Below are 56153 nucleotides of genomic sequence, written 5' to 3'. Positions count from 1 at the left end.
CAGGCGCTGGCGGCGAAGCGTGACAATGCGCTCCGCCAGCGCCTGACCGGTCATCCTGGGGCTTGCATGGGGTCGCGACGAGCGGTCGATCATGGCGTCCCGGCCGCCTTGCCGGAAGCGCTCGGTCCAGCGCCTGATGATCTTGGCGCAGACGCCAAACATGCGCGCGGCCTGGGAAACCGGCATGCCAGCCAGCACCAGACGCGCCATTTCTTCTCGACGCAAAGGCGTCAGTCGGGCATTCTTATGGATGTTCATTCGGGGCCTGCGATCCAGGAACTGAGGTGTGGTAACTCCAGTCTCCTCGATCAGCCCCGAATGGACAACCTCCTGAAAGCTCACAACTAGCCGCCTTGCGACCATTCGCCCGTCCCAACTCAAGCTCGGGACCGTCAAGGTCGCTGCTGTGCGCGAACAGGGCATAGACGTGATAGCGCACAGCCAGGGTGACGCCGGGCAGCTGATCATCGATGATGACATGGATTTCGCCCGCTATCTGCTGGCCGGATTTGCAGCAGTCGTCGTGCCGGCGGCGGCTTTATGGTCTCGCCCCGCATTCGCCTGTTCTTGAGCCTGATCGTTCAGCGCGTGCGAGAGTGCCTGTGCCGCATCTTCGTCGCTTGCGAAGTTCTATTCTTCAGGAGATCCGTCATGCGGTCTGCAAGATCCCTGCGTAAGCAAATAGCCGAGCGCCGGCTCCTGCGCGCCATGTCGGCGCACAGCCCGCTCTCGGCAATCTTGGTCGAAGAGGCCGGGTTTGACGCCATTTGGGCATCCGGCTTTGAACTTTCGGCTCTCTACGGCCTGCCGGACATGAGCCTGGTCAGCATGACACAGCATCTCGACATGGTGCGGGCGATGGCCGGCCGGGTGTCGCTGCCCATTATCGCCGACATCGACACGGGCTTTGGCAATGCCGTGAACGTCATCCACGCCGTGCGCGAATATGAGCGGGCTGGCGCGGCGGCCGTCGTGATCGAGGACAAGAGCTTTCCCAAGGTGACCAGTCTGGTGACCGGTGGGCGACAGGAGCTCGTGCGGACGCAGGAATTCGTCGGTAAGATCGAAGCGGCTGTGGCCACCCGCCGTAATCCTGACTTCCTGATCATCGCCCGGACGGAGGCGCTGATCGCCAGCCGGGGCGAAGCCGAAGCCTTGGAGCGCGCCGCAGCGTATGAACTGGCCGGCGCCGACCTCGTGCTCGTTCATTCCAAGCAGAAGACGCCGGCCGAAATCGAAAGCTTCGCGCGATCCTGGCAAGGCCGCGTCCCCCTGGTGATCGTTCCGACAGCCTATCCAGAACTTAGCGAAAGTCGGATCAGGGCGCTCGGCAAGATCGGTATCGTGATCTATGGAAACCATGCGGTTCGGGCCTGCGTGGCTGCGATGCGAAACGTGTTTGGTCGCATTATCGAGGCTGGCGGCGCCCTGGCTGTCGACAAAGACATCGCCTCAGTGGCCGAAGTTTTCCACCTTCAGAACATGGAAGTCGCCAAGCTGAGTGAGGAGGCGTTCCTGCGATGAGCAGGACATGGTCCATTTGAATCATCTCAATCCCATGCGTGACATCCTGGCGCGTTTTTTGTCGCTTTTCGCATAAAATAGCCAGTTATTTAATTGTGCTCTGAATGATCATGTGGGTCTATGACGCCGCGTGATCTTTTAGCTTGGAATGTGAAGAAGCTGCGCGTTCTGAAGGGGCTGTCTCAGGAACGGCTGTCGTTGGAGGCCGGATTGGAAAGAGTATCGATCTCCCAGATAGAGCGTCAGTGCGTCAACCTTGGGATCGATTCACTGGGGAAGATCGCAACCGCATTAAACGTCAAGGTCGCTGAGCTTTTCGCTGTGCCTGCTGAGGGAGAACAGCGCCCCTCCAATCTCCCTCGGGGGCGCAAAAACAGCAGCTCAAGCGACAGGGGTAGCTTTAGATAGGCTGGCGGCCTACCGAAAGTCTCGCGTCTTCACCGTGATCGTATCGAGATGCAGATCCGGGATATAGATGTCCCGTGTTCCCAACCCTCCTGTTGTTAATGCCCGTGGCGGTCGATCACGCGGGTCAGGCGTTGGAGAGCCGTGGTGAAATTCGTCACCGCGGCCGTGGGGCAAGGGAAAGGCGCCATCGCGCTCTCCGATGCTGGCCAGGGCGTCGGACAGATCAGTCAAGCGTTGAGCGACGAGATGGACCACCTCCCCTTCCCGCTGGACCCGGCCTCGCACCGCGATCAAGCCGGCCGAGAGGATCGTGCGCCGGTTGACCTCAAAAACCTTTGGCCAGACAACGAGATTGGCGATCCCGCTTTCATCCTCGAGCGTGATGAACATCACTCCCTTGGCCGAGCCGGGGCGCTGGCGCACGAGCACGAGGCCGGCTGCTTCGAGCCAGCGGCCATCACGCGCCTCCATCGCATCGCGGCACGTGACGATGCGTCGGCTCTTGAGCTCGGCGCGCAGGAAGGCCAAGGGATGATCGCGCAGCGACAGGCCGGCATGACGATAGTCCTCGACCACATCGCCGCCCGCTGCCAGCGGGCGCAGCGTGACGGTTGGTTCATCGAGTTCCTGGACGGTCCGCTCCTCGCGCGCGGACGCCGCGGCAAAGAGCGGCAAGGGCTCGTCGCGCAGCGCCTTGATCGCCCAGAGCGCGTCCCGGCGGGCAAGGCCGAAGGCGGGGCGGAAGCCATCGGCTTCGGCGATCTGCCTGAGCGCGGCCACCGGCACGCCTGCACGGCGCCAGAGATCGTCGACCGATGAAAAGGGCAGGCTCGCCCGTGAAGCGACCAGGCGGGCGGCATGAACATTGGCAAGACCCTTGACCATTCGCAGGCCCAGCCGCACGGCAAAGCGCCCTTCTTCGCCTGCCGGCTCCAGCGTGCAGTCCCATCGCGAGGCGTTGGCGCAGATCGGGCGGATCTCGACGCCATGATCGCGCGCATCGCGCACGATCTGAGCCGGGGCGTAAAAGCCCATCGGCTGGCTGTTCAGCAGTGCGGTGCAGAACACATCGGGATGCCAACATTTCAGCCAGGCAGAAGCATAGGCAATCAGCGCGAAGGAGGCGGCGTGGCTTTCGGGAAAGCCGTAGGAGCCGAAACCTTCGAGCTGCTTGAAGGTGCGTTCGGCGAACTCCGCCTCATAGCCATTGGCGACCATGCCGGAGACGAGCTTGTCCTTGAAGGCAGAGACGCCGCCGGTGAACTTGAAGGTTGCCATGGACTTGCGCAGCATGTCGGCCTCACCCGGCGTGAAACCAGCGCATTCGATGGCGACGCGCATTGCCTGCTCCTGAAACAGCGGCACGCCGAGCGTCTTGCCGAGCACCTTCTCGAGTTCGGGCTTGGGAAAGACCACAGCCTCCTTGCCCTCGCGTCGGCGCAAATAGGGATGGACCATATCGCCTTGGATCGGCCCCGGCCGGACGATCGCCACCTGGACGACGAGATCGTAATAGGTGCGGGGTTTCAGTCGCGGCAGCATCGACATCTGCGCCCGGCTTTCGATCTGAAATGTGCCAAGCGTATCGGCACGGCGGATCATCGCATAGGTGCGCGGATCCTCGGCGGGAATGGTGGACAGATCGAGCGCGATGCCCTTGTGCTCCTCCAGGAGATCGAGCCCCTTCTTCATGCAGGTGAGCATGCCCAGTGCGAGGACATCGACCTTCATGAACTTCAGGGAATCGATATCGTCCTTGTCCCATTCGATCACCTGGCGGTCGACCATGGCCGCCGGCTCGATCGGCACGAGGTCGTCAAGGCGGTCATGGGTCAGCACGAAACCACCCGGATGCTGGGAGAGATGACGTGGCGCACCCATCAACTGGCGCGCAAGATCGAGCGTCAGGCGCAGCCGACGATCGGAGAGGTTCAGGTTGAGCGCCTGAACATGCTTGTCCTCGACCCCCTCCTCCGACCAGGACCAAAGCTGTGACGACAGTGCGCCGACCAGATCCTCCGGCATGCCGAGCGCTTTGCCAACATCGCGCAATGCGCCCTTCGCACGGTAGCGGATGATGGTCGAACACAAGGCGGCATGGTCGCGGCCGTAGGTCTCAAACACCCACTGCATGACGATCTCGCGCCGCTCATGTTCGAAGTCGACGTCTATATCGGGCGGCTCATGGCGCTCTTCCGAAACGAAGCGCTCGAACAGGAGATCGTTGCGCGAGGGATCGATCGAGGTAATGCCCAAGACATAGCAGACGGCCGAATTCGCTGCCGATCCCCGGCCCTGGCAGAGAATGTCCTTCGACCGGGCGAAACGGACGATGGCGTTGACGGTCAGGAAGTAGGGCGCATAACCGAGCTTCTCGATCAGATGAAGTTCATGAGAAAGGCTGGCTGTGACGCTATCGGGCAAGCCCTCTGGATAGCGCGCCGCAGCCCCTTCCCAGGCTAGCTTTGCCAGCGTCTCCTGCGGCGTTAAGGTCGGATCGTCGCGCTCCTCGGGATATTGATAGGCGAGCTCGTCGAGCGAGAAGCGGCAGCGCTGCGCGATCTCGAGGGTGCGGGCGAGCGCCTGGGGATAGCGCGTAAACAGCCTGTGCATCTCCTGCGGCGGCTTCAAATAGCGGTCGGCATGACGTTCGCGCCGATCGCCGAGTTCATCAATGGTTACCGTATGGCGGATGCAGGTGACGACATCCTGCAGGATACGTCTGTCGGCCTCATGAAAGAGGACGTCATTGGTGACGACGGTCGCCACCTGCATGCGGGCAGCCAGGTTTGATAGATCGTGCAGGCGCAGCTGATCATTCGGCCGGCGGCGCAGCGTCAGCGCCAGATAGGCGCGGTCGCCGAAGGCGTCGCGCAGCCGGCGCAGGCGAAAGCCTGTCTCCTCGTCGGCCATCTCCGGCAAGAGCACTGCGATCAGGCCCTCGCCATAGGCCACCACATCTGCCCATTCGAGATGGCACCCTCCCTTTCCGGCAATGCCCTTACCGAGCGTCAGGAGGCGGCAGAGACGCGCATAGGCCGGACGATCGATCGGATAGACGAGCAGGCTCGTGCCATCGGCGATATCGAGCCGGCAACCGACCACGAGACGCACGCCGTTTGCCCTGGCCGCCTCATGCGCGCGCACGATGCCGGCCAGGCTGTTCCGATCGGTGATGGCGAGCGCCTCGATGCCAAGGCTGGCCGCCTGGGCAAAGAGCTCCTCGCAGCTGCTCGCGCCGCGCAGGAAGGAAAAGTGCGACGTTACCTGCAGCTCGGCATAGCGCAGCCCGCTCATCCGAAGACGCCGTGCAGAAACCAGCGATGCGAGCCGGTTTCGGCATGCTCGCCATCACCGGCCCGGTAGAGCCAGTATCGCTCGCCTGCCTCATCCTCGCATTGGAAGTAATCGCGCACCGCGACCAGCTCGGCGTCACGCATCCACCATTCGCCGAAGACGCGCTCCGGACCATCGGCGCGCCGCACACGACGGCGGACCCCGCGCCAGGTAAAGGAGACCGGCGGATGGTCGGGCAGCAGCGCGACGGTCTCCACGGGCTCAGGCCGAGGCAGGAGGCGAGCGGGCCGCGGCCAATGGCCGGGCCAGGAGGCGCCACTATCGGGCGCCGTCGCCGCCACTCGCATCAATGATCGCTCGGGCACGTCGCTGGCAACAGGTGCCACGCGATAAAGGGCGCGCTCCCCGACACGGTTTGCCAGCACGTCAATCAGGCCGGTGATGTCGGGCAGGCTCTCCTCGACGAGTGAGCTCATCATCTGACGATGTTCCAGTGGCTCGGCGACGGTCGCAGCAAGCGTCATCACCTCGATGCCCCAGCCTGGCGCAATGGTTTCGATCTTATCGCAGAGAAGGCGTGTCATTCGCCTGACGTCGCGCGCCGGCATGGCCAAGCTCACGCGGACCGCCTGTGGTCGGTTGTCGACGCGCTGACAAATAAGATCGAGCCGCCGCGCGCCCAGGCCCTGCTCCTCCAGGCGTTCACAAAGCTGGACGACCAGCTTGCCGATGTACCGAGCAATCGTCTCGGCCGCGCCGATCGGCTCGGCAAAGAGGCGACGCACCTCGATCAGATCGTCTGGGCGGATCGCCTCGATCGGTTCGGCGAGCAGGCCAAGCATCTGCTCGATCCGGCGGGCAATCTCAGGGCCGAAGCGCAGCGTCAGCGGTGCGCGCGGCTGATCGACGAGATCGCCGACTGTGCGAAAGCCGAGAAGACGCAGATCTGCAGCCAGAGGACCAGCCAGACGCAGGGCTTCCAGCGGCAGGCCGCGCAGCAGGGTCCTATCGTGGGCAACGGGCGCTAGGGCATCCTCCTTATCACCGAAGCGCGCCAGTGCATGCGCCGCACCCCAGGTGTCGGCTATCGCAGCGCGGGCGGCTACGCCGGACATGGCGAGACGGCCGACGAGACCGTCCAACATGGCCGCCTCGCCACCGTGCAGATGATCGGCTCCGGCCGTGTCGACAACGATGCCGTCGGGCGGGTCGGCGGAGACGACAGGCGCAAAGCGCAACATCCAGGCCGCCAGTCGCTCCAGGGCCTCGGCATCGGCGATGGGATCGGCATCCTGCAGGATGAGGTCGGGCACAAGCGCCTGCGCCTTGGCAGCCGCCATGCCGACGCGCAGGCCAGCTGCCTGGGCGCTGGCGTCAGCAGCCGAGACCAGACGCCGATTGCCGGTTCGCATCACCAGCACCAGCGGCGTCTCAGGCGGAGGTGCTGTGACGCCAGCCTTGCGCCGCAGCCGGTCGGTGGGCCAGGTCGGCAGGTAGAGCGAGACAACCCGCGCCATCGCAAGCCTCCAGTTCGAAATCGGCACTTTCGCCCGCGCGGGCACGGATGAGTTCGACGAGCCAGCGCGCACGTCCGACCCCCGGCACTGGCAACGCCACGGATGGCAGGACAGATACGCGCCAGCGGGTCATGGCCGCGGTCGGCTGGCCGAAATCGCTGGCGTCCACCTGCCGGCGCCAGCGACGCAGCGCCAAGCCGAGCGAGCCGGTGCCCTCGGCCGCCAGCTGAAGCCGGCGGGATGCCGTCATCGAGAGGCGCGCGACCTCGCCGACGGCAGCACCGAGCCCGCCATGGCGCAACGCTTCCTCCATGCAGGCAAGCACCGTCTTGTCGTCGCCTGCCTCGACATAGATGACCCGATCAGCTGCGAGCCCGGCCTGGGCCAAGGCAGGCGCAAAAAGATCCGGCTCGGTGATGCACCAGAGAACCTTGCCGCGCGTGCGGGCCGCAATGCCGGCCGTGAACAAGGCGCCGGCCGCGCCATCGACCGTGCCGTTGCCACCGCCGGCCACCTCATGCAGCGCCCCCAGCGCCAAACCACCGCCAGGAAGCCGGTTGTCGATCTCAGCAAGGCCGAAGGGCAACACTTGGCGAACGCGACTTCCAGTCCCCTCGATCCGTTCGATACGGGCCCTGAGCTCGGCAAGACGAAGAGGAGCCTCGGGCATGTGAATTGGGTCTCCAGGTGATTTGCATGTGGCAATCGAGGTGATATGTTCATTTTTTGTTCCAGACTGTTGCACGAGTCAATCGGCGCTTACTAAGACTGGTAACGGCGGCAAAGATGATGCAATGGCACAAACGGCGGAAAAGCGAGCGCGTTCAGATAGATAAATATTCCTTTCTGCAGGAAATATTTCTTATCCACAGGTCGACGGATAATTGCTGGAAACCGCCTCAGGCAGACATGCAGTAGACACGGGGGGCATTGGTTTCGCCGGATGTCGGAATCACCGGGAGGGAGACGCTTGGCATGTACAATCACGAAACCTCTACCGACCTCTATCCGAACCGCCCCCTCCGGGCGATCCGCCCCTTCAACGATGGACAGACACCCACCGCCATGACCTCAGACAGGTCGGCAGGGGGCCAGCATCTCGAATCTCCCGATGTGCATGACAGGGAGAGCACCCGCTTTGCCTTTCTGGCCAGTAATCTCTGCGGCGTAGGGAAACTGGTCGGCAAAAAGGGCGAAGCCGGTGACTGTCATCTGCCGAGCCGGACCAGCGGCTTGGCGAAGAGCCTTAGGGCACAAGCCAAGGCGCTGCAGCACCCTTTTCTCGTCCATCGCCTGCTCATCGTCACGCGCGAAAAAGCCAGGTTTTGAAAGCCCATGATGGATACCGCCACCCCTCCTTTGCTCCGCAAGATCATCCATGTCGACATGGATGCCTTCTATGCCTCCGTCGAGCAGCGCGACAATCCATCCCTGCTTGGCCAGCCCGTCGCGGTTGGCGGTGCGGCGGCACGCGGCGTGGTAGCGGCGGCCAGCTACGAGGCGCGAGCCTTCGGCGTGCGCTCGGCCATGCCCTCGGTCACCGCTCTTCGCAAATGCCCGCAACTGATCTTCGTCAAGCCGCGCTTTGAGGTCTATCGCGCGGTCTCGCAGGAGATCCGGGCGATCTTCGCGCAATACACCCATCTGATCGAGCCGCTTTCGCTCGACGAGGCCTATCTCGACGTGACCGAAAACCTGAAGGGCATGGCGATCGCCACCGAGATCGCGGCCGAGATCCGTGCCCGCATCAGGGCGACGACCGGGCTGAATGCCTCGGCGGGGATCTCGTATAACAAGTTCCTCGCCAAGATGGCGTCCGACCTCAACAAGCCGAATGGCCAGGCCGTCATCACGCCGAAGAACGGCCCGGCCTTCGTTGCCAGCCTGCCGGTCAAGAAATTTCACGGCGTCGGCCCGGCGACCGCCGAGAAGATGCAGCGCCTCGGGATCGAAACCGGCGCGGATCTGAGGGAAAGGTCGCTTGCCTTCCTCACCGATCACTTCGGCAAGTCCGGCGCCTATTTCTACGGAATCGCGCGCGGCGTCGACCAGCGCGCGGTCAAGCCCGACCGCGTGCGCAAATCGATCGGCGCGGAAGACACCTTCGCACAGGATCTCATTGAGCTCGCCGCCGCCAAGGCGGAGCTTGCACCGCTCGCCGCCAAAGTCTGGCGTCACGCTCACACACATGCGCTTGCGGCAAAGACGGTGACGGTGAAGATCAAATATGCCGATTTCCAACAGATCACCCGCAGCCTGACGGTCGCCCATCCCTTTGCCGGCGAACATGAGATCCTGGCGCATGCGGAGCGGCTGCTCGAAGGGGCCTTCCCCTTTCGAAAGCCTGTGCGGCTTCTCGGCGTGACGGTGTCAAAGCTCCAGCCAGAGGCCGAGGGCGAGGCGCGGCAGCTGGATCTCGCGATGGGGTTTTGAGGGGTGCGCGCCGAGGCCGGATCTGCGGTTCCGTCATAGAGCAGATCGGCATTTTCTCGATGGGCATTTCTGCCCGTTTAATCCCGGGCGGCAGGGCTGTTAACCTCTCAGGGCAAATCGGCAAAACCAACTCGAGGACATCACCATGAACGAGAGCATCAGAAATTATGTCGCCAGTATGCTAATTGAAATTGCACGGATGGTCCCGTCATCCAGGCAGCCGTTTTTGGCCTATCTGATTGAGATGGCAGCGATCGAGGCGAAAAATCAAAAGCCGTCTGACGTCCGGAAAACACCATCATAACGCGCGTGCGCATGATGTGCGGAGGTGGGATGCCGATTGAGGGTGGATACTTTCACAATACGTCGTAGCACGGAAAGGAGCGTCTAGACTTTTTCGCCATCCAGCGGTCAGAAACCGCGTCAAAATCGACGTGTGCTTAAGAGGCCATGGCCGTGTAACGAGGCTCTCTGGTCTCGAATTCAAGAGACTGTGTGCGCCCATGAAACGAACGCAATTTCGAACCCTGAGACCGGCAAGCCTAATTCAAATCAGGTCGTGGCTATGGCTCTTGAACACGCACCGTCTCGCCGAGCCGACCATCGCTCTTTTCTCGCGATGTTACCCGGATCGTGATCGGATTTCTCCACATTCCTGATCGGCGATGGCCTTAACCACCTCAAAATCCATGGCAGCACGCGGCTCTATCCGGGCGATTTCGCTGGCGACCTTGGCCCAATGCCAGTGTTCGCCGACATCCCCTTGCATTCGGCTGCGCGCAGCGCGTCGCTGTGCCTCATAATAGGCATTGACCGGATCTCCTGCAGCAAGACGCCTGGCATCCTCCTGCCAACGACGGCGAACGGCGCGCCGTTGCAAGATCCATCGTCGCAGAATCGCGATCATGGGCGCGCTCGGTGCCAGACGAGCATGTCTAAAGGACGAACCCCAAGTGCGGACCGGTCACCACAAAACAGCATACCAGACTCCTCCACGTCACGAAGCTCGATCGAAACCGTCAGTCACCGCTTTGCGCGCATCCTCAAGCAAGAACCCGCCAGATCGCCGCGCTGCAGAGGTTTCGGTATCTCAGCCACACCCCGCATCTGCTGTCGAGTTAAATGATGACCTTCTGATAGAGGACGAGTAGTCGGATATGCAGACCGACTGGCATTGGGCAGTCGGCTGAGGGCATCATTGCGGCGAAAGCCGCATCGATCTGGAGAAATGCACGTCACACCATGCGCGTTGTTCAGCTTGCCCTGAAGCGATCGAAGGCCGTAAGATGCTTGACGGGCGGATCTGCCTCCCATCGGTAAATTTCCGTTCGCAGGAAATGAAGCTCTTCTTGAAGCGTCTCTTCAGGCAATTCGATCCACCAGGATTTCGAGCGACCGTCGGAACCGTCCGACCAGCGATAACCGCGTGCCTTCAGGTGATCTTTCAGGTCGAAAGGGCTGTTTTCCGCATAAATGCGGACCCGCGAGCGGGAGCTTGCCTGGCAGAGTTCTGCAAATGGCGTCTCTGACCAATGAGGCCGGGCCTGCCCAAGGACCTCAAGGAGCGCACAGCAATCATCGACCGCGCGGTGTCCGTCATGGAAATATCCTGACTGTCCGATCAGATAGCCCAGCTTCGTGCCCTCGAAACCACGCGCCGACCAATCGATTTCAGAGACGGAACAGGCCCAGGCCTTCTTGGCAAAGATCGGCGAAAAGGCCTCGCAGAATGGCCGGTCGAAGCCGGCATTATGGGCGATGATGAGATCCGCTGGATCGATAAGTGCGCGCAGCCGATCCACGTCGATAGACTGACCGGCAACCATATCGTCCGTGATGCCTGTCAGGCGCGTGATATCGGCGGGAATCACGACACTTGGCTGCTGGAGCCCGCCATAGACATCGCAGACGTCGCCGATCTCGCCGGCGTCGTTGAAGGAGAAGGCAATCGCGCCGATTTCGATGATCTCGTCGCACCGGTGATTGAGACCGGTGGTCTCGGTGTCAAGGATGACGCCCCGATGCGAAAACTCGGATCGAAGCCGTTCGGCAATCGCGCGCGGCCGCAGCTTCCGCAAGATCCGATAATCGCCGGTGGCCTCAAGATGGCGGGCCATGGCTTCGTCATCCACGTCCATTTCGGTTTGCTGACTCTTTGAAAGATGCTGAGCCTTGGTGACCGGCGCCACGGCTGCTGCAAACAGGTCGAACTGTGACATCATTCTCGTCCAACTGCCTTGAGGGCGTAAACGTATAGGTGAGTCTATCGCCTCATAGAGGCATGCCCTAAAGCGCAAGACGTCTACCATAGGGAAAACGACCGAGCTCCGGCACCTCCATCGCTCCGACGCCTTACATGAGATTGATCCAGATTGTCCATTTGATGAGGTTCAGGATGGTTCGTTTGGTGTCAGCGCGAACGGGGTAACCCTGATGGACCTCCGCCCTAGCCTCTTCAAACAGGCTCAGCCTTGTCGCTTCTCGCATGATCTAGCGGCGCTCACCGGCGTCAAGAGCATCCTCCGCGACGCGAGTGGCTTGCGGCACTCTCACGGAAGGCTGCTCTTGCAGCGTCTTTGCGCCACCAGCCGCCACCACGCAACAGCGGCACTCGCTGTCGATCATCAGCTCCAAGACATCGCCCATGTGCTCTCGAATGCGCATCGGCCTATCGGGTGTCGATCAGGATGGGCGTGCCTGGAGCGAGGCCGATACATGTCTTCTCACCAGCTGGCTGATCGCTGAGCGGCGACTGCCCCGTTGTGAACTGACGCGTCGTGATCGACGCCCGCGGTGTTCGCAAGGTCAGATGTCTCGCCACGGCTGAAGCACAACCGCGCCGGCTCTTTGGACGCCCCAATCGAGCACGTCAGTCGTGGTTAAGGGCCGTAGGCATAACGGTGCAAATTCGGAGCCAGTCGTTAACTATTGTTCTTGCAGTCGAAGATTACGGGTCAAACGCAACAAGGATATTAATTGATGCCTGTGAGGGTGCCCTATGAGAGGGCATGCCATGCGATATGTTTACACTTGTCTCCGTGAAGCGCACGACCAAACATTGCTTCTATTAGCAGCGCTTGTTTGTCTCGTCGGCGTATATGCATCCCTCGCCGTTGCCCGGCACGCCGCACGGACGGACGACCGTTCAAGGAGATACTGGGCGGCAACTGCCATCATGGCTGCTGGCTGCACCGCTTGGTCAACACATATGATCGGCCTGCTGGCATTCCGACCAGGGATGCTGTCCGGTTTTGACCCACTTCTGACCGTCCTCTCCCTGGTCCTTGCCGTTGTGGGAATCGGCATTTCGATCGGTAGCATTATCGGACGGCGTAACCGCCGTCGCAGAATGGTGGCTGGCGTCTTCCTTGGCCTCAGTATCGCGCTCCTTCATTACTTTGGACAGTACGCATACAAGGTGACGGGACATATCAGCTGGGATTACAGCCTGGTTGCCCAGTCTCTCATCTTTTCGCTCCCGCTCTTCGGCGTCGGCTTGGTCGCATCCGGCGAACGCCGGTACATGATCCGCCAAGGGTCGACATTCTTGCTCATTGCCGGCATCGGGATTTTGCATTTTTTCGGTATGGCTGCACTGCAGCTGGAGTTCGATCCAGAAGTCGCTCTACCACCAATGTCTCTTGCACCGACAATGATCGCGCCGATCGTCGCATCAGTCAGCGCAGCGTTGGTGTTGCTCGCGCTTGTCGGTCTGCGTCTTTCGCTTGCCGCTCGTGCGCAGACAATTCGCGATCGAAGCAAACTGCGCCAGCTCGCCGACCTTGCCGTCGAAGGACTCGCGATCTGCGACGGCTTGACAATCGATGCGGTAAACGAAAGCCTCTCCCGACTGACAGGCTACTCAGGGACACAACTTTCGGGCAGATCGATTTCCTCTATATTGCCTAGGTTTGATATCGAGGCCGTTCCAGAGCAGGAGGAAGAGGATAGCGAACTGCGAACTGCAATGGGTCAATGCCTCCCGGTGCGGGTCCTGTGGAAGTCGGTGAGTGTCGGAATGCGTCAACAGACGGTCGTGGCGGTCCGAGATCAGAGCGAGCGTCTCCGCAACGAGCAGAAAATTCGATCACTAGCCTTTTCAGACACGCTGACCGGCCTGGCCAATCGATTGCACTTCAACGAGACACTTGCCGCGCAATGCTTTGAGGCTACGAAGAACTCTTCGGCCTTTGCGCTTCTCCTCCTCGATCTCGATCGATTCAAGGCTGTGAACGACACGCTTGGTCATATGGTCGGTGATGAGTTGCTCGTCCGCGTTTCAAAACGTCTGACAAGATGCCGGTCCGATATCTCGGCGATCGCCCGGCTTGGAGGAGACGAGTTCGCGCTGATCGTGAACCGCGTGGATGCAATTTCCCAGCTTGCTGAAACGATCATCGACATGCTCAGTCGTCCGTTCCTGATCGAGGGATCAATCGTCGAGATCGCGGGCAGTATCGGCATTGCCATCTTTCCCGATGGCGGCATGGAGCCTGCGGCGCTGACCCGCCATGCCGATCTTGCGCTCTATGCAGCAAAACACGCAGGTGGAAACACATTCCGCTTTTTCAGCGAGGAGATGAGCAGCAAGGCCGAAACGCGGCGACGGCTGGAACTCGACTTGCGCCGCGCCTTGGCACGCGACGAGCTGGAAGTGCACTACCAGCCGCAGGTTGATCCGGCAACCGCAAGGATCCAAGGTGCGGAGGCTCTGGTGCGTTGGCGTCATCCCACCCGTGGAATGATATCGCCAAACGACTTCATTCCGCTGGCGGAGGAACTGGGCCTGATTGGGGCCCTGGGGGAATGGGTGTTGCGAGAGGCGTGTCGCGAGGCAGCGACTTGGCCTGAAGACGTGACCGTCGCAGTCAACCTCTCGGCCCTTCAGCTGCGCGACGCTGCGCTGCCGCTGACGGTCCAGTCGGCACTCGAGAGCAGCGGGCTGCCTGCGTCCCGGCTGGAGCTCGAGATCACCGAGAGTGCGCTGATGCAGGACGAAACTCTGGCGTTCGAGACGCTGCACAGGCTGCGCGGCATGGGCATTCGGATCTCGATGGACGACTTCGGCACGGGGTATTCATCCCTCAATTACTTGAGACGTTTCCCCTTCAGCAAAATCAAGATTGACCAGTCTTTCGTCAGACACGTCCCGCACGACCAGGAATGTGTCGCCATCGTTCAGGCCATCACCACGCTTGCGTCCAAACTGCAGATGTCGGTCACAGTTGAAGGCGTCGAAACCAATGAACAGCGCGCTTTTACCGTAACGGAAGGTTGCGATCAAATACAAGGCTATCTCATCAGTCGCCCGGTGGACGCCAATGCCGTCAGAACACTGTTGACGGCACAACTTTTAGACGCTGCCTGAGGAGACTGTCTTGCCATTTTATCGCTTGCTCTATCGGAGCAAAATTACACTGAACATGTCGCATGACGAACTCAATCGTCAAATCGATGACATCGTTGCGTCCTCTTGCACCGCAAACGCAGATGTCGGGCTGACAGGTGCGCTGATTGCGTTTGAGGGCATGTTCATACAGGTGCTGGAAGGGTCATTGGCGCCGCTCGAAAGGACGTTCGAACGCATCTGTTGCGACCTGCGTCACCGACACGTTCAGCTGGTGGACCTGGCAGCGGCCGAGCAACGCTTGTTCGCCGACTGGAACATGGTTCGCGTCGATCACGACGGCGGCCTCGCTCGCCTTTATGACATGCTCGGAAAATCCGAGCTTCCGCACCTTGATGTGGCGAAGGCAAGCTCCCTGATCAGCTTGATGCTCTCTGTGCTGCCGCCGTCGCGCGCCCACTGAATGACGCGTAACGAAAGCGACCAAACACTTGGCCTGTCTCGTATGGCCCGCGATGCTGGGCGTTCTCTGAGCATAACATGGTCTCTCCTACGGCAGAAGAGAATGGTGGCCGGTTCATGACACGGCAAACACCCTCTCGTTCCAATGCGCCTTAGGCGTGCGACGAATCCGAACATTTAATGCCGGCTTCAGGCAGGGCTTTCCATGTCGACCGCAAGCTGATATGTTCTTTATTTGTTCCGATTGTTCTCATGACAGCGATCGAACATAGAGCCACAAACGCCCATAGCGCCATCGAGCGTCCAGGCAACGCCGGCCTAAATTAAAATTCGCGGAGCATGCTTGAGGACGGATGGCGGCGTATCTGGAAAAGCTGAACGAGCGGCAACGCGAGGCGGTCGAGCATGGTATCGGCATGGCCGATGGCGGTGTCGGTGGTCCGCTGCTGATCATCGCCGGTGCCGGTTCGGGCAAGACCAACACGCTTGCCCATCGCGTCGCACATCTCATCGTCAACGGTGCCGATCCGCGCCGCATCCTTCTCATGACATTCTCGCGCCGGGCGGCCTCGGAAATGGGACGACGGGTCGAGCGCATCTGCCGGCAGGTGCTCGGCGACAATGCCGCCATCATGACGGATGCGCTTGGCTGGTCGGGAACGTTTCACGGTATCGGGGCGCGGCTGCTGCGCATCTATGCCGAGCAGATCGGCCTCGGCATCGACTTCACCATCCATGATCGGGAAGACAGTGCCGATCTGATGAACCTGGTGCGGCATGAGCTGGGTTTCTCCAAAACCGAAAGCCGATTCCCAACCAAGGGCACGTGCCTTGCGATCTACTCACGGGTTGTCAATGCGCAGTCGTCGATCGCTGAGGTTCTCAAAGCTTTCTATCCGTGGGTGGTCGGTTGGGAGGAGCAGCTAAAGCAGCTGTTCGCGGCTTATGTCGAGGCCAAACAGACGCAGGGCGTGCTCGATTATGACGACCTGCTTCTCTATTGGGCGCAGATGGTCGCGGAGCCGGAGCTTGCGGACGATATCGGCTGCCGTTTCGATCATATCCTGGTGGATGAATATCAGGATACCAACAGCCTGCAGGCCTCGATCCTCCTGGCACTGAAGCCGGGCGGCCGGGGCTTGACCGTCGTTGGCGACGATGCCCAGTCGATCTATTCCTTCCGCGCCGCGACCATCCGCAACATCCTCGATTTTCCGAATGCCTTCTCGCCGAAGCCAGCCGACGTGATCACGCTCGACCGGAACTATCGCTCGACACAGCCGATCCTTGCTGCCGCCAATGGCGTCATCGATCTCGCGCGTGAGCGGTTCACCAAGAACCTCTGGACCGATCGGCAGTCGGAGCAGCGCCCCCTGCTCGTCAGCGTGAGGGACGAGGCGGATCAGGCCAGCTATATCGTTGAACGGATCCTGGCCAACCGTGAGGTGGGCATGACCCTGAAACAGCAGGCCGTGTTGTTCCGCACGTCGAGCCATAGCGGTGCGCTTGAGGTTGAGCTGACCCGGCGCAACATCCCCTTCGTGAAATTCGGCGGCCTGAAATTCCTCGACAGCGCGCATATCAAGGATCTGCTGGCAACGATCCGTTTCGCGCAGAACCCGCGCGATCGTGTCGCCGGCTTCCGGCTTCTGCAGATGCTTCCCGGCATCGGGCCTCGAACGGCGGCGAAGATCCTCGATACGATTGCCGCCGATCCCGAACCCTTGCAATCTCTGGCGGAGATTCCGCCACCGCCGAAGACGGGCGAGGACTGGCACGCCTTCGTGAGCGTGCTTTCCACCCTTCGCAAAGGCGGTAGCGGCTGGCCGGGCGAGATCGGGCTGGCGCGGCTCTGGTACGAGCCGCATCTCGATCGGATCCATGAGGATGCCGATACGCGCAAGGCCGATCTCTTGCAGCTCGAGCAGATCGCTGGCGGCTATCAAAGCCGTGAACGCTTTCTAACGGAGCTGACGCTGGACCCGCCGGATGCGACCAGCGATCAGGCGGGTGTGCCGCTTTTGGATGAAGATTACCTCATTCTCTCCACGATCCATTCCGCCAAGGGCCAGGAGTGGCGCTCGGTCTTCATGCTCAACGTCGTCGATGGCTGCATCCCCTCCGACCTCGGCGCCGGAACGACGGCCGAACTGGAAGAAGAGCGGCGTCTTCTCTATGTCGGAATGACGAGGGCGCGGGACAGCCTTGCCCTGATCACCCCGCAGCGGTTTTTCACCCATGGCCAGAGCGCCCAGGGCGATCGACATGTCTATGCCGCGCGGACACGGTTCATCCCGGCAACGCTGCTGCAGTTCTTCGAGACGGTGAGCTGGCCGATCGTCTCTTCTGCGGCCGGCGAGCGCAGCGCGCGTCAGGTGAGGATCGATGTTGCGGCCAGGATGCGCGGCATTTGGCGATAGCAGCAGAAAGCCCTCGTGCAATGACGAAAACCTCATGGCGCGGCGAGGACGCGCACCGTCGCGAATTGCACAGACTGACGGAAAGAGGCCAAGCCCCGATTGATCTCGCACTTTCGCTGGTTGAGGCTTGTGAACTCAATCACGCCACCTCGATCCAAACAGGCGCATAGTCGCTTGTCTGCGAAGGGCAGCGACAGCCTGCAGAGGAACGCTCTGCAGATCAGGCTCGGACGCCGGACCCCGCCGGCTAGCAGACGGCAGGGTTGCGGGCTGGCTATCTTCTATGACCTAGTTCGAGGAAAAGCGCTCCGGCCGGAAGGTGGCAAGCATGGGGTGGGTCTCGCCAGTTGCGACTTCATAAGCGAGCAGCTCGCCAACGATGAGTCCCAGTGTCGCGCCGCTATGGCTGAAGGCGACATAGTAGCCGGGAATGGCCTTGATCGCGCCGATGACCGGCTCGCCGTCACCGGGGATCGGCTTTCCACCGACGCCGATTGAGGCGACTTCCAAGGTAGGATGACCTTCCATCACCTTTGCGGCCTCGGCCAGCAAGCCCTCGACGACCACCTTGTTGATGTCATAGCCGCCATCAGAGCGCTGCGTCACAGCCTCCTCTGCCGCCCAATCGGCATCCAGTGAGAAGGTGCCGCCCGGCCCCGGGCGGATCGCCACGCGCGGCGTGTTGAGCACGGAGCGCAGTGGGTGGGCATGCGGCTTGGTCTGCACCAGAAGCGCGATCGGCGTCCCGTCTGTGATGACCTGTCCGGCCTCCGCCACCATCTTCGGCACCGCAGGGCCAGTTGCCAACACCACGGCATCGGCGTCAAAGCGGCCGCCCTTAGCGGTCTCGACCCCGACTGCCTTACCGTTTTCGGTCGCAACCTTTGCCGCGCCCTGATCCGTCACAAGCCGTCCACCAAGGGCAGAGAAAGCCTGAAGCAGATGAGCGATCAGCTTGGGCAGATCAACCCACCCCTCCCCTGCATTGAAGATCGCGCCTTGCGGCGTAATCGCCTCGGGGGCCACGCCTGGCGTCACCTGGGCGACCTCAGCGCCCGAAACGCGCACTGCATCATAGCCGAGCACGATCTCGTGGCGGAAGGCGGCGTCGATTTCGTTTTTGTCATCATCACCATCCCACGTCAGACCGCCATCGAAGCGCAGCCAATCGGTGTCAACATGGCGGGCGAACAGGGTCCGGTAGCGGTCGATGCCGGCCATGCGTAGCCGATGGTAAGGGTCCGAACGCATGCGCGCGGAATTCAACCAAGACAGCGAACGCCCGGAAGCGCCATTGGCCGGCGGGCCATCGTTGAAGATAGTAACCTGAACGCCCCGGCGCGCCAGGTGAAGCGCAGTGGAAACGCCGAAAATACCGGCGCCGATGACGGCAGCTGAAGAAACTCTGGAATCGGTCATGCTGGATGTCTTTCAATCGATGATTGTCAGGATGAATCGCGGCGTCATACCGCTTCGAACCGGCCGCTGACGGCAGAGCGGAACAGCGCATCGATGGCCCTCATATTGGCGATTGCGTCGCTTAAACCCGGAGACGCCTGACGTCCTGAAAGAACCACCTCGGCAAAGGCGTCAGCCTGTTCGCGGTATTGGTCAACAGCTTCAATTCTAATCTCCACGCGCCCGCCACCAGCAAGATCCCGGCCATCATCCAGAAAGAGAGAGGTTGTCGCATCAGCCGGAGCGTTGAAGGGGACAGGAATGTCCAGCCGTGCGCGCGTGCCGAACACAGTCACCTTCTGGGTCAGCGCAAGCTGGGTCGAGCACGCGAAGACAAGCTGCCGCCCTTGCGGAAAGGCGAGCATGCCGCTCGTCAGCCGATCGGTGCCGAAGCGTTCGTCCTGCTCCATCAATGCAATGGCCTTGATCGGCTCGGCATCGAAAAGAAAGCGAGCCGTGTTGATGGCATAGCAGCCGACATCATAAAGGCCCCCGCCGCCAATGTCGGCCTGGTTGCGTACATTTGCAGGGTCATCGAGATAGTACGAGAAGATCGTCTGGATCGCCTGCACCTCGCCCAGCCGCCCCTTAGCGATCAAGGCATGCGCTGTCTTCCACTGCGGGTGATGGCGCACCATGAAGGCCTCGGCAACGTGTAGGCCAGAAGCCTGCTGCGCTGCGGCCAGCCGCTCGGCCTCATCCGCCGTCAGCGCAATCGGCTTTTCGCATAGAACCGGCTTGCCCTGCTCCAGTGCCCGGATCGTCATCGGAACATGCAGATGATTGGGCAGAGGATTGTAGATCGCGTCGATTTCGGGATCGGCCAGCAGCGCTGCATAGCTGCCGTATGCCTTCTCGATTCCGAAGCGCGCCGCCATGTACTTGGCCTTGTCTTCGTCACGCGAGGCAATGGCCGCGACATGACCGAGCCGGCTCGACTGAATTGCGGGAACCACAGCCTTTTCGGCAATACCGGCACAGCCGAGCACGCCCCCTCGAAGTGTTTGTATCATCTCTATCTCCACGCGACGCCCATCACAGCACTTCCGCCAGGAAGCGCTTCAGGCGCGGGCTTTGCGGATTGTCGAAAATGGTATCCGGCGGCCCAGCCTCGACCACACGGCCCTCGTCCATGAACACCACCTGATCGGCCACGCGGCGCGCGAACCCCATCTCATGGGTCACGACGACCATCGTCATGCCGCGCTGGCCGAGATCGGCCATCAGGTTCAGCACACCCTTGACCAGCTCCGGATCCAGCGCGCTTGTCACCTCGTCGAAGAGAATGACCTCAGGCTCCATGGCAAGGGCGCGGGCGATTGCGACGCGCTGCTGCTGGCCGCCGGAAAGACCACCCGGCCGATGATGAGCGCGGCTGGCAAGACCGGCATCGGCAAGCCGCGCCATGGCAAGACGTTCAGCCTCAGCTGTCGGAAGGCCTTTGATTTTTCTGAGCGACAGCGCTACGTTTTCGAGCGCTGTATGATCGGGGAAGAGATTGAAGTGCTGAAACACCATGCCGACGCGTCGGCGCAGGCGCTCAGGCTTCATGAAGAGGATGCTGTCTCCATCGAGCAGCACATCGCCGCTCTTCGGCTCTACCAGCCGGTTCAGGCAGCGCAGCAGGGTCGACTTGCCGGACCCGGAGGGCCCGATGACACAGGTAACGCTGCCGGGTTTGACGGAAAGATCGACGCCCTTCAGCACCTCCAGCGTGCCATAAGCCATGCCAAGATTGCGCACCTCCAGGCTGCCGCCCTTGAAACTTGAGGCTGACACGCGCTTGGCACCGTCCAGTTCGCTGACCTCTTCCGGCCCGCTGGTCACGACGGATGGACGCTGCTTGCCGATCCGAAGACGGCTATCGATCGCATTGACGACATGCGTCAGTGGAACCGTGACAACGAGATAGAAGATGCCGGCAAGAAGCAGCGGCGAGAGATTACCGGTCACCACCGCCTGGTCCTGACCGACCCGAAAGATCTCGCGTTCTGACGCCAGAAGACCGAGGAAATAGACGAGGCTCGAGTCCTTCACATTGCCGATGAACTGGTTGACCAGTGCCGGCAGTACGCGCCGCACCCCTTGCGGTACGACAATGAGCCGCATGCCCTGGCCGTAACTCATCGACAGCGCCCGGCAGGCTTCCATCTGCCCGCGCTCGACGCTCTGGATGCCGGAGCGAAAGATCTCGCCGATATAGGCGCCAGCGATGAGGCTGAGGGCCAGGATGCCCAGAGGATAAGGCGACGGGCCGAACAATTCGCGGCCAAGGCGCGCAAAGCCTTGCCCGATCAAAAGAATGGTGACGATCGCCGGCAAGCCGCGGAAAATGTCGGTGTAGAGGCGCGAGGGAATGCGCAGCCAAGCCGAACGCGAGATGCCCATGATCGCAAGCAGCATGCCGATCACCACGCCGAGGACGGTCGAGGCTGCAGCCAGTATCAGCGTGTTCTTCAGCCCGACGGTGATCATGGTCGGCAGAACTTCGGCCATCGCATTCCAGTCGAGGAAGCTTCGGCGCAGGTTTTCAAGCCAAGTCATCAGGTCGTCCTTGGAGAAAAGGCCGGCCCCGCCGTTCAGCAAGACCGGCGGGCGGCATCAGGGCTTGGGCAGGTAGGCTTCGGGCATTGGGGTGCCGGGGAACCATTTTTCATGCAGGCTCTTCCAGGTGCCATCCTGCATGGCGGCCTTGAGCTCCTTGTTCAGCGCCTCGCGCAGCGCATCGCTCCCCTTGCGGATCACAAAGCCTGCAGGCGCATCGAAGCTTGGAATGTTGACCGCGACTTTCAGCGCGGGATAGCGGGCCGCGTAATCCTTGGCCGCCTCATAATCGAGGAAATGCGCGTCGACCGTGCCATTATTGAGTGCGGAAACGGCGGAGTTGTTGTCCGGGAACTTCACGAGATCGGCGCCCGTGAAGTTCTTTTCGGCATAGATTTCCTGCAATGTTCCCTGCACGACGCCGAGCCGCTTGCCCTTGAGGGTGGCGGCGTCCTTGATATCAGCCTCTGGCGTGAGCACCGTCAGAAAACCGGCAAGATAGCCATCGCTGAAATCGACTGTCTGCTTTCGCTTGTCTGTGGTGCCAATGGCAGCAACGGCCACGTCGAAGCGGCTGTTGGCAACCGAGGGCATCAGGGCTGCAAAATCCTGGCCCGTAAAAATCACCTGATCTTTTTTGAAGCCCATCCGCTCGGCCACGTTCAGGAAGAGCTCGATGTCGAAGCCGGTGAAGGTGCCGTCGGCCGTGGTGAAGGCATAGGGCTTGGAATCACCCATGGTGCCGACGCTGATGGTGCCGGGATCGATCAGTCCAAGTGGATTGTTCTGTGAAAGCGCCGGCGTTGCCAAACCTGACGCCAGGCTGATGGCAAGCGCAGCGACGGTGAAGCGTATCCCAGCCAACGCTCGGAAAAGGGAAATATCGAGAGCCTGTTCAACGTGCATATCTGTCGTCTCCTCTGGTGGTCTTGTTTAGGCATGTCGTGAGAGCGCGCACGGGTCCTCCCGGACGTGGGAATGCTCCGCGCGTCCGACCGAGTGCCTCACTAGTGGATAATGATCTTCCCGTTGAGACCGGTATCATTTAGAAAGAGACCGGTCTCAATAGCGTTTTATGGACGTTATCGCCGCATTTGCCACTCGTCAACATCTCTTGTAAGGCTAGCAGCAATGGATAAGAACGCCCCTCCAAACAGTGCTTCGACCGTGGCTGACGTCGCCCGAGAAGCCGGTGTTTCTAAAGCGACCGCCGCGCGCGTCCTGGGAGGCTATGGAACCGTCAGCGAGAAAGTGCGCGTGGCCGTCATGGCTGCAGCCGAAGCTTTAGACTATCGGCCGAATGAGCTCGCCCGCTCCATGACGACGGGCCGCTCCGGGACGATTGGCGTGATCGTCGGGGATATCGAAAATCCGTTCTTTAGCCTTGCCGTGCGCGGGATAACGGACGTCGCCCGGCAGGCGGGCTTCACGGTCGTGCTCGTCAATTCCAGCGAGGACGCGAGGAATGAAGAGGCAGCGCTACGCACCCTTCTGGCCAAGCGTGTCGACGGGCTGATCGTCTCGCCGGCGAAGGAGAGCGAGACCGATCATCTGCGCGATGCCGCCCGCTCCGGTCGTCCGCTGGTGCTGCTCGACCGCGGCAGCGAGACACTTGGTGTCGACACGGTCGTCGCCAATGATCGGCATGCGGCAGAAAGCATAACCCGCAAGCTGATCGCGCGGGGCCACCGTCACATCGCCTATCTGACTGCCTGCGATACGCCTGACCATCACTTCCGCACGCCGGCAGACATTCACACCGGTTCCGTTCGCCGACGCATCGAGGGCTTTTTCAGCACCTGCCAGGAGGCGGGCATGACAGACGTGGAGCACAACATCCATGTCGGCGCCGTCACGCCAGAGCGCACGCGCGCCATCATCATGGCCATGATCGAAGCGCCGTTGCGACCAACAGCCATCATCGCCTCTGACAGCGTTATCGCGCTGGAGGTCTTCAAGCTATGCCGGGAATTCGCAATCCGCATCCCCGACGACCTTTCACTGGTCTCTTTCCACGATGCAGACTGGACCTCGGTGACGACGCCTCCGGTCACCGTCATCCGCCAGCCGGTTTATCAGCTGGGCGAAACGGCAGCCCGGTTGCTTGTTCGGCGAATGAAGGGCGATGTCGGTCCTCCTACCCGTACGGTCCTGGAGACGGAATTGGTGGAGCGCGCCTCTGTGTCCATGCCGGATCAATCTTCGGAGCCCCCTCACAGGGGATGATGCCGCTGTCTTGGCCGACTTTTGCACCGCCGCTCTCAGCCGCATTCTTGCTGCTTGTGCGGTCGCCTCCACATCCTGCGCACGATGTCGTGAGCGAGCCGCGAACTTACTATGTATGTTAAATCGGGTTAACCGCCCGCTCCCGGCTTCTCGGAAAAAATCGCCATCTTTGCTGCCGCGCCATTCATGATGTCTGCATCGGCGGGCGGCGGGCGCTTCTCGTGAATCCGCGGCCAGATCTGCGCATAGTGGCGATTAAGGTCGAGCCAGGCATGAAGCCCGGCCTCCGTGTCCGAGTGGATGGCCGCTGCTGGGCATTCCGGCTCGCAGATACCGCAATCGATACATTGGTCGGGGTGAATGACGAGCATGTTCTCGCCTTCGTAAAAGCACTCGACCGGACAGACCTCGACGCAGTCCATATATTTGCAGGCAATGCAGTTTTCTGTGACCACATAGGTCATTGCTTGCTCCATGGTCGGCAAGAGGAGCAGCCGGGTTAAAACCGGCTGCTCGCAGCCAATCGCAGTCGAAGGGATGGACCTTGCTTAACGGCGCTTGGCGGCCGGCAAGAAATGCCGTTTAGAGTCTTTCGGCGACCGCTTCCCAGTTCACCAGCTTTTCGAGCAAGTTTTCGAGATAGGCGGGGCGCTTGTTGCGGAAATCGATATAGTAGCTGTGCTCCCAGACATCGCAGCCGAGCAGGGCCTTCTGCCCGAAGCAAAGCGGGTTGACGCCATTTTCGGTCTTGGTGATCCGCAGCGCGCCATCCGTATCGACCACGAGCCAAGCCCAGCCGGACCCGAACTGCGCCGCGCCTGCCGCGCTGAACGCCTGCTTGAAACTCTCGACCGAGCCGAAGGCGCCGGTCAATGCCTTTTCGAGCGCGGGCGGGATCTTGGTGCCTCCCGGCGCGAGGATCTGCCAAAACAGGCTATGATTCCAGTGCTGCGACGCATTGTTGAAGATCGCGGATTGGGCAACGGCACCGCGTTCATAGGTGCCGACGACAATCTCTTCGAGGCTGCTCTTCTCCCACTGCGTTCCGGCAATGGCCTTGTTGCCATTGTCGACATAGGCCTTGTGGTGCAGGTCGTGGTGAAACTTCAGCGTCTCCTCCGACATGCCGAAGGGCGCGAGAGCATCATGGGCATAGGGAAGGTCTGGTAGCTCGAAGGACATCGAGATTTCCTCTGTCACTGTTCAAAGACGGGCGTTGAGCCTTGCCGGAACAAGGTGACATGATCTATAAAACCTCAGGCATAGTTGAGGTCAAGGGCATTTCATGGCGGAGCGACTGGAAAACGAACTGTCCGTAGGAGAGCTGGCCAAGCGCGCGGGCGTGGCCGTTTCCACGCTGCATTTTTACGAGGCCAAGGGCCTCATCACCCCGCGCCGCAACAACGGCAACCAGAGGCGCTATCCGCGCAATCTGTTGCGGCGTGTCGCCATCATCCGCATCGCCCAGCGCGCGGGCATTTCGCTTGCCGAGATCCGGGAGGCCCTCTCGGCCTTGCCTGCGGAGCGAACCCCCACGGCCGAGGACTGGCAGGTCTTGTCCTCGAACTGGAAGGCGCGGCTGGACGAGCGCATCACGGCCTTGACGCAACTGCGCGACGAGATGGCCGGCTGTATCGGCTGCGGCTGCCTGTCGCTGAGGGACTGCCCCTTGCGCAACCCGCGCGACGAATTGGGCAGGACCGCGACAGGCGCGGTCCTTCTTTCCCCCGGAGAGTGACGCCTGCGCGTCAAGCTGCCTGTGCCGGCTTCTCCATCGGCACGGTCTGCGGTTCATGTGGCTTGGCTTCCTCTTTGCGCGCGAACACCTTCGTCACCACCACGAAGAAGGTGGGGACCAGAAGGACGGCCAGAACCGTGGCGGAAACCATGCCGCCGAGAACGCCGGTTCCAATGGCACGTTGGCTCGCCGAGCTCGCCCCGGTCGCAAAGGCCAGCGGCACCACGCCCAGAATGAAGGCCAGGGAGGTCATCAGGATCGGGCGGAAGCGGAGCTTGGCGGCTTCGACCGTCGCCTCCAGAAGAGGCTTGCCCTCGGCACGCAAGTCGCGTGCGAACTCGATGATCAGAATGGCATTCTTCGCCGAAAGGCCGATGATGGTGATGAGCCCGACGGTGAAATAGATATCGTTCGGAATACCGCGGAATGTGACCGCGACCACCGCGCCGATCGCACCCAAGGGAACCACGAGCATCACGGCGATCGGGATCGACCAGCTCTCGTAAAGCGCTGCCAAGCAGAGAAACACGAATACCATGGAGAGCCCGAGCAGGAACGGCGCCGCATTGCCGGAGGCTTTTTCCTGATAGGATTGTCCGGTCCATTCAAAGCCGAAGCCCGGCGGCAATTCCTTTGCCAGCCGCTCCATTTCCGCCATGGCTTGGCCACTTGTATGGCCGGGCGCCGCGCTGCCACTGATCTTGACGGCCTGCAACCCGTTATAGCCGACCACCTGGGTGGGGCCCAAGGCCCAACGCGCCGTGGTAAAGGCCGACAGCGGGACCATCTCGCCTGTGCCGTTGCGGGCGTTCAAGGCCAGAAGGCTCTGCGCGTTCATCCGCTCGGGCGCATCGGCCTGCACGATCACGCGCTGCATCCGTCCGGCATTGGGATAGTCGGCCACATAGGTCGAGCCGATGGACGTGGACAGCACGGCATTGATCTCGTCGAAGCTCACGCCATAGGCATTGGCTTTACGCCTGTCGATATCCAGCATGATCTGCGGCGATGGCGGCAGACCTTCGATATAGGGATATTGTAGGATCGGGCTTTGCCAAGCCTTGCCGAGCAGCATGTTGGCTGCTTGCACGAGTGCGGCGTTCCCCTTGTTTGCCCGGTCCTGCAGGCGGAAGCTGAAGCCGCTGGCGTTTCCAAGTGCCGCGATCGGCGGCGGCGTGAGCGCGAAGATCGAGGCTTCTGGCATCCCGGCAAGCGTGCCGAGCGCTGAACCGACGATGGCATCCGATGAGTCCGACGGCCCCCGGTCGGACCAGTCTTTGAATGTCGCGAAGCTGATCCCGGCATTCTGCCCATTGCCATTGAAGCCGAAACCAAGAATCGTGACGATCTTCTCGATGCCTGATCGCCCAAGGAAGAAGCCATCGACCTTTTTAAGAACATTTGAAGTTCGCTCGGCCGTCGCGCCGGCGGGAAGCTGCGTCGTCGCAATGGCATAGCCCTGATCTTCGAGAGGGAGAAATCCTGTCGGCAGTCGAATGTAAACATAGCCAAGCGCGATGACGATCGCCGCGTAGAGCGCCATCATACGCAAGCTACGCCGGGTCGTTGCACCGATAATCCAGCCATACCCGCTGATTGTCCGCGCTATGACCCTGTCGAACACGCGGAAGAACCAGATCTTGCACTGAGAATGGCCCGCAGGGATCGGCTTGAGGATCGTCGCGCAGAGCGCGGGCGTCAGGGTGAGCGCCATCAGCGCCGAGAACACCATCGACATGACAATCGTCAGCGAAAACTGCTTGTAGATAATGCCGACGGCGCCTGGAAAAAACGCCATGGGCACGAACACCGCAATGAGAACGACCGTGATGCCGACCACAGCCCCCGTGATCTGTTTCATCGCCTTGGCCGTCGCCTGTCTTGGCGGCAACCCCTCCTCGTGCATGATGCGCTCGACATTCTCGACGACAACGATGGCGTCATCGACAAGAATGCCGATCGCCAGAACCATGGCAAACATGGTCAGCACGTTGATCGAAAAGCCAAAAAGCAGCAGTGCAGCACATGTGCCCAAGAGCGCGACCGGAACGACCAGGGTCGGGATCAAGGTGTAGCGCAGGTTCTGCAGAAACAGAAACATAATGACGAAAACGAGCGCCACGGCCTCGATAAGCGTATGAATGACCTTCTCGATGGAAATCGAAACAAAGGGCGTGGTGTCGTACGGTATTTCGTAGGCGATACCGGCAGGAAAATTCCTGGCAAGCTCGGCCATGCGGGTTTTGACAGCCTGCGCCGTGACCAGCGCATTGCCCGTAGCGTTCAGCTGAACGCCGAGCATTGCTGCCTCCCGACCGTTGATGCTCGAGGATATCGAATAATCCTGACCGCCAAACTCCACGCGCGCGACATCGGACAATCGGACGACTGAGCCGTCGGGGTTGGCGCGCAACACGATCTCGGCAAACTCCTTGGCGCTGGAAAGCTGGCCGGACGCTGAAACCGTTGCAGTGATCTCTTGACCACGCATGGTCGGTTGCGCGCCGATGCTGCCAGAGGAAACCTGCGCGTTTTGCGTCGCAATCGCATTGGTCACATCCTGGGCCGTCAGGTTCAAACCGACCAGCTTCTTCGTGTCGATCCACACGCGCATGGCGCGTTCGGTGGCAAAAAGTTGCGCCTTGCCAACCCCCGGCAACCGCCTGAGATCATCGATGACATTGCGCGTGGCAAATTCGCCGAGGTCGATCGCATTGAGCCTGCCATCGGTCGAAACGAGACCGACGAACAGCAAGAAGGCGCTGCTGGTCTCCTCGACCCGGATTCCCTGCTGGCGAACGGAGGCCGGCAAGCGCGCCTCGACACGGCTGATGCGGTTCTGGACGTCGACCGTAGCTGTCTGGGGATCGGTTCCCGACTGGAATGTGACATTGATCGTCACGCTTCCATGTGCATCGCTCACGGAGTCGTAATAGAGCATGCCGGTGGCACCGTTCATCTCCTGTTCGATGAGCTTGGTGACGCTGTCATAGAGGTTTTCGGGGGTGGCGCCGGGATAGCTTGTCGTAATCGCAATCGTTGGTGGAGCAACATTTGGATATTGCGAGATTGGAAGGAAAGGGATGGCGATAGCCCCGGCAAGCGCAATGGCCAAAGCGATGACACAGGCAAAAACCGGACGAACAATGAAATATTGCGGCATCGTGATGCCTCCTACAGCTTGGCCTGCTTCGCGCATGATGCGGCGCAGCCAGTTTCGAGCGCCGCGTCCGGGCCGCTCTCATCCTTGATTAGCTCGGCCGTCACCGGACCACCGGGCATGGTTTTCTCGGCACCATCGACGATGACCTGATCGCCCGGCTTCAATCCGTTCGTCACCAGCCAGCGATTCTCGATTGCAAGGTTTGTTACGATGGGCTGCACTACTGCTTTCCCATCCTTGACGATCATCACATGGGCCTGCCCGAGCGTGTCCCACTGCACGGCACGCTGGGGAACAAGCAGTGCTTGCTGAACCGTCTTCTGCCGCAGTTTCACGCGGACATAAGCGCCGGGCAAAAGCCGGCCCTGCGGATTTGCGAATTCGGCCCGCAACGAGACCTGCCCGGTGGTTTCGTTGACGACGGCGGCGGAGAACAAGAGATGACCGGGCTGATCATAAACCTCGCCGTCCCTGCCGATCAGCTGGACCGCCATGTTGCGTCCGGCTTTTCCAGACGGCTCGACATCCGCAACGCGCTGGATGTCCAACACATCTTCAAGCGGCGCGGTAAAGTCGACATAGACGGAACTGAGTTCGCGCACGATGGCCATCTGAGTGCCATCCTCCTGACGGACAAAGGCGCCTTCTGTGACCAACGCGGCATCGATCCGTCCTGCGATTGGCGCGCGTACGGTCGCATAGCTCAGATCGAGATCCGCCGTCTGGAGATTGGCGCGCGCGACGCCGACTTCGGCCTCCGCCTGTCTGCGGCTTGCTAGGGCGGTGTCATATTGATCCTTGCTCGCCACCTTTTTCTTCAGAAGATCACCAGCCCGGACCTCTTGCTGCTTGGCCAGATCCAAGGCAGCCTCCGCCCTAGCAAGCTGCGCTCGCGCAGCGTCCGCGGCTGCCTGAAACCTCGCCGGATCGATGTGGAAAAGCACGTCCCCTGCTTTGACATCTGCGCCTTCAGTGAATTCGCGCGCGAGAACGATGCCTGTGACGCGAGCACGCACTTCCGCCAGTCTGGTCGCCACTATTCGGCCCGGATAGTCCTGCTCAACAGGGACATCGGCCGCCGCAATCACAACGGCTTTAACCGTGGGCGCAGGATAGGCCGCCGGCGCGCCCCCATCCGCCCGGTCGCAGGAGGCAAGGATAAGCGACAGCGGTACAAGGACGATCGGGACGAAGCGGAACGAGTGCATGGGATGATCCGGGTTGTCGTTTGGCTTTCGCGGCTCATTGAGGCGCGGAGGGGTGCCCATCTGAGCGGCCCGGATAGGGTCATAGGACCTCAACTATAGTTTAGGTCAAGAAATATTTTACCTGTGACATGAACTGGCTGGAGCCTAGCTGCAGGACACACGGTCGATGCGTCGCAAGGTCGGTCTGGCGCCTTCCAATCGGGCCAGACCGTAGCCAGCGACTTGCTTTTGCTAAAGGGAGGTCGGCCCAACGCGCGGCGGTCCGAACGGTGTTCTTGCCCGATCAATAATCCCATCAGACTAGCGAGCGGGATTGAGGGCGCTTTTAAGGCACTGTTCGTCAATCTTTTGGATAAGCGGCCCCCCGTCGGGTTAGGTTCTGTTGACAAAGTATGGCAGCCATATTTTTGCGGCAGCCAGGGCGAGGAATGCTGAGAAGGATTTTCGGGTCTTGTCGTATCGGGTCGCAACGCGACGGAACTGCTTGAGGCGGTTGAACATCCGCTCAATGCGGTTTCGATCCTTGTATGCCCGGAAGTCGCAGGCAGGCGGGTTCTTCCGGTTGGCCTTCGGCGGAATGACTGGCCTGATCCCATGGATCAGGAGTTCCTCGCGCAGGAAATCACCGTCATATCCTTTGTCGGCGAGGAACAGTCTCGGCTTGCCGACAGGTATCGCCAGCAGGTCCGGAACGGCGTTGTAGTGCGAAGCCTCTCCGCCCGTCAGGACGAAGCCAAGAGGGCGTCCCTGACCGTCTGCTCGGGCGTGGATTTTCGTCGTAAAGCCGCCGCGTGATCGACCAAAAGCCTCCTGATAAGTCCCCCTTTAGCGCCCGCAGCCTGCGAATGGCCGCGAACCGTGGTGCTGTCGATCATGTGCTGCCAGTCATCCGTCAGCCCCAGTTCAACGAGGGTCTCAAGCAGAGCGTCCCAAACTCCTTGTTCAGCCCACCGGCGGAAGCGCACATAGACCGAGTTCCACTTTCCGTAGCGCTCATGCATATCGCGCCAGGGGCAGCCAACCCGAAGAACATGCAGCATACCGTTCAGGTATCGTCGATTGTCGTGCGAGGGCCGGGATTTCCTACCGCGTTCGGTGGGTAACAGACCCTCAATGATCCGCCACTCCATATCCGTAAGGTCGCCACGAGCCAAAGCTGCCTCCCAAAAAGCAGTCTTGAATCATGCTTCCGATGATTTGGGAATCCACTTTGTCAACAGGGCCTAGGTGGAAGCGTTACTAAAGACCGCACTACCGGCTGGTAGCTCTCTTGATGTGATATTAACGGTTGCTAAAATTGAACGTGACAAATTGACCGTTGAACGACGCGTCGATCGATACGCAGAATTGCCGTCTGGCTTGCGTCTCCGGCTCTGCCAACAGTTGCCGAAGCGGCAAGTGATTTCGCCCGAGATCGACGATCAGCAAGTTGTTCGGAGGCGACATTAAAGCACATATCCATCATTGGAAAATTTCTGACGATCATGGCCTGCTTTGGCGTGTTTTCGTTAGGCGTTGCCCTCTACTCAACGCATCAGATCTCGAATATTGACGGGCGGTACAGCGATCTCATGGATCATGAGACCACCGCCGCGTTGAATCTTGCGCGCGCAAACCGCTTCCTTCAGGGCGCGCGTGCCGCCATCGGCGACCTCTTAATGTCACGCTCCGATGAACTGAACGCACGGGCGGAAAACGAGCTGAAGGAGGCGACAGAGAGCTTTTCCAAGTTTATGGACAAGGCGATTGCCGCCATGCCGCAGCGCTCGGACATCTCTGAGCTCAAGGGCCAAGGTCTCGACATCATTTCCAAGCTATGCGCGCCGACGATCGCTGCGGGTCAGGCAGCGACGGAGGCCAAGGCCGTCACGGCATCCCAGGACATGTTCTTGCAGAGCTGCCAGCCTGCCTTCGCTGCCCTTTCGCCCCGGCTCACGGCAATGGTCGCGCAGATCGTCGAAGCGACCGATAAGATCGATAATGATGTCTCTGCCCAGGCAACAAGCACGATCACCACAACTCTGGTTGCCGTTTTCGTCGGTCTGGTCTCCGTCCTGATCGGCGGGTTCGTGGCGGTTCGCACCTGGTTGGTGCGGCCTATTCAGCAGATCTCTGCCACGATGAACGTGCTCGCCGACGGCAACCTTACCATCCCTGTCGGCGGCACGGAGCGGCGTGACGAAATCGGTCTGATGGCAAAGGCTGTGCAGGTGTTCAAGGACAATGGCTTGCGCGCGCGTGGTCTGGAAGAAGAGGCGGCGTCTGCTCGCTCTATGAGCGAGGCTGAACGGGTGCGCGTGGCGCAGCTGGACCACCAGCGAACCCTGGAGATCTCTCAGGCGACCTCAGGGCTTGCCGAAGGTCTGAGGCACTTGTCGAACGGCGATCTGACATTCCGGTAGAGCGAGCCCTTCGCCAGCGATTTCGAGGCATTGCGATAAGACTTCAACGCTGCTGTTGACCAGATGTCGAAGAGCCTGCGATCTGTTGCCACCGCGACATCGACGATCGACAGCGGTGCGCGGGAAATCAGCCAAAGCGCGGAAGATCTGTCGAAGCGCACGGAACAGCAGGCTGCTTCGCTCGAGGAAACAGCGGCAGCCCTCGACCAGATCACCACGAATGTCGCCAACTCCTCCAAACGCACGGAGGAAGCCCGGCATGTCGCGTTGGAAGCCAATGCGTCTGCGAAGAAGTGTGGCGTTGTCGTTTCGGATGCTGTCGCGGCGATGCGGCGGATCGAGACCTCGTCCAATCAAATCTCGAGCATCATCGGCGTCATCGATCAGATTGCCTTCCAGACCAATCTCCTTGCGCTCAACGCTGGCGTCGAAGCCGCGCGCGCAGGCGAGGCCGGCAAGGGGTTTGCGGTCGTTGCGCAGGAAGTTCGTGAATTGGCGCAGCGTTCTGCCCAGGCTGCAAAGGAGATCAAGGCGCTGATCGACAATTCCGCCGGTGAGGTCAGTACCGGGGTCAGGCTGGTTCAGGAAACGGGCCAAGCACTCGAAGTGATCGAGCGGCAGGTCGCGACCATCAACAAACAGCTCGACGCCATCTCGACATCGGCGAAGGAGCAGGCCGCCGGGCTGTCCGAGGTCAATACGGCCGTCAATCAGATGGACCAGGTGACACAGCAGAATGCGGCAATGGTCGAAGAGTCGACCGCGGCCAGCGCGTCGCTCGCGAAGGAAGTTTTACGTCTGAAGGAGATTATGTCGGCCTTCAGAACCGGCGCGGGCGATACCGACGGCTCGCAAAGGGTAGAGCTGGCCAAGCCAAGGCATCGTGCTGTCGCCTCCCCGGCAAGACGGATGTTGACCAAGGTTGCAAGCTCGATAAGCTTGGGCCATTCCACCGCTGCGGCAAGTTGGCAGGACTTCTAAGGGCGGGTCTCGCAGCAACCATAGGACGCGACGACAACCCTTCATGGCGAGAACCCTGGCTACCGAGGCGCGCCATTGAAGAGATGAGATGCCGTGCGTCGTGATGCGCGATCCTGTGCATTTGACGCCGTGACGCTCTCCCAGATAGGCAAGGTTGCATGAGCAACCCAGGCCCGAAGGAGAAGAGATGACAACAATCAAACTCTATCAGGTGGAACGGCACACCGCCTGCGATGGCTGGACCAGCACTTGAGCGAGGAGGATGAAGGATACCGTCAGGCGCCTGGTCTGGGAAGGACGTAAGGTCTGAGCGGTTAATCCACATCAGGAGATGCCCGAAGAGACTGAGCATATTCCACCATGATAGCGATGATCGCTTCAACGCAGCGACGGTGAACGCCTGTCAACTTATAATAGCGGACGTTTCCGTTCTCTCTCACATCCAAGACACCATGCAGTGCAAGCTCTGTCAGAATTTGGCTTGTGTAGCTTTGCGTAATTTGCGCCCGTTTAGATATTTCATTGACGGTGTGCTTGCCATCTAAAAGTCTGACAATCATTGGCCCGTTCGGACGGCTGAGGAGCTTCAGAAGCTTGACGATATCGGGCCTGGCGGCAAAATCCAACGTCATATCGCAACTCACGAACATATAATAAGCTTAGCTTATCTCATTCGTCGGCCGGGGCTTCAACCCACCACAGCGTGCTTCTTTGCCGCCCGAAACACGACCAATCAACCTGTTGTTCAATAGCTTGCTGGGCAATCTCGTGACCCGATAGGCGCAGAAGGGTCAGTTTCGTCTCTCGCTCTCCAAGCGCTGACGGAGCGACTCGATTTGAGCTGATGCCTTTTCAAGTACCGACAGCAACTGTGACACCTCGTCAGACGGGCACTTGTGGACATGTTCTAGCGTAATCAATGATTTAGAGACTTTGATCAGATGCGCGGCATTCTCAAGAGCGAACCTATCAGTCGACATTACCTCTCCGATTCCTCTGCCAAGCTTCACCGCAAACTGCTACTTAAGTTTATCAGGCACTCTTAATGTAGATTAGTATTGCGCAAGACAATAGATATTTAATCTAAATTTCCGTAATTTAACGGCCGGTCAGCTTCAACTCAGGCTTGGTGCAGACGAAGGGCCGCTGCCCGGAAGCGGTGGCCTACGATGAACGTCGCGACCGCAAGATCCTGCTCTCGATTCACGCTGATACCCATGAGACGATGCGCAAGGGACGGCCGCGGCAGGAGGATCGGATGTGCAATCTCTACAATGTCAGCACCAACCAAGAAGCCATGCGCGCCTTTCGCCAGGCGCTCGATCGGCTGGGCAACCTTGAGCCCTTGATCGACATCTATCCCGACCGGCCGGCACCTGTTCTGCGCCGCACGGCCGAGGGCGAGGCATGGGACCGCCTGACCTGGGGCATGCCGACACCGCCCTCGATCCTGGGCGACAAGCCGGACACGGGCGTCACCAACATTCGCAATGTCACCTCGCCACACTGGCGCCGCTGGCTCGGGCCGGAGAACCGCTGTGTGGTGCCTTGGACGACGTTCTGCGAGTGGGAGGACACCAAGCCTAAGAAGCGCAAGCGCTGGTTCGCGATCAACGACGACAAGCCCCTCGCCTTCTTCGCCGGCATCTGGACCGAGTGGCGAGGAACGCGCGGATCCATGAAGAACCCGCGCGAGGGAGAGCATCAGCTATTCGGCTTCCTGACCACCGAACCAAACGCGGTGGTCAAGCCGATCCACCCGAAGGCCATGCCGGTCATCCTCACAAGGGCGGAAGAGGTCGATGTGTGGATGCGGGCGAACTGGGCCGAGGCCAAGGCGCTTCAGCGGCCTTTGCCGGATAATGGGCTAATTCTGCTACCTGACGGGAGCTGAGGACGGCCGTCGCGCAATCTTGGCAAGCGTTTTAAGTCCGCTATTTTCACGAGCGCAAGTGCAAAGCCGTTTGAAGCCCGTCACCATCAAGAGCATATTTCAAGGCGAGCCAGATATGATGCTTGAAGACCTTTATCGCCTCCTAAGAGCGGGTCACGTGCAAGCTCAGGGTATCGTCGACACGATGACACAGCCCATCGTTGTTGTCGACCAAGCGATGATCGTTTCGGCTGCCAACAACTCGTTCATTAAAACCTTCAGAGTCGATCGGGATGAGGTCGTCGGGCATAGTCTCTTCGACGTCGGCAACGGACAATGGGACATAGGCGACCTTCGCCGCCTGATGAGCGACGTCATTCCCAAAGCCGCTGCCATTATTGGCTTTGAAGTGCAGCACGACTTTCCGGAGATTGGGCAGAAAACCTTTCTGGTCGATGCCCGGAAACTGGTGCATCCGGACGACAACAGCACCAGCATCCTCGTGCTTTTTGATGATGTGACGGAGAGGAAGCGGGCTGACGCCGAAAAGGACTTTCTGATTTCGGAAACGCGTCACCGGATGAAGAACCTCTTTGCCGTTGTGCGCTCGCTTGCCATGCGCATAGAGGTCGAAGGACAGACCGCAAGCGATTACCGCGACATATTTCTTGAGCAGTTGGAGGCGACGCTTCGCGCCCAGCAGATCGCTTCAAGCTCTGAACCCACCGACCTGGCATTTCTCCTGCACGAGTCAGTTTCCGAAACAGAGGTCGACCGCGTCAAGGTCGATGGCGATGCTGTCACGATCGACAGTAGCAGGGTGGTGACGCTCAGCATGATGTTTCACGAACTCGCGACCAACTCGCTGAAGTATGGCGCACTGTCAGTCCAGGAGGGTCATGTTGCCGTCCATTGGCGCGTTGAGAACGGCTCACAGGAGCCCGCTCATATCGTGCTGACTTGGACAGATCACGGTGGCCCACCTGTTCAACCACCATCGAAAACGGGATATGGCACGCAGCTCTTGGAAGGTGCGTCTCGTCACATGGGAGGAGCGGTGGAACTTGACTATCGCCCGGATGGTTTGGTCGTCACGCTTCGCCTCCCGCTATGATGCAGTTTGAAACGAGCCCGCATGAACGCTCCGCAGCCACCACCCGACAAGAAACTCGTCCTCGTTGTCGAGGACGAGCTGTTTCTCGCCCTTGATCTGCAAAAGGCCTTATCTGACGGCGGGTTTGAGGTTCAGGGGCCGGCTGCATCGGTCACGTCCGCTCTTGATCTCATTCGCGCCCGGCGTCCAGATGCCGCCGTTCTGGATGTGACACTCCATGGCGAGAAAGCAACACCCGTCGGCGTTTTGCTGAAGTCGCTCGTTGTCCCACTGGTGCTTGCGAGCGCCAGCGACCCTGCGGAGCTGGCGCGGCATGCGGTCTTTTCGGACGTCCTCAATCTTGGCAAGCCGACCAACTTGCCGAAACTGGTTCGCGCCGTCCGCGGTCTCCTGGCGCCTCTAGAAGACCGTTGATGGACAGGTTTGATGTACTTGGGTGCCCCGAGGGCCAAGTTTCAGGCTGCGACCTTCTGCCGATTGGCATGCTGAAGTCCGAGGTCGAATTGGCTGATGAGCTCCGACAATCGGTTTGCTTCACTCGACAGGGTGGCGCTGGTGGCCGTGGCTTGCTCGACCATTGCTGCGTTCTGTTGGGTCACCTGGTCCATCTGATTGACGGCAGCGTTCACCTCTGCAATGCCGGTGGACTGTTCTTGTTAAGACGTCGAGATCGTGACCATATGCTTGTTGATGGTCACGACATGCTGGGAGATCGCGTTGAGGGCATCCCCAGTACCCTGGACCAGTTGCACGCCGCCCTGGACCTCCTGCGTCGAAATCGCGATCAGGTTCTTAATTGCCAGAGTGGCTTCTCAATCAGCTGAGATCTGATGCAAAGCATGCTCGGGCATTTCGAAAACGCCCAAGATCGGCGGGCCACTACACCGCTGCATGGCAGGCAACTTCGCATCATACGTGCGTTACAGCGGCACGCCGGATATCCATTCAACATGCTGGCGACGTCACCGAAGTGAAAGAAGCTCGGCCCCGGCATTTGGCTCTTTCGGTCCCGCAGCCTCCAGAATAGCCTTTGCGACCTTTATCCCGAGTTGATGGGCGCTGGTAATTCCCTGGACAAAGGGGAGCTTGTGCAAAAGGAATGGTACAGAGACGCAATACAGGTTCCTGCAGGCATTCGTGGTGATGATCGGCCTGAAGTCGTCATCCACGTCGACCCCACCGGTCCGCTTGAAACTGCCCTCGAGTTCTCCTGCGCGCGTCTTGGCTTCCTTTACGACCTTTTGCTGACGGAGGCTCGGAAAAGGAAGATCGGACGCAGACAGGGGATGCTGCCCGGTCGCATCGACAAAGGCGGCGAACCGAAACGTGCGGTCGCCAAGTTTGACGGTCACGCCCGGTTCTGCATCATTCTTTTCGATGCCATAATCCTCTCCAAGCCCGAGCACCTTAAGCCTTTTCGCCCGATGCAGCGCCAGAAGCCGTTCGATGGATTCATGGGGGACCGTCGCATAATCGTCCACGAACACCGTCTTGAAATGCCGGTGGAAGCGATCGAGGTCTTCAGTGTTGAGATGAGGGATCGCGGCTGCGATGACCTCGTGCATCCTGAGGATTGCATAGCGCCATTGCACCGTCATGCGGCCGGCCTTGTTCAGCTTGGCTTCCGCCAAATTGCGAGCAGCCCAGGCAAAAGGCGGAGCCTCCTCGCGATCGCGGAAATAGCGGCCGGAGAAGTCTTCCACTGTCGCAAAGGCCAGCCCGATATGCCCGGCATAGTCAGGGTCGGCTGCGGCAAGCTCTATCCGGAACAACTCGAAAATTTTGTCCAGGAGCCCGGCTGGCCCTTCGGCAATGGCGCGCGCCATAGCGTCCTGCGTACAGAGTGTCAGCGGCTCGTAGGGGATGGGACAGTAAAAGTCGGCCTCAGGGAGCAACCCCTTCCGCGACATCATTGTCATCTTCAGGCCGTCTGAGCTCTTTGCGGCTTGATAGCCGAGCATACCCTCCTCGTCGCGGAGAAAGATCCCATGTGCTCCGGCTATGGAGACAACGGCATCGATGCCGCTCAGGGATGTGCCGAGAACGGCAACGGAGACCGGACCGATCTGCCGGATCGCAGACGCCGGCCAGGGTGAGACAAAATAGCCCGGAGACGTCTCGGTGTTGGCAGGCCAATCATGGCCTGTCGCCATCACGACATGATCGAAGACGACATCGCTGGAGGAGCCGTCGCCGCTTTGCACGGCCAAAGTGATGTCGTCCTCGCCGAGCCTGATGTCTGTGACCTTGTGACTGGCACAGACATCGATCGAATGGCCGGCTGCCATTCCGAGGGCGACAAGCGACCAAAACTGTGCGGCCAAATAGTCGCCAAGGACCACCCGAGGATAGAATTCCCGGTCGCCGATTGCGCCATGCTCGATCCCCATCGCCTGCAACTCGTCAAATGACCTTGCAGATAGCCAGCCGACAAGCGTTTCGACGATGATCGGGATTTCAATGCTCGCGATGTTAGCGAGCATGGCGCGATCGTTGACGGCGGGATGGTATGGTGTGCCTTTGCCTGCGTCCGGAGATTCCTCATAGACCGTGATGGCAAGAGGAGCCTTCGAACGAATGAGGCCCTTCAGAGCGTAGATGCCCGTCGGCCCTGACCCAATGATTGCGATCCGCGTCATGAATGCTTTCCATTTGGAATATTTCGAGCGCAATGCTCGCTTTGTCTTACGGCGCTGAGGCGGCTTCGGGCAGGCCGCAATGCCAAGCGGCGGGACATTTGGTGTAAGCTGTTCCGTCAATCGCCTCGTGCCGTGGCTGGTAGTGACTTCTTGAACTCAATCACGCCACCTCGATCCACAAGGGTGCATGGTCGCTTGTCTGCGGCAGAGCCCGAACCCATCGATCGACACCTGCCGCCTTCAGGCCGACAGCCAAAGCTGGGCTTAGAAGAAAATGGTCGATCCGCAGGCCAGCATCCCGTTCGAACGCTTTTCGCCAGTACGGCCAGAAGGTGTAGATCGCCTCGTCCGGATGGAGCGTTCGAAGGGCGTCGGTCCAGCCTTGCTTCAATATGGCGGCATAGGCGCGGCGGACCTCCGGCCGAAACAGCGCATCGTCACGCCACCGTTCGGGCTTGTAGACATCAAGATCAGTCGGCATGACATTGAAATCGCCGATCAGCGCAACCGGCACCTCGAGATCGAGCAGGTCTTGCGCATATGTCTGCAGGCGCTCACACCAACGGAGCTTGTAATCGAATTTGGGACCGGGCGCCGGATTGCCGTTCGGAAGGTAGAGGCACCCAATGATCACGCCGTTGACGGCCGCCTCGATGTACCGGCCTTGATCGTCATCGGCATCGCCCGGCAGGCTGCAGCGCGTTTCGATCGGCTCGACACCCCGCGACAGGATCGCTACGCCGTTCCAGCTTTTCTGCCCGCGCCAGATCGCGCCATAGCCCGCTTTCTCGATGGCCCTATGCGGGAATTTCTCGTTCGGGGCTTTGAGTTCCTGCAGACAGACGACATCAGGCGCAGCCTCCTCGAGCCAATGCAAGAGGATGTCGAGCCGCCCGTTAATGCCGTTGATGTTGTAGGTCGCGAGTTTCACCGACGATCAGTGCTTCGTGCGATGATCGCCGCGATCTCCCTCCCCCGGCTTTGCCTCGTTCTTCGCCTTGTGGCGTTTATCGGCAGACAGGGATCGGCCGACATCCACGCTCTCCTTGAACCTGCCGTCGTCATCACGGCGGACATAACGCTTGTCCGTCCCGGTATCAATCAGTTCGCGCTTGCTCATCACGGCTCTCCTTTGCGTGGAACGGCAGGAGAACGCACAGGCGGGCTGAAAGATGCGTGGAAGCATCCAGCTTCTGCTGTATGGAACAAGGACGTCATCAACAAGATGACCGCTACCCTGTTGACGGCCAGCGAAAGGGACTTGAACGCTCGCCCGAGGCAGCAAGGGCTGCGTTGTCTATGCTTTCTCGCTCGCGATCCTCAAGATTTGGCAAATGATCACCGATGTTGCGGGTGTTGTCCTTTTGGCTTGCGTGTGGGCGTCTGAGAAACAGCTCACCTGTGCAGGGTGAGAGGCTCAATCGCAGCGAGACTAGCAATAGATCGCACAAAATCGGTCTGCCGCGTAAGCCCGGTCTTTCTCAGCAGGCTCTTCACGTGACTCCGCACGCTGGAGATGGATGTCCGGCGTTCGACTGCGATATCTCCGGCTGTAAACCCCCTTGCGAGAAGGGCAGCGACCGTTGCTTCAACGGGCGACAGGTCGTAAAGCCAGCGGAGCCACTCGGGTTCAATCAGTGCAGCATCTTTTGGTTGCGCAAGGGCAATGAGTGTGCCGCCGTCACCTAGAATATCTCGCGCATGGAAGTAAGCAGGAACAGCATGCAGCACACCAACTATCCCGTCTGCGTTTCTTAGCGGAATCGAACGGACCTTCGTGCCTGATCGTGCTATCGGCGACAATGCCTCTTTCAGCGCAAGGTTCGCGCGCGGGTCGCTCAGCGACAGCCCACCATAGGCGGAAGGGAGAAAAAGGGTTCCACAGAGCTTATCGAAAAGGTCGTTCGTCGCCTTCACGGACCGGTTCCGGCCGATGACTGCAGCTGGGATTCCAACCATACTGAGCGTGGCAGTCGCTGTTGCCGCCTGTTTTAGCCTGAGGCGGCTGGACAGCGCGATTGAACGTGCAAGATGTGGCCGCAAGGCATCGAGCCAGCCGATATCCTCCTGCGTGAAGCTGCCCGCAGCCCTGCCCCGGTCGACTGAAAAGACGGCAAGGTCATCATGTGTGCCTTTGATAACCGTGGCAGTGGTATAGGCGATATCGCGGGGTCGAAGAAACTCGGTGACAATCGGCAAGCTTTCATGATCGCCATGACAGACGTCGCTGTCTCGGACGAACCCGGGATGAGCGCGTGCAAGAAGTCCATCAAGGCGAGGGTTATTCTTATCCCAGCCGCCGGCTATGTAGTCTTCCATAATTTTTTTTGTTGCGGATGGAGCTTCCCAGTATAGCTCCCCATCGACCAGGATAAACAGCGAACCTCCGCGCGCGTTCAAATGGGCCGAAAAGCGGTCGATGACCCCATTCCACTCTTCCGGGATAAGCGCTGCGGTATAGATGTGCTCCAAGATATCGATGGTCTGAATAGGCATCCAACTCCCCTGAATAAAGAAGGCAGAACATGTCATGGAGCTTGCGGACATACAAGAAGAGCCATCTCCTTTAGTCATAAGTCTGCTTTCTGGTACGACAAAAAGCTCCGGTGCCGCATACAGAGGAGCAAGATCAATGCTGTCTTACCCCTCATACCCATCTTAGACGCGTTAGGCTGGTGCCTTAGCTGGTAGAAAAATTCGCATTTTTGTTTGTTGCGGCGCCAGTGGCGACGTCGCCTCACCAATATTGGGGAGGAGCTTACCTCTTTTTGCTGTTAGCGAATAATGTGCAACGTGTTTTTCAGGGGCTGAAATGATAAGATTGATCGCAATAATCTTGACCACTCTTTCTCTCTCGGCATGTGTGGCCGGCGGAGGCACTCCGGCAAACAATGGCGCCGCACTTTCAGCATCCGAGAGTGCCTTCGCTGGCACCTGGAGCGGCAACCTGCCTAGCGGGAAGCCTGTTCGGGTCGTCGTCTCGGACACAGGCGCTGTGAGCTACTATTTCCGTGGCCAAGCTCAAACGCTCAAGAACGTAACGATTACCAGCTCGCGACTTTCCGCGACCGTTGGTACAAACGGCAGCACATTCACACTGTCCACGAGCGGTTCCTACGTGTTCACGTGGGGACCCACAGGCGAAGTCACCCGCGCAAAGCTGTTGAAGAGGTAAGCCTCGCTCCTTCGTAGACATGCAGTCAGCATAACAGGTGCCCGGCGCTGCTGGACACCTGATCTTATCAGGTCACGTGACCTGAGACCAACCTGCCGAGTTTTCGGGAAAGCCACGTAGACGAAGCCCTGCCAGGTGGCGACATAGGTAAAATCAGAAACCCACAGCCTATTGGGTGCAGGGGCTTTGAATTGGCGGTTAACCCGGTCAAGCGGGCTCAGAGGCGTCTTATCCGAGTACGTCGTGCGGATCGTCTTTCCTCGAATGATCCCTGTAGGCTCATCGATCTCATAAGCCGGGCAACAGTGCAGCGGGCGACGTCAAAGCCTTCACGCTTCAACTGCCGCCAGACCTTGCGATCGCCATAGACGCAAAAGTTCTGTTCGAAGACACGACGTATCTCGATCTTGAGGCCGGTATCGCTGCGGGCGCGGACCGACAGGCGATCAACGTCCACGCGTTTGGCGATATTCTCGTCGTAGGTTGACGGGGCGATCGGCAGCAGTCTGCAGATCGGTTCGACCCCGAACACACCACGGTGTTCGTTGATGAACGAAATCATCGCTTGAAGGAGCGGTCGAGCTCGCGATGGTGAAATGAGCCGAAGCCTTGCGCAAAATCTCGTTGGCCTGACGAAGCTCTCGATTCTCCCGCTTAAGAGCCTTCATCTTCTCGGCGACATCGCTCGGCAGGCCTGCTCGTTTACCGCTGTCGATCCCTGTCTTCTTGACCCATTTGTGCAGCGTGGCTGGCGAGCAGCCAATCATGGCAGCGATAGATGAAACGGCAGCCCAACGGGATGGATGCCCGGCCTCGTGGTCTCGCACCATGCGGATGGCCTGGCTGCGGACTTCAGGCGAAAACTTATTCGTTGTCTCGCTCATGATGGCTCCACTCTCTCACAAGTTGGAGCCTCCGGCAAAGCCGGGGCGGTTCAATCATATTGACCCGACTGACGCTGCAACCGGCGTGGTTCGCGCTTTCCCATAGTCGAATTCATGATGAAGACGGCAGTGTCGCCGCTGCTGTTCGGAGACCTTATCAAGAGTCCGACGCGGGTAAGAATGTCACAGTGAACCGCGTCCCCGGACTGAGCCGCTCCCAGCGCGGCTCTCCGCCAAGCTGCCTGCTGAGGGAAGCGATAAGCCTGAGACCGAGACTAGACCCGCCCGACGTGTCGAGTTTGTCAGGAAGTCCCCTCCCCTGATCTTCCACCGACAAGACGAGACAGCCTTCAGCAGATGGACGCACTTCCACGTCAACGAACCCTCCTTGCTCGTCATAGGCATACTTGACCGCGTTGGTCACCAGTTCGTTGACCAGCAGGCCCATTGTCACCGCCTGTTGTGTCAGCACGTCGACGTCATCCACCCTGCAGCGAACTGTCACGCCTGATGTTGTCGCTTGCAGCTGCTCGCTCAAATCCCGGAGAAACGTTCCCAGCCCGATGATGCGGACGGTGTTGTTTTTCCACAGCCTGTCATGGACAGAGGCAACCGTCTGCACCCGCTGACCGGCATCGCGCAAAGCCCTTGCGACATCGTCGTTTTCCGCGGTTCGCGCCTGCATGGCGAGCAGGCCGGCGACCACGCTCAGCGAGTTCTTGACGCGGTGACTGGCCTCTTGGACGAGCACCTCTTGCAGAGCGGACGCTTCCTTCAGTTGCTCGTCACGCTCCGCCCGCTGCATTGCAACACCCAGAATCGCAGCAAAATTCTCAAGAAAGGAGATGTCGGCTTCATCGAACATGCCTTCGCCAGGACTGTCCACTTCAAGAACTCCGTACTTCTTGACGTCACAGCGAATGATGACGTTGAGAGCTCGGGTAATCCCATGCTCCGCGAGAAGGAGCGGGGTTCTGAATCGTTCCTCGTTTTCGAGATGGTTCGAGATAACGGCGGTTTCAGTATGGTAGGCGTAGCCAGCGGGACTCTCGAGGTCGTCCCCCACTCGAGCGTGGCCGACTACTCCCGACTTCCATCCCACGCCGGCGACGACAAGAAATCCTGCGCCATTACCAAGAGGGCGAAGATACTTCGCATGCGTAGCATTCAAACCAAGGGCCGCGAGGCGGGTGGCTTCCTGAAGAAGCTCGTCCAGGTCCCACGTCTTAAGCGCGAAGTAGCCGAACTCGGCAGCAATACGTTGCTGCTTGAGCCTGTATTCCAGTCTATCGGGAACGGAAACCTGAACGGGATTGGGCGAGGGCTCTTCGTGGACGTCCAGCTCGGTCAATGATCAGTCCCTTGATAGGAAAGAGGCTAGGTAAACTCTCAATGCCAGCGATGCAAGACGGTGGAAAATGGAGGTCGCGCAAGGCTTTTATCAAGGGGCTTGTTGTCCTTTGGCTGGAGACTATCTCAACACCCCTTGATCGCAACAGAGCAGAAGAGAACTTTTGTCCTCCGCAACCATCGTACAGGTCCCGATGCAGGCTGTCCCAGATTTCGCGGCCATTCTTCATGGAATGCCGCAACCATATCTTGTTCTGGACGCTGGTCTCGTGATCGTCGATGCGAGCGATGCCTACCTGGCGCTTACCTCGCGCACGCGTGACGACATTGTGGGCAGGGGGATCCTTGAGGCGTTTCCCGAAAACCCGGACGCGATGGGCACCGTGGAACAGGGGCCGCTCGAAGTCTCGCTCCGCCACGTGCTTGCTACCCGTAAGGCGCACGAAATGGCAGCTATCCAGTACGACATTCCACGACCGGGTGGAGGCTTCCAGCAGAAATTCTGGACCCCTGTTCATACTCCAGTTCTCGGACCCGATGGCGAGGTGAAATACATCATCCAGAGCCCGATGGATGTAACAGACTCAGTTCTGGCCGCCCGCGAAGCGGACGCCCGCCTACGGGTAGCTCATCACGCGGCCGATCTGGCGTCCTGGGAGTATGAGCCCGAAACGGATAGCTGGCGGCGCAGCTCTGCTGTGGACAGACTGTTTGGTTTTGAGCCCGGACAGGGTGGGCCGGTCGCAGCACCCTTCTTCGCGCACATGCATCCAGATGACCTCACGAAGGTCAATCAGGTGGTTCAAAGCGTCATGGATTCGCCGGACCAGACAGTGATGAACTTCGATTTCCGCATTTTGCGGACGTCCGGCGACGTGCGTTACGTCGCTTCCCGCGGGGAGGTTCTACGCACCTCGGACGGAAGAGTGCGGATCATCGGCGTGATGATGGACATGACCGCGGACCGCGAGCGAGAGGCTGCCCTTGCGGCGTCCGTTGAGCAGAAGGACCTCCTGCTCGTCGAACTGAACCACCGCGTCAAAAACACGCTTCAGCTGGTCGTCAGCACGCTCCGCCTGCAGGCTAGACGACTGCTCTTTCCTATCACCATAGAAGCGTTCGAGGCGGCGATTTCCCGGGTGGTGGCCATCATTTCCGTGCACGAGCGTCTTTATCGGTCTGAAAACGCATTGCTGGTCGATATGGCTGCTCATCTGAGGAAACTCAGCCTGGACATCCTCGGGAGAAGCGAAGATGTGCAAGTCTTGTTCGACATCGACCCGATGGAGCTGCCCACGGAACGGGCCATTCCGGTCTCGGTCGTCGTCAATGAGCTCCTGACGGTGGCGGTGGCTCGCAATGCCGGCGTCTCGCGCGTTGCGATTTCCTTCAAAGAGATGGCTGGCGGCAAGCTCGAGCTTGAAGTGGAAACGACGAGGTCCGGGCCATCGGCAGACAGCTCGCTGACCGAGCTCGCGCGCAAGATCGTCACGACGATGGCAGCCCAGCTCGGTGGCGATTTCGACGTCGAAACGAGTGACACTGGCTTCAAGGCTGCTCTCGTTTTCCCGGCAAAGGAATCTTGATGCCACTCCGGGTGATGATCGTGGAAGACGAGATGCTGTTGGCGCTCGATCTGGAAGACATGCTTGCGGAGGCCGGCCATACCGTTGTGGGACAAGCTTCCGATATGGCGCAGGCGCTTTCGCTCGCTGAGGCGGTTGGCGGCGGCGTGGATGTGGCAATCATGGACATCAACCTGGCACGAGGCTCAAATGGGATCGAGACCGCTGCAGCCTTACGCGAGCGGTGGGATATCCCAAGCCTGTTCGTTTCGGGGAATTTAGACGAGCGGACACGGGAACTTGGCGCGAGCCTGCGACCTATCGGCTTCGTCGGAAAGCCTTATGCCGAACGAGAAGTGCTTGCCTCACTGGCGGCAATGGGAGCCTGAAGCCCTGAAGGCAACCTAACTCTTGAAAGGGATATGAACCGGCGACACGTCAATTACTGCCCAACTCGCAGGGACGCTCCGGGCCTCCTGCGGTCCTCGCCTCAGACGCTCCAAGGGTCCACAAGAACTACACCTGTTCCCTGGAAATCCTGAATATTCCGCGTCACCACCACCAGCCCGTGGACAAGCGCCGTGGCGGCAATGATTGCATCAGCTTCATTACGGCGGTCTGGTATGTGCAAGTGAGCGCAACGGGTAGCCACCGCATCGTCGATCACAACGGTACGCTCAGCAAACTCCGGGCGAACCCGGCTATCCATCCATGCGCGCAAACGAGAGCCCTGCGCAATGTCACGGCGCTGAATGCTAAGTATTCCGCGCTCAAGCTCTAAAACTGTTATCGCAGAAATGCACATATCACGAGCATCATGCGCACGTATCCAAGCCGTTACATTCGGATCGGCTTTACCGTCGCCCACTTTTCGAAGTTCGAAGACAACCTTTGTATCGAGCAAATATTTCAAGACAGATCAACTTCGCGAGCTGCTATAATCGATCGAGGAGGATCGAAATCGATGGCCGACAAACCCGGCATTGATAGCGCATCGACAAGATTATGGCGTTTCCCCGTCAGACGCTCAAACTCCCTGTAAGTCATCAAGACGTGCGATGGCCTGCCCCGATCAGTAATAACGACAGGTCCAGCCTCAGCAGCCTTCTTTGCTCTGCCAACATCGTGGTTTAATTCGCGGCTGGTCAAACTGATGTTACCCAAAAGAAGCTCCATGTAGAAACGTACCTACATATATGACCCCCATCCTCAGTACGTAAGGCCATCGTGCGAAATTGGGTCCTTAGTAAGATTTTAAATTTTGAGCGGAGTCGGACAGCAGACCCCGCGAATAAAAGCATCGTATAATAGCGATTTAGCGAATGACAGATATCGTGGACACGCGTCACACTCACCGTCTTAACGCCCATCATGCAACTGTGCTTCTTCATTCACTGGGCGAGTGCCTGGACAGAATCGTTCGCCCAGTCTTCATGTCCATGCCGTATTCGGATTACGAAAATTGCTCCGTTCTCCTCCATCCGGTAGACAATGAGATGGGCTTTGAACGAGAGAGTTCTAACTTGCGGTGAAATCTCTTCTCGTTCGCGCGCCATCCGCGGATTAGCTTCAATTAGATCAAGCACCGCAAATAGTTCGTCATGATACCGCCGAACCCGTGCGAAGCCGAACATGCGCACACCTTGCTCCGCGATTGTAATGATATCCTCTTCCGCTTCGACACAAAGACGAAAACGCATTACCGGCCGCCGCGCTTCGTTTCCTCACGCGAGACTGCCCCGGCAAACAGTTCGTCCTTCGACCGGCTACCGACACCACTTTTAAGCCCGTCAACAACGAAGCGCTGCATTGCGGCAATCTTATCACTGCGAACTTGGTCTCTCCGGATCAGATCGCGTACATAGTCGCTGGCGTTGGAATATCGCCCGGTCTTTGCTTGCGCCTCGACCCAATCTTTCATCGCGTCCGGAAGAGATACGTTCATCGTCGCCATTCGACTCTCCATAGCACGAAAACATGAGCCAAAATTGGCAAAGTTTGTCAAACAGCTCTCTTGAGGTTCGAAGCGCAGCTCGGTTAGGTTCATTCTCGACATCGCGCTTCGCCGCGATAAGGCGCTCTCGCTGGTGTGGAACGCAGATTTTCAATTGGCCCATCGAAGCCTGGGACAAAACATCTAAGGCCTCATATCTACCGGATACCAGTCGCCGAGACTGCGATCGGGCGCCATAAACAGCTGCTCGGTAATATTCGCCGAGGTGGCGATAGGCTTCCCACTGTTCTTCATCAAAGAACTGGTCACCGGTCGTCTGCTGTGGGAAGGTGCCTGAGCCAGGGCGGTGATAATAAGCGAGAAGCTCCGGCGGCTCGGTAAAGCTTAGGCGCGGCTTGATCAGCAGCAACGTTCCCTGCGTGCCATTGTTATAGCGGATGGCTGCCAATGTCGCGGCTGGGCCGCCTGGCTTGTCAAAGCTGCCACTCCTGGCAAGCTCGGCGTAGGGACCGAGAACCCGCGCGAGCGGCGAGCAGCAGCCGATCTTGGCCGTGATCTGTGCCTGGTCGAGAAAGGTGATCTCTGCTCCGAGATCGATGCGTGCGCGCTGGATCAGCCGAAGCACATCCACCATGTCATAGCCGGGATCAGCACCAATATCGCAGGCGACGATGAACGGCACCTTGCGCTGCAGCAGGGCATAGACACCGGTATTTTTAGAATGGCCGCCTCCGGTACACTAAGGCGCTGTGCCGTTTACGCTCAGCGTGGAAAGGTTCGCTCGCGAAACATAGGTTCCGTTATCGCTTTACGGCAACAAAACTGAGCTCGTCGAAAAGTCTCTGGTGGGCGAGCTCCGAAACACCTATTCGGGTCCACGCATAGATTCCTTCGGACACACTTCGATCTTAACAGTCCGGCACCCGTCCATGCGCTCGGACATTTAGACGTGATATCTTGTCATTTGCCCGCGATGTTATCGAATGTGCAATGAATGGCTTCGAAGACAATGCCGAGACCGTGGTCCATCCTCGGCGGCAAGTCGGACGCGGGCATCACCATCATAGGAATTCATCCCCTCGAAATTACGCCGATGACAAGCGTCTTAGAGGCAGTGCGTGGCCGTGCGAGACGTCCTACGAGTAGTAGGTCTCGCCGAGCGCTTATCTCTTTCGTTGTCGAAATTGGCGACGCTAGACTGACCTACTCCGGGTAAAACAAAAATCGTGTGCGGCGGCTTCATTGATGAGCGTTTCCGGCCGCCCAAAAAGAAACCCCTGCATGAGATCAGGCGCCCACGGAGAAATGAGCGTCCGTTGCTCTTCCGTCTCTATACCTTCCACAACGACCGTCAGACCAAGGCCTCTTGCAAGGGCAACGGCGCACTCTATGACAACCCCAGCCACGGGATCTCGACCAAGCGCAGCAACATAGCTGCGGTCGATTTTGAGCGTGTCGAAGGGATAGCGCCTGAGGTTGGTCATCGATGAATAGCCACTGCCGTAGTCATCCATTGCAAGGCGAACACCAAGCGCCTTCAGGCTTTGAAGTGACTGCCCCACTTCGACACGATCTTCGAGAAGAGACGTCTCGGTCAATTCCAGCTCAAGCCTGCTGGCCGACAGACCGCTTGCCATGAGGGCAGCGGCCACATGTTCGGGTAAATCAGGCAAGAGAAGCTGACGGGGCGAGACGTTCACCGCCACAAACACATTCTCCGCCCACCCGGCCGCTTGTCGGCACGCTCTCTGGAGAACCCAGGCCCCTATCTCAATGATGCTGCCGCTTTCTTCCGCTGCCTCGATGAAGACGGCCGGCGCAAGAACGCCATAGGTGGGATGTTGCCAGCGTAGCAGTGCCTCATAGCCGACCGGCTGCCCGGATAAGGCATCGACGATCGGCTGGTAAAGCAGAAAAAACTCATCCATCTGGATGGCTCTGCGCAGCTCATCCTCAAGCCGCCGCCGCTCCCGCATTTGCTGATCGAGGAAGCGGTCGAAGGCATAGATTCTTCCTCGACCTCGAGCTTTCGCGCGGTAGAGAGCCGCGTCCGCGTTGTGCTGCAAGTGCGTGAGGCTGCTTCCATGGGCGGGAAACGCCGCGATGCCAACGCTAACGCCAAGCGCTGCCGCGTTGGGATGGGATGCGAAGACCGTTTTGAAGCGCGACAGAAAGCATGCCGCTGCCTCTTGCGCTTGATCATCATACTTCCCTGGCAGAAGAACCGTAAACTCGTCTCCACCCATCCTGCCGATGAGCGCTGGGCTGTCGAAAGACGAAGACAGAACCTTAGCGACCTCCTGCAACACGAGATCTCCCTCCGCGTGACCGTGGAGATCGTTGACAGCTTTGAAGCGATCGAGGTCCATGGTCAGCAGAGCCGCTGGCGAGGTTTCGGCTTCAGCGAGGCAGAGGGCGTCCTCGGCGCGCGCATTGAAAGCCCGTCTATTCAAAAGACCGGTCAAGGGATCATGTGATGCGAGGTGATCGAGACGCTCGTGCGCCTCGAGACGCTCGCTGATGTCGCGCAATCCAAAGAAGGAAGTCTCCCGGCCTTGATATTCGATAGCACCCTCGACGATCTCGACCGGGATGAGTCGATCAGGAGCTTTTACAAAGCCCATTCCTGCCTTCGTCTGACTGAGAATATCTTCGAGATTGAGAGCCTTGATTGCGGGAAGCGGTTTGCCAACCATGGCCAGGAATTTCTCATTTGCATGGATGACTCTTCCGCATCGCGTCAAAACAATCGCTTCGAAAGTCGCATTTGCGAGACCCTTCACATCCGTGAGGTATCGATCGAAAAAAACGGCCGCCACACCTGCCGCAATGAGTAGGCTCGCGACCACGCAAACCGCTGCTGCGATGCCGATGCGATCAATGAGAGTCAGACCGTTCTGCGGACCTGAATCGAGCGGCACCACGCGAAGTCCACTCATCGAAATCAGATGGTGGCTGCAGACGGCCGACACCACCAGCAATGCGGTGAACACCAGTCTAGTTATGGTAACCTGACCGGAGGCAACCTGCATCGCAATAAGCGAGAAAGCTCCGCCGATTGCCCATGCTGCGATGAATGTATCCATACGACCCTCGACGAGCGCCGAGTTGCCGATGGCGCTCAGGCCTATTGTATGCATCGCTGCGATGGCGAGCCCGACCAAGCAGCCACTGATGCCTGCACCAGAAAGACCGGGGACGCCGACCAATGCGAAGGTCGCAAGACATGAGATCCCGATCGCCACCAGGATGGAGGCGCCCGTCTCAAACAGCTGATAAGAGACGGGAATGCTATAGGCCAGCATGGCTATAAAATGCGTTGCCCATATCGTTCCGCCAAGCGCAGCGCCGGCAACAGCGAGCCAGATATTGCGATGGGCCCGCACACACTGCCGAGCGCGCGAAAGCATGAAGGTCCCAGCCAAATTTCCGGCCACGATACGCTTAAGGCAACGAGAAGAAGGGCGAGGTTGTGCTGCTCAGTGATACAGGAAACAAGTGCGGCCATGGAAACCTCCGGCTTACACACATCCCATGTGGCTCCTAAAGCAGCGTTAGCAATTTAGCTCGGATTTTCATCTTGTTGTTAAGGTCGAGCTCTCACCGCCCTCACGGATTGAACAATGGCGTCCCGCGTTCAGGCGTGGCGTTGGCCTAAATCGCAGCGCGAGCACAGCGCGTCGACTGTCGATCTAGACAAGGCTTGGGCGGGTTGCGGCGGCGGTCCCATCGTCATTTGGGCGAGCCATCGCATTCCTGTCTCCAGACGAGTGTTCATCGTGCACGGCGAAGCCTTAGGATTGCTGGTTCTGCAGGGGACACCTCAAGCGCCGCCCCTCATTGCAACCGAGATTTGGCCCGACGCAAACGAACCTATGCATCGTCGGTGCGTTCCTATGTCACTCTGCGACAGACAACAGGATTTCGCCATGACACAGCTTACCAGCGACTTCTTCGTCGAACGGCTGAAATCCTGGGGTGTCTCCCGCATCTACGGCTATCCCGGAGACGGCATCAACGGCGTGCTTGGCGCGCTTCAGCGGGTGGAAGGCACCCAAGCCGGCATCGAGTTCATCCAGGTTCGCCATGAGGAAATGGCTGCCTTCATGGCCACCGCGCATGCGAAGTTTACAGGAGAGCTAGGTGTCTGCCTCGCGACGGGTGGCCCCGGCGCCACGCATCTTCTTACCGGACTTTATGATGCGAAGAGCGACCATGTGCCTGTCCTTGCCATTGCCGGCCAAGCAGAAGCGACAGTGCGGGGCGCGAGCTACCAGCAGGAACTCAACCTCGACCGCATATTCGCGGACGTGGCGGACTTTGTACAGGAAGCGGCAACCCCCGCTCAGCTTCGCCACCTCGTTGATCGTGGCTTGCGGATTGCCACTGCAAAAAATGGCGTCACCGTTCTCGTCCTCCCCAAGGACATTCAGGACATGCCGTGGGAGGACCCACAGCAAGCGCACGGCTTCACCCGCTCCGGGCCTGTTTATGCCAAGCCCAGGGTCTTGCCACACGCCGTTGATCTTGAACGCGCCGCCGCGGTGCTGAATGCTGGCCGCAAGGTCGCCATCCTGATTGGCGCCGGCGCCCGCAACGCATCGGACGAGGTAATCGAGGTCGCCGAGCGGCTGGGTGCTGGCGTTGCCAAAGCACTCCTCGGTAAGGACGTTTTGCCTGATGACCTGCCTTTCGTCACAGGCGCCATCGGGCTGCTCGGCACGAAGCCGTCGTCCGACATGATGGAAAGGTGCGATACGCTTCTGATGATCGGCACCGGTTTTCCGTGGGCCGAGTTCCTGCCCGCCGACGGTCAGGCACGCGCCGTTCAAATTGACATTGCGCCAGAGATGCTCGGGCTGCGCTACCCGGTCGAAGTGAACCTGCATGGTGACGCTGGCGAAACGCTTCGCGCGCTCTTGCCCCTGCTGCAGCGTCAAGAGGATCGCGGCTGGCAAGACCATATTGCGGCCGGCATGGAAACATGGCGTGAGAGACTGAAAGGCCGTGCGCTCGCCTCAGCTTCGCCGGTCAACCCACAGCGCGTCGTCTATGAGATGTCGCCGCGACTGCCGACAAACGCCATCGTCACATCCGACTCAGGCTCTTGCGCCAACTGGTATGCGCGTGATTGGCAGGTGAAGCAGGGTCAGCGCGGCTCGTTGTCAGGTGGGCTGGCATCCATGGGAGCCGCCGTTCCCTATGCAATTGCCGCCAAGTTTGCACACCCCAACAATCCGGTTATCGCTTTGGTCGGCGACGGGGCGATGCAGATGAACAATATGGCCGAGCTGATCACGATCCAAAAATATTGGCAGCAATGGGCGGATCCACGGCTCATCGTTTGCGTGTTCAACAACGAGGATCTGAACGAAGTGACGTGGGAACAACGCGTGATGGAGGGCAACCCACGCTTTCCAACCACGCAGTCCTTGCCAGATGTCCCCTATGCCCGCTTTGCTGAGCTGCTGGGGCTCGTGGGCATCTTTGTTGACGATCCTGAGCAGATCGGCTCTGCCTGGGACCGAGCGCTCTCAGCCGACCGCCCTGTGGTCCTCGAGGTCAAGACCGACCCCGATGTTGCGCCGCTCCCCCCGCATCTCACACTTGACCAGGCAAAGTCGTTCCTGTCTTCAATGGCAAAGGGCGACCGAGGGGCGGCACGGGTCGTTGCCGACACCGCTCGTCAAATCTTAGGCGGGTTGCGCGAACGCTTTTGAGACAAGCTCGACGATCGGCCAGCTCGTGCCATGCCTTCATCTTCGAGCAACTGCTTATCGAAGGTACTCCACATTCGAGTCCTGTCAGGCCTGCAGATACGGGCCGAGCATCCGCTCGAACTCGATAGAGTCGCGACGACGCGCTTTTTCCTACAACGTCCCGCGAGGCGTTTCAGGAGCGCGCTCCCGGTCGATACCGCTTCGCTCTGTCTTGCCGAACACGGTTCAAGCCCGACGATCTCTCCAGCAGGCATCCGGTCAATATTGCCTGAAACCGGCGACCGTCGTCTGATCGACCGCAAAAGAGACCATCTTCTTGAGAGGTCGCTTCACCGCATCATATTGCTGGTGCGCCGCGCTGCTTGACGGAACGCTCCTGCTTGCTTGCAAACTGCACCTATAGCAGCGTCTTTTGCAGAAAGGTCAGTGCCTTCTGCGCGCCAGAGCTGGAAATGGTATGGCCAGTCGCGCTTTCTATGTCGACTTCAACTTTGAACCCGGCTGCTGCGAGTTGCGAGGCCGCGACCCTCGACGCCACAGGCGGGATCGTTCTGTCATTCTCGCCATGGATCAGGAGGATCGGCGTGTTGATGCTGGAAGGCGAAATCGGCTGTGCCGCAAGCAGGCCCGAGAAGGCGACCAGCGCGCCGACATTCCAGCGCCCTGATGCGACCGCGTCGAGGGCAACAATAGCGCCTTGCGATACGCCAACAAACGCAATTCGGCTGTGGTTGCGCGCAAACCCCTCCCGTTGGACGGTCTCTCTTATAAGGGCATCGAAGGCCTGGCGAGTGTCCTCGATCCGCTTGGGATCAAGGGGATTGCCCTCTGTGCTAAACCACTGATGTCCATACGGATGATGCATGGGAGCATCGGGAGCCACAAAGCGTGTATTCGCCAGGCAGACCCGCCAGGACGACGCGAGCGGCATGAGCTGCGCGCCAGAAGCGCCGATGCCATGGAGGAAGACGATCAAGGTTTGCTCAGGCAAGACGCCTCGCTTTCGGCCTTTGACATGCCGAGGGCGCTCAACCCATCATGGGGAGCGCCCTCGTTCGCCCGGACAGCTGCACCCACGCGAAATGATTTCGCGGCGCCGTCTGTCGTTGGTTTCGGGTGGTAGGCCATAGATGATTGTCGGTGGCACGATTTTCAAGACCCCGCTAACGGGCAGGGCTGTCCCCGTGACGGAATATGGTCTCCACTTAAGATCTCCAGCCGTCACCTTTGCTGTTTGTCGAGGAACGATATATTCAGCGAACGAACCCTAGACTGCATCTGACAGCGCGGAGACCATGCGTGCATGAATTTTTAAAGCGCCTGTCCGTCAGGGCGCGTGAACTCGATTCAGACCTGGATCAACTCGTTGAGGGACTGGGCGCTCGCCTCAGAGGTATCATCGACGTCGTCGCCAATGCGCCCTTCCCCATGTTTCTCGTGATCGGCCCGGACCGTCGCCTGATCTACAACGAGGCCTACACACTGATCCTGGGCTCTCACCATCCCTCTGCCTTCGGACGGCCGTTCTTTGAGGTTTGGCCTGAGGTCCTCGACGTTGTGGGCCCGGTTATCGACGAAGCCTTTGCCGGCAAGCCCAGCCTCTTTAAAGATTTGAAGGTCATGCTGAGCCGCCCGACGCCGCAGCCGGCGTGGTTCACCTTCTCCTATAGTCCAGTTCGCGAAGAAGACGGCAGCGTCGCGGCTGCTCTTTGTATCTGCACAGAAACCACAGAGGCTGTCACGGCGAGGCTTCGTCAATCATTTCTGATCAGTCTCGAAGCCGCGTTTCACGATATCGATGACGCATCCGGAATTATCGAGACTGCGCAGGAGGCTCTTGGATTACATCTTGGCGTCAGCCGCGTCGGCTACGGATCGGTCGACACGAGCGAGCGCTACTTCACGACGCCTGGCAACTGGACCGATGGCACGGTTGAAAGTCATAGCGGGACGCATGATCTCGCTTCCTTTGGGCCGGACGTCCTTTCGGCTTTGCAAAACGGCGTGTCGCTTGTCATCGCCGATGTTCTGACTGACGCGCGGGTTGCGAACACCGCAAGCGCATCGGCGTTTCATAACCTTCAGATCCGGTCCGTCGTCACTGTGTCGTTGATCCGCAGTGGCCGTTTCGTCGCAGCGCTTTACGTGCATGACAAGAAGCCTCGAGACTGGACCGGCGAGGAACTTGCGCTGATACGCGAGGTCGCGGAGCGAACATGGTCGGCGGTGGAGCGCGCCTATGCTCAGGCCAGCCTCCAGACACTTGCCCAGCGCCAATCCTTTCTGCTGGGTCTGTCTGACCAGCTCCGTCCATTGGCGAGCGCCGAGGAGATCAAGCAGGTGGCGGCACGCTTGCTTGGCGAATATCTGGCAGCCGGGCGAACCGGCTACGGCGAAATCGATCCGGCGCAGGACTATGTCACGGTCGAGCGAGACTGGAGCAATGGCGAGATGTCGTCGCTTGGCGGCGAGACGCGGCCCTTGGAGATATTCGGTCCTGCCATCATCGCTGAACTGAAAGCTGGGCGTTTGCTGCGTCTAGACTCGGTTTCCAGCAGCCCGGTTTCCGCACCCTACGCCGAAGGCTATGCGAGCATCGGCACGAAATCGTTGCTGGTCGTACCCTTGCTGAAGGAGGGAAGACTGGTGGCGATCTTGTACGTCCATGAAAGCCAGCCACGATGCTGGACGGAGGACGAGGCCGCCATCGCGCTCGAGGTCGCGGAACGCACATGGGCAGCGGTCGAGCGC

The 56153-nt window shown here is 59.6% G+C and carries 47 protein-coding genes, 2 pseudogenes and 1 other annotated feature (1 of these 50 only partly in view); of the genes and pseudogenes, 19 read left to right on the top strand and 30 right to left on the bottom strand.

Annotated features, from left to right (window positions below; translation table 11 throughout):
• Nucleotides 1-258 (bottom strand): helix-turn-helix domain-containing protein (locus tag BMX61_RS20385; protein WP_139198923.1); only part of this gene is annotated, 258 nt, incomplete at its 3' end.
• Nucleotides 259-406: 148 nt separating this feature from the next.
• Here BMX61_RS20385 and BMX61_RS24825 point away from each other — a divergent pair.
• The 3 genes from BMX61_RS24825 to BMX61_RS20375 all read left to right on the top strand — a co-directional run bounded on the left by BMX61_RS24825 (nucleotide 407) and on the right by BMX61_RS20375 (nucleotide 1932).
• Entirely contained in the window at nucleotides 407-571 is a 165-nt protein-coding gene (locus BMX61_RS24825) for a hypothetical protein (protein ID WP_170854991.1), read from the top strand.
• 80 nt (nucleotides 572-651) lie between these two features.
• Nucleotides 652-1524, top strand: a complete 873-nt coding sequence (locus tag BMX61_RS20380) for an isocitrate lyase/phosphoenolpyruvate mutase family protein (protein ID WP_075628825.1) — start codon at nucleotides 652-654, stop codon at nucleotides 1522-1524.
• A gap of 120 nt (nucleotides 1525-1644) precedes the next feature.
• A complete protein-coding gene (locus BMX61_RS20375) occupies nucleotides 1645-1932 on the top strand; it encodes a helix-turn-helix domain-containing protein (protein WP_075628824.1) in 288 nt (95 codons plus the stop codon).
• Nucleotides 1933-1941: 9 nt separating this feature from the next.
• Here the strand turns inward: BMX61_RS20375 and BMX61_RS20370 are convergent, their stop codons facing one another.
• From BMX61_RS20370 to BMX61_RS20360, 3 genes are read right to left on the bottom strand one after another with little or no spacing between them, the layout of a single operon-like run.
• On the bottom strand, nucleotides 1942-5229 hold the full coding sequence (locus tag BMX61_RS20370; RefSeq protein WP_075628823.1) for an error-prone DNA polymerase: 3288 nt from the start codon (nucleotides 5227-5229) through the stop codon (nucleotides 1942-1944).
• Nucleotides 5226-6746, bottom strand: coding sequence for a Y-family DNA polymerase (locus tag BMX61_RS20365; protein ID WP_075628822.1), 1521 nt, complete (start codon nucleotides 6744-6746; stop codon nucleotides 5226-5228). The genes BMX61_RS20370 and BMX61_RS20365 overlap by 4 nt, the downstream gene beginning before the upstream one ends.
• On the bottom strand, nucleotides 6661-7416 hold the full coding sequence (locus tag BMX61_RS20360) for an ImuA family protein (protein WP_075628821.1): 756 nt from the start codon (nucleotides 7414-7416) through the stop codon (nucleotides 6661-6663). Before BMX61_RS20360 ends, BMX61_RS20365 begins: the two co-directional genes overlap by 86 nt.
• A gap of 305 nt (nucleotides 7417-7721) precedes the next feature.
• On the opposite strand from BMX61_RS20360, the gene BMX61_RS20355 reads away from it, so the two are divergent.
• The 3 genes from BMX61_RS20355 to BMX61_RS24820 all read left to right on the top strand — a co-directional run bounded on the left by BMX61_RS20355 (nucleotide 7722) and on the right by BMX61_RS24820 (nucleotide 9483).
• A complete protein-coding gene (locus tag BMX61_RS20355; RefSeq protein ID WP_075628820.1) occupies nucleotides 7722-8075 on the top strand; it encodes a hypothetical protein in 354 nt (117 codons plus the stop codon).
• 9 nt (nucleotides 8076-8084) lie between these two features.
• Nucleotides 8085-9179: a DNA polymerase IV gene (gene dinB, locus BMX61_RS20350; RefSeq protein ID WP_075628819.1), complete on the top strand. Its 1095-nt coding sequence runs from the start codon at nucleotides 8085-8087 to the stop codon at nucleotides 9177-9179.
• Between the two features lie 145 nt (nucleotides 9180-9324).
• Nucleotides 9325-9483 carry a hypothetical protein gene (locus tag BMX61_RS24820; RefSeq protein ID WP_170854990.1) on the top strand — a complete coding sequence of 53 codons (159 nt, stop codon included), beginning with the start codon at nucleotides 9325-9327 and terminating at the stop codon, nucleotides 9481-9483.
• A gap of 318 nt (nucleotides 9484-9801) precedes the next feature.
• Here BMX61_RS24820 and BMX61_RS20345 read toward each other — a convergent pair whose 3' ends face one another.
• Together BMX61_RS20345 and BMX61_RS20340 are read right to left on the bottom strand one after the other, a co-directional pair.
• Nucleotides 9802-10086: a hypothetical protein gene (locus BMX61_RS20345; RefSeq protein ID WP_075628818.1), complete on the bottom strand. Its 285-nt coding sequence runs from the start codon at nucleotides 10084-10086 to the stop codon at nucleotides 9802-9804.
• Nucleotides 10087-10432: 346 nt separating this feature from the next.
• Nucleotides 10433-11401 carry a 3'-5' exonuclease gene (locus BMX61_RS20340; RefSeq protein WP_075628817.1) on the bottom strand — a complete coding sequence of 323 codons (969 nt, stop codon included), beginning with the start codon at nucleotides 11399-11401 and terminating at the stop codon, nucleotides 10433-10435.
• Nucleotides 11402-12177: 776 nt separating this feature from the next.
• On the opposite strand from BMX61_RS20340, the gene BMX61_RS20335 reads away from it, so the two are divergent.
• The 3 genes from BMX61_RS20335 (at nucleotide 12178) to BMX61_RS20325 (ending at nucleotide 17408) form a co-directional block, all read left to right on the top strand.
• Nucleotides 12178-14547, top strand: a complete 2370-nt coding sequence (locus tag BMX61_RS20335; protein ID WP_324610614.1) for a bifunctional diguanylate cyclase/phosphodiesterase — start codon at nucleotides 12178-12180, stop codon at nucleotides 14545-14547.
• A 10-nt stretch (nucleotides 14548-14557) separates the two neighbouring features.
• On the top strand, nucleotides 14558-14989 hold the full coding sequence (locus BMX61_RS20330; protein WP_083639554.1) for a BLUF domain-containing protein: 432 nt from the start codon (nucleotides 14558-14560) through the stop codon (nucleotides 14987-14989).
• 352 nt (nucleotides 14990-15341) lie between these two features.
• On the top strand, nucleotides 15342-17408 hold the full coding sequence (locus BMX61_RS20325) for an ATP-dependent helicase (RefSeq protein ID WP_075628815.1): 2067 nt from the start codon (nucleotides 15342-15344) through the stop codon (nucleotides 17406-17408).
• 288 nt (nucleotides 17409-17696) lie between these two features.
• On the opposite strand, the gene BMX61_RS20320 is transcribed toward BMX61_RS20325, so the two are convergent.
• Genes BMX61_RS20320 through BMX61_RS20305 form a run of 4 tightly spaced genes read right to left on the bottom strand, consistent with a single transcriptional unit; the run spans nucleotide 17697 to nucleotide 22316 of the window.
• Complete coding sequence (locus BMX61_RS20320; RefSeq protein WP_075628814.1) at nucleotides 17697-18827, bottom strand: NAD(P)/FAD-dependent oxidoreductase; 1131 nt, start codon at nucleotides 18825-18827, stop codon at nucleotides 17697-17699.
• A gap of 44 nt (nucleotides 18828-18871) precedes the next feature.
• Nucleotides 18872-19879 (bottom strand): Gfo/Idh/MocA family protein, encoded by a 1008-nt coding sequence (locus BMX61_RS20315; protein WP_075628813.1) that lies wholly within the window; start codon nucleotides 19877-19879, stop codon nucleotides 18872-18874.
• 22 nt (nucleotides 19880-19901) lie between these two features.
• Nucleotides 19902-21410 (bottom strand): amino acid ABC transporter permease/ATP-binding protein, encoded by a 1509-nt coding sequence (locus tag BMX61_RS25410; RefSeq protein ID WP_075628826.1) that lies wholly within the window; start codon nucleotides 21408-21410, stop codon nucleotides 19902-19904.
• A 57-nt stretch (nucleotides 21411-21467) separates the two neighbouring features.
• On the bottom strand, nucleotides 21468-22316 hold the full coding sequence (locus BMX61_RS20305) for an ABC transporter substrate-binding protein (protein WP_075628812.1): 849 nt from the start codon (nucleotides 22314-22316) through the stop codon (nucleotides 21468-21470).
• A gap of 225 nt (nucleotides 22317-22541) precedes the next feature.
• On the opposite strand from BMX61_RS20305, the gene BMX61_RS20300 reads away from it, so the two are divergent.
• On the top strand, nucleotides 22542-23636 hold the full coding sequence (locus tag BMX61_RS20300) for a LacI family DNA-binding transcriptional regulator (protein ID WP_075628811.1): 1095 nt from the start codon (nucleotides 22542-22544) through the stop codon (nucleotides 23634-23636).
• A gap of 128 nt (nucleotides 23637-23764) precedes the next feature.
• On the opposite strand, the gene fdxA is transcribed toward BMX61_RS20300, so the two are convergent.
• Entirely contained in the window at nucleotides 23765-24100 is a 336-nt protein-coding gene (gene fdxA, locus BMX61_RS20295) for a ferredoxin FdxA (RefSeq protein ID WP_075628810.1), read from the bottom strand.
• Between the two features lie 118 nt (nucleotides 24101-24218).
• Nucleotides 24219-24818, bottom strand: coding sequence for a superoxide dismutase (locus BMX61_RS20290; RefSeq protein ID WP_075628809.1), 600 nt, complete (start codon nucleotides 24816-24818; stop codon nucleotides 24219-24221).
• Between the two features lie 103 nt (nucleotides 24819-24921).
• On the opposite strand from BMX61_RS20290, the gene soxR reads away from it, so the two are divergent.
• Nucleotides 24922-25374, top strand: coding sequence for a redox-sensitive transcriptional activator SoxR (soxR, locus tag BMX61_RS20285; protein ID WP_075628808.1), 453 nt, complete (start codon nucleotides 24922-24924; stop codon nucleotides 25372-25374).
• Nucleotides 25375-25384: 10 nt separating this feature from the next.
• Here the strand turns inward: soxR and BMX61_RS20280 are convergent, their stop codons facing one another.
• The 3 genes from BMX61_RS20280 to BMX61_RS20270 form a co-directional block, all read right to left on the bottom strand.
• Nucleotides 25385-28537: an efflux RND transporter permease subunit gene (locus BMX61_RS20280; protein ID WP_075628807.1), complete on the bottom strand. Its 3153-nt coding sequence runs from the start codon at nucleotides 28535-28537 to the stop codon at nucleotides 25385-25387.
• A gap of 11 nt (nucleotides 28538-28548) precedes the next feature.
• Nucleotides 28549-29745: an efflux RND transporter periplasmic adaptor subunit gene (locus tag BMX61_RS20275; protein ID WP_075628806.1), complete on the bottom strand. Its 1197-nt coding sequence runs from the start codon at nucleotides 29743-29745 to the stop codon at nucleotides 28549-28551.
• A 372-nt stretch (nucleotides 29746-30117) separates the two neighbouring features.
• A protein-coding gene (locus tag BMX61_RS20270; RefSeq protein ID WP_234794764.1) for an IS5 family transposase occupies nucleotides 30118-30899 on the bottom strand; the annotation gives its coding sequence in 2 pieces (ribosomal slippage) (nucleotides 30118-30569 and nucleotides 30569-30899; 783 coding nt in all).
• 300 nt (nucleotides 30900-31199) lie between these two features.
• Between BMX61_RS20270 and BMX61_RS20265 the strand changes: the two are divergent.
• A pseudogene (locus tag BMX61_RS20265) lies at nucleotides 31200-33128 on the top strand (methyl-accepting chemotaxis protein).
• A 314-nt stretch (nucleotides 33129-33442) separates the two neighbouring features.
• On the opposite strand, the gene BMX61_RS20260 reads toward BMX61_RS20265, so the two are convergent.
• Nucleotides 33443-33760 carry a winged helix-turn-helix transcriptional regulator gene (locus BMX61_RS20260; protein WP_139198971.1) on the bottom strand — a complete coding sequence of 106 codons (318 nt, stop codon included), beginning with the start codon at nucleotides 33758-33760 and terminating at the stop codon, nucleotides 33443-33445.
• A 626-nt stretch (nucleotides 33761-34386) separates the two neighbouring features.
• On the opposite strand from BMX61_RS20260, the gene BMX61_RS20250 reads away from it, so the two are divergent.
• From BMX61_RS20250 to BMX61_RS20240, 3 genes are all read left to right on the top strand, one after another.
• A complete protein-coding gene (locus tag BMX61_RS20250; RefSeq protein ID WP_075627977.1) occupies nucleotides 34387-35022 on the top strand; it encodes an SOS response-associated peptidase in 636 nt (211 codons plus the stop codon).
• Between the two features lie 115 nt (nucleotides 35023-35137).
• On the top strand, nucleotides 35138-36115 hold the full coding sequence (locus BMX61_RS20245) for a sensor histidine kinase (protein ID WP_075627969.1): 978 nt from the start codon (nucleotides 35138-35140) through the stop codon (nucleotides 36113-36115).
• Nucleotides 36116-36136: 21 nt separating this feature from the next.
• Entirely contained in the window at nucleotides 36137-36529 is a 393-nt protein-coding gene (locus BMX61_RS20240; RefSeq protein WP_075627968.1) for a response regulator, read from the top strand.
• Between the two features lie 41 nt (nucleotides 36530-36570).
• On the opposite strand, the gene BMX61_RS25465 is transcribed toward BMX61_RS20240, so the two are convergent.
• The 7 genes and pseudogenes from BMX61_RS25465 to BMX61_RS20205 all read right to left on the bottom strand — a co-directional run bounded on the left by BMX61_RS25465 (nucleotide 36571) and on the right by BMX61_RS20205 (nucleotide 44164).
• On the bottom strand, nucleotides 36571-36744 hold the full coding sequence (locus tag BMX61_RS25465) for a hypothetical protein (protein ID WP_170854989.1): 174 nt from the start codon (nucleotides 36742-36744) through the stop codon (nucleotides 36571-36573).
• Between the two features lie 333 nt (nucleotides 36745-37077).
• On the bottom strand, nucleotides 37078-38754 hold the full coding sequence (locus BMX61_RS20230; protein ID WP_075627967.1) for an FAD/NAD(P)-binding protein: 1677 nt from the start codon (nucleotides 38752-38754) through the stop codon (nucleotides 37078-37080).
• A gap of 160 nt (nucleotides 38755-38914) precedes the next feature.
• Complete coding sequence (gene xth / locus BMX61_RS20225) at nucleotides 38915-39685, bottom strand: exodeoxyribonuclease III (RefSeq protein WP_075627966.1); 771 nt, start codon at nucleotides 39683-39685, stop codon at nucleotides 38915-38917.
• Nucleotides 39686-39691: 6 nt separating this feature from the next.
• The gene (locus tag BMX61_RS20220; RefSeq protein ID WP_075627965.1) at nucleotides 39692-39874 is read right to left on the bottom strand and encodes a hypothetical protein; all 183 of its coding nucleotides are present in this window, start codon (nucleotides 39872-39874) and stop codon (nucleotides 39692-39694) included.
• Nucleotides 39875-40149: 275 nt separating this feature from the next.
• Nucleotides 40150-41250, bottom strand: a complete 1101-nt coding sequence (locus tag BMX61_RS20215; protein WP_170854988.1) for a helix-turn-helix transcriptional regulator — start codon at nucleotides 41248-41250, stop codon at nucleotides 40150-40152.
• Nucleotides 41251-42036: 786 nt separating this feature from the next.
• Nucleotides 42037-42813, bottom strand: a pseudogene (locus BMX61_RS20210) (IS3 family transposase); the annotation flags it as partial.
• Nucleotides 42417-42532: a sequence feature (AL1L pseudoknot), on the bottom strand. It overlaps the preceding pseudogene by 116 nt.
• A 157-nt stretch (nucleotides 42814-42970) precedes the next feature.
• Nucleotides 42971-44164, bottom strand: coding sequence for a sensor histidine kinase (locus BMX61_RS20205; protein WP_234794763.1), 1194 nt, complete (start codon nucleotides 44162-44164; stop codon nucleotides 42971-42973).
• A 163-nt stretch (nucleotides 44165-44327) separates the two neighbouring features.
• On the opposite strand from BMX61_RS20205, the gene BMX61_RS20200 reads away from it, so the two are divergent.
• Both BMX61_RS20200 and BMX61_RS20195 read left to right on the top strand, forming a co-directional pair.
• A complete protein-coding gene (locus BMX61_RS20200) occupies nucleotides 44328-45749 on the top strand; it encodes a sensor histidine kinase (protein WP_075627962.1) in 1422 nt (473 codons plus the stop codon).
• On the top strand, nucleotides 45749-46117 hold the full coding sequence (locus tag BMX61_RS20195) for a response regulator (protein WP_075627961.1): 369 nt from the start codon (nucleotides 45749-45751) through the stop codon (nucleotides 46115-46117). Before BMX61_RS20200 ends, BMX61_RS20195 begins: the two co-directional genes overlap by 1 nt.
• Nucleotides 46118-46218: 101 nt before the next feature.
• On the opposite strand, the gene BMX61_RS20190 is transcribed toward BMX61_RS20195, so the two are convergent.
• From BMX61_RS20190 to BMX61_RS20170, 6 genes are all read right to left on the bottom strand, one after another.
• Complete coding sequence (locus tag BMX61_RS20190) at nucleotides 46219-46641, bottom strand: type II toxin-antitoxin system VapC family toxin (RefSeq protein ID WP_075627960.1); 423 nt, start codon at nucleotides 46639-46641, stop codon at nucleotides 46219-46221.
• Nucleotides 46638-46904 carry a type II toxin-antitoxin system prevent-host-death family antitoxin gene (locus BMX61_RS20185; RefSeq protein ID WP_075627959.1) on the bottom strand — a complete coding sequence of 89 codons (267 nt, stop codon included), beginning with the start codon at nucleotides 46902-46904 and terminating at the stop codon, nucleotides 46638-46640. The genes BMX61_RS20190 and BMX61_RS20185 overlap by 4 nt, the downstream gene beginning before the upstream one ends.
• Before the next feature lie 215 nt (nucleotides 46905-47119).
• Nucleotides 47120-47428: a type II toxin-antitoxin system RelE/ParE family toxin gene (locus tag BMX61_RS20180; RefSeq protein WP_075627958.1), complete on the bottom strand. Its 309-nt coding sequence runs from the start codon at nucleotides 47426-47428 to the stop codon at nucleotides 47120-47122.
• Nucleotides 47428-47649 carry a type II toxin-antitoxin system ParD family antitoxin gene (locus tag BMX61_RS20175; protein WP_234794767.1) on the bottom strand — a complete coding sequence of 74 codons (222 nt, stop codon included), beginning with the start codon at nucleotides 47647-47649 and terminating at the stop codon, nucleotides 47428-47430. The genes BMX61_RS20180 and BMX61_RS20175 overlap by 1 nt, the downstream gene beginning before the upstream one ends.
• Entirely contained in the window at nucleotides 47552-48364 is an 813-nt protein-coding gene (locus BMX61_RS25170; protein WP_234794769.1) for a hypothetical protein, read from the bottom strand. The genes BMX61_RS20175 and BMX61_RS25170 overlap by 98 nt, the downstream gene beginning before the upstream one ends.
• A 511-nt stretch (nucleotides 48365-48875) precedes the next feature.
• Nucleotides 48876-51092 carry a bifunctional diguanylate cyclase/phosphodiesterase gene (locus tag BMX61_RS20170; protein WP_083639455.1) on the bottom strand — a complete coding sequence of 739 codons (2217 nt, stop codon included), beginning with the start codon at nucleotides 51090-51092 and terminating at the stop codon, nucleotides 48876-48878.
• Nucleotides 51093-51611: 519 nt separating this feature from the next.
• On the opposite strand from BMX61_RS20170, the gene BMX61_RS20165 reads away from it, so the two are divergent.
• On the top strand, nucleotides 51612-53402 hold the full coding sequence (locus BMX61_RS20165) for a thiamine pyrophosphate-requiring protein (protein WP_075627956.1): 1791 nt from the start codon (nucleotides 51612-51614) through the stop codon (nucleotides 53400-53402).
• A gap of 397 nt (nucleotides 53403-53799) precedes the next feature.
• Here the strand turns inward: BMX61_RS20165 and BMX61_RS20160 are convergent, their stop codons facing one another.
• Nucleotides 53800-54393 carry an alpha/beta hydrolase gene (locus tag BMX61_RS20160; protein WP_075627955.1) on the bottom strand — a complete coding sequence of 198 codons (594 nt, stop codon included), beginning with the start codon at nucleotides 54391-54393 and terminating at the stop codon, nucleotides 53800-53802.
• A gap of 308 nt (nucleotides 54394-54701) precedes the next feature.
• Here BMX61_RS20160 and BMX61_RS20155 point away from each other — a divergent pair, with 308 nt between their 5' ends.
• Nucleotides 54702-56153, top strand: partial view of a GAF domain-containing protein gene (locus tag BMX61_RS20155; RefSeq protein ID WP_075627954.1) — the beginning only. Its footprint extends 1569 nt past the window's final position; 1452 of the gene's 3021 nt are visible here — the first part of the coding sequence; it begins with the start codon at nucleotides 54702-54704; its stop codon lies off the right edge, out of view.

The organism is Xaviernesmea oryzae, assembly GCF_900109605.1.
GTDB lineage: Bacteria > Pseudomonadota > Alphaproteobacteria > Rhizobiales > Rhizobiaceae > Xaviernesmea > Xaviernesmea oryzae.
Note: the sequence above shows the minus strand (reverse complement) of the source record. Positions and strands in the feature narration are given on the sequence as shown.

Excerpts from the sequence above, each read along its gene's own strand:
- BMX61_RS20380 (WP_075628825.1), top strand. The coding sequence starts at position 652 with ATGCGGTCTGCAAGATCCCTGCGTAAGCAAATAGCCGAGCGCCGGCTC.
- BMX61_RS20375 (WP_075628824.1), top strand. The coding sequence starts at position 1,645 with ATGACGCCGCGTGATCTTTTAGCTTGGAATGTGAAGAAGCTGCGCGTT.
- BMX61_RS20370 (WP_075628823.1), bottom strand. The coding sequence starts at position 5,229 with ATGAGCGGGCTGCGCTATGCCGAGCTGCAGGTAACGTCGCACTTTTCC.
- BMX61_RS20365 (WP_075628822.1), bottom strand. The coding sequence starts at position 6,746 with ATGGCGCGGGTTGTCTCGCTCTACCTGCCGACCTGGCCCACCGACCGG.
- BMX61_RS20360 (WP_075628821.1), bottom strand. The coding sequence starts at position 7,416 with ATGCCCGAGGCTCCTCTTCGTCTTGCCGAGCTCAGGGCCCGTATCGAA.
- BMX61_RS20355 (WP_075628820.1), top strand. The coding sequence starts at position 7,722 with ATGTACAATCACGAAACCTCTACCGACCTCTATCCGAACCGCCCCCTC.
- dinB (WP_075628819.1), top strand. The coding sequence starts at position 8,085 with ATGGATACCGCCACCCCTCCTTTGCTCCGCAAGATCATCCATGTCGAC.
- BMX61_RS24820 (WP_170854990.1), top strand. The coding sequence starts at position 9,325 with ATGAACGAGAGCATCAGAAATTATGTCGCCAGTATGCTAATTGAAATT.
- BMX61_RS20345 (WP_075628818.1), bottom strand. The coding sequence starts at position 10,086 with ATGATCGCGATTCTGCGACGATGGATCTTGCAACGGCGCGCCGTTCGC.
- BMX61_RS20340 (WP_075628817.1), bottom strand. The coding sequence starts at position 11,401 with ATGATGTCACAGTTCGACCTGTTTGCAGCAGCCGTGGCGCCGGTCACC.
- BMX61_RS20335 (WP_324610614.1), top strand. The coding sequence starts at position 12,178 with ATGAGAGGGCATGCCATGCGATATGTTTACACTTGTCTCCGTGAAGCG.
- BMX61_RS20325 (WP_075628815.1), top strand. The coding sequence starts at position 15,342 with ATGGCGGCGTATCTGGAAAAGCTGAACGAGCGGCAACGCGAGGCGGTC.
- BMX61_RS20320 (WP_075628814.1), bottom strand. The coding sequence starts at position 18,827 with ATGACCGATTCCAGAGTTTCTTCAGCTGCCGTCATCGGCGCCGGTATT.
- BMX61_RS20315 (WP_075628813.1), bottom strand. The coding sequence starts at position 19,879 with ATGATACAAACACTTCGAGGGGGCGTGCTCGGCTGTGCCGGTATTGCC.
- BMX61_RS25410 (WP_075628826.1), bottom strand. The coding sequence starts at position 21,410 with ATGACTTGGCTTGAAAACCTGCGCCGAAGCTTCCTCGACTGGAATGCG.
- BMX61_RS20305 (WP_075628812.1), bottom strand. The coding sequence starts at position 22,316 with ATGCACGTTGAACAGGCTCTCGATATTTCCCTTTTCCGAGCGTTGGCT.
- BMX61_RS20300 (WP_075628811.1), top strand. The coding sequence starts at position 22,542 with ATGGATAAGAACGCCCCTCCAAACAGTGCTTCGACCGTGGCTGACGTC.
- fdxA (WP_075628810.1), bottom strand. The coding sequence starts at position 24,100 with ATGACCTATGTGGTCACAGAAAACTGCATTGCCTGCAAATATATGGAC.
- BMX61_RS20290 (WP_075628809.1), bottom strand. The coding sequence starts at position 24,818 with ATGTCCTTCGAGCTACCAGACCTTCCCTATGCCCATGATGCTCTCGCG.
- soxR (WP_075628808.1), top strand. The coding sequence starts at position 24,922 with ATGGCGGAGCGACTGGAAAACGAACTGTCCGTAGGAGAGCTGGCCAAG.
- BMX61_RS20280 (WP_075628807.1), bottom strand. The coding sequence starts at position 28,537 with ATGCCGCAATATTTCATTGTTCGTCCGGTTTTTGCCTGTGTCATCGCT.
- BMX61_RS20275 (WP_075628806.1), bottom strand. The coding sequence starts at position 29,745 with ATGCACTCGTTCCGCTTCGTCCCGATCGTCCTTGTACCGCTGTCGCTT.
- BMX61_RS20260 (WP_139198971.1), bottom strand. The coding sequence starts at position 33,760 with ATGACGTTGGATTTTGCCGCCAGGCCCGATATCGTCAAGCTTCTGAAG.
- BMX61_RS20250 (WP_075627977.1), top strand. The coding sequence starts at position 34,387 with ATGTGCAATCTCTACAATGTCAGCACCAACCAAGAAGCCATGCGCGCC.
- BMX61_RS20245 (WP_075627969.1), top strand. The coding sequence starts at position 35,138 with ATGATGCTTGAAGACCTTTATCGCCTCCTAAGAGCGGGTCACGTGCAA.
- BMX61_RS20240 (WP_075627968.1), top strand. The coding sequence starts at position 36,137 with ATGAACGCTCCGCAGCCACCACCCGACAAGAAACTCGTCCTCGTTGTC.
- BMX61_RS20230 (WP_075627967.1), bottom strand. The coding sequence starts at position 38,754 with ATGACGCGGATCGCAATCATTGGGTCAGGGCCGACGGGCATCTACGCT.
- BMX61_RS20220 (WP_075627965.1), bottom strand. The coding sequence starts at position 39,874 with ATGAGCAAGCGCGAACTGATTGATACCGGGACGGACAAGCGTTATGTC.
- BMX61_RS20215 (WP_170854988.1), bottom strand. The coding sequence starts at position 41,250 with ATGCCTATTCAGACCATCGATATCTTGGAGCACATCTATACCGCAGCG.
- BMX61_RS20195 (WP_075627961.1), top strand. The coding sequence starts at position 45,749 with ATGCCACTCCGGGTGATGATCGTGGAAGACGAGATGCTGTTGGCGCTC.
- BMX61_RS20185 (WP_075627959.1), bottom strand. The coding sequence starts at position 46,904 with ATGGAGCTTCTTTTGGGTAACATCAGTTTGACCAGCCGCGAATTAAAC.
- BMX61_RS20180 (WP_075627958.1), bottom strand. The coding sequence starts at position 47,428 with ATGCGTTTTCGTCTTTGTGTCGAAGCGGAAGAGGATATCATTACAATC.
- BMX61_RS20175 (WP_234794767.1), bottom strand. The coding sequence starts at position 47,649 with ATGAAAGATTGGGTCGAGGCGCAAGCAAAGACCGGGCGATATTCCAAC.
- BMX61_RS20170 (WP_083639455.1), bottom strand. The coding sequence starts at position 51,092 with ATGCTTTCGCGCGCTCGGCAGTGTGTGCGGGCCCATCGCAATATCTGG.
- BMX61_RS20165 (WP_075627956.1), top strand. The coding sequence starts at position 51,612 with ATGACACAGCTTACCAGCGACTTCTTCGTCGAACGGCTGAAATCCTGG.